Source organism: Gilliamella sp. B3817, from assembly GCF_026536705.1.
In the GTDB taxonomy this organism is placed as follows: domain Bacteria; phylum Pseudomonadota; class Gammaproteobacteria; order Enterobacterales; family Orbaceae; genus Gilliamella; species Gilliamella apicola_I.
Genome location: NZ_JAFNNV010000012.1, coordinates 1 through 44,859 on the forward strand (window position 1 = coordinate 1; position 44,859 = coordinate 44,859).

General features: G+C 34.6%; 38 protein-coding genes, 3 tRNA genes and 1 pseudogene. 10 read left to right on the top strand and 32 right to left on the bottom strand.

The genetic code is table 11. The features are described 5' to 3' along the window. From J3U36_RS10755 to J3U36_RS10810, 12 genes are all read right to left on the bottom strand, one after another. Positions 1–6,004, bottom strand: a 6,004-nt coding sequence (locus tag J3U36_RS10755) for a hemagglutinin repeat-containing protein (protein WP_267385908.1), incomplete at its 3' end; no start/stop codon positions are given. 221 nt (positions 6,005–6,225) lie between these two features. Further along, a complete protein-coding gene (locus J3U36_RS10760; protein WP_267380031.1) occupies positions 6,226–6,741 on the bottom strand; it encodes a ShlB/FhaC/HecB family hemolysin secretion/activation protein in 516 nt (171 codons plus the stop codon). Continuing rightward, positions 6,692–7,216 (bottom strand): ShlB/FhaC/HecB family hemolysin secretion/activation protein, encoded by a 525-nt coding sequence (locus J3U36_RS10765; protein ID WP_267380030.1) that lies wholly within the window; start codon positions 7,214–7,216, stop codon positions 6,692–6,694. The genes J3U36_RS10760 and J3U36_RS10765 overlap by 50 nt, the downstream gene beginning before the upstream one ends. After that, positions 7,197–7,826, bottom strand: a complete 630-nt coding sequence (locus J3U36_RS10770; RefSeq protein WP_267380029.1) for a POTRA domain-containing protein — start codon at positions 7,824–7,826, stop codon at positions 7,197–7,199. Before J3U36_RS10770 ends, J3U36_RS10765 begins: the two co-directional genes overlap by 20 nt. 468 nt (positions 7,827–8,294) lie before the next feature. Beyond that, positions 8,295–8,729, bottom strand: coding sequence for a PTS sugar transporter subunit IIA (locus tag J3U36_RS10775; protein ID WP_267380026.1), 435 nt, complete (start codon positions 8,727–8,729; stop codon positions 8,295–8,297). Positions 8,730–8,741: 12 nt separating this feature from the next. After that, positions 8,742–9,740, bottom strand: a complete 999-nt coding sequence (locus J3U36_RS10780) for an SIS domain-containing protein (protein ID WP_267380024.1) — start codon at positions 9,738–9,740, stop codon at positions 8,742–8,744. After that, the gene (locus tag J3U36_RS10785; protein ID WP_267380021.1) at positions 9,737–10,822 is read right to left on the bottom strand and encodes an SIS domain-containing protein; all 1,086 of its coding nucleotides are present in this window, start codon (positions 10,820–10,822) and stop codon (positions 9,737–9,739) included. Before J3U36_RS10785 ends, J3U36_RS10780 begins: the two co-directional genes overlap by 4 nt. Before the next feature lie 13 nt (positions 10,823–10,835). Continuing rightward, positions 10,836–11,657, bottom strand: a complete 822-nt coding sequence (locus J3U36_RS10790; protein WP_267380018.1) for a PTS system mannose/fructose/sorbose family transporter subunit IID — start codon at positions 11,655–11,657, stop codon at positions 10,836–10,838. Continuing rightward, entirely contained in the window at positions 11,638–12,474 is an 837-nt protein-coding gene (locus J3U36_RS10795; protein WP_267350010.1) for a PTS mannose/fructose/sorbose/N-acetylgalactosamine transporter subunit IIC, read from the bottom strand. The genes J3U36_RS10790 and J3U36_RS10795 overlap by 20 nt, the downstream gene beginning before the upstream one ends. 17 nt (positions 12,475–12,491) lie before the next feature. Then, a complete protein-coding gene (locus tag J3U36_RS10800) occupies positions 12,492–12,959 on the bottom strand; it encodes a PTS sugar transporter subunit IIB (RefSeq protein WP_267380015.1) in 468 nt (155 codons plus the stop codon). A gap of 11 nt (positions 12,960–12,970) precedes the next feature. Continuing rightward, the gene (locus J3U36_RS10805) at positions 12,971–13,654 is read right to left on the bottom strand and encodes a GntR family transcriptional regulator (protein WP_267350013.1); all 684 of its coding nucleotides are present in this window, start codon (positions 13,652–13,654) and stop codon (positions 12,971–12,973) included. Beyond that, positions 13,651–14,373 (bottom strand): GntR family transcriptional regulator, encoded by a 723-nt coding sequence (locus J3U36_RS10810; protein ID WP_267380012.1) that lies wholly within the window; start codon positions 14,371–14,373, stop codon positions 13,651–13,653. The genes J3U36_RS10805 and J3U36_RS10810 overlap by 4 nt, the downstream gene beginning before the upstream one ends. 403 nt (positions 14,374–14,776) lie before the next feature. Here J3U36_RS10810 and J3U36_RS10815 point away from each other — a divergent pair, with 403 nt between their 5' ends. Then, a complete protein-coding gene (locus J3U36_RS10815) occupies positions 14,777–15,637 on the top strand; it encodes a hypothetical protein (protein WP_267380009.1) in 861 nt (286 codons plus the stop codon). A gap of 96 nt (positions 15,638–15,733) precedes the next feature. Here the strand turns inward: J3U36_RS10815 and J3U36_RS10820 are convergent. The 3 genes from J3U36_RS10820 to J3U36_RS10830 all read right to left on the bottom strand — a co-directional run bounded on the left by J3U36_RS10820 (position 15,734) and on the right by J3U36_RS10830 (position 17,341). Then, positions 15,734–15,810 (bottom strand) — tRNA-Pro (locus tag J3U36_RS10820). 26 nt (positions 15,811–15,836) lie between these two features. Continuing rightward, positions 15,837–15,912, bottom strand: a tRNA-His gene (locus J3U36_RS10825). A gap of 124 nt (positions 15,913–16,036) precedes the next feature. Beyond that, on the bottom strand, positions 16,037–17,341 hold the full coding sequence (locus J3U36_RS10830; protein ID WP_267380061.1) for a serine dehydratase subunit alpha family protein: 1,305 nt from the start codon (positions 17,339–17,341) through the stop codon (positions 16,037–16,039). A gap of 333 nt (positions 17,342–17,674) precedes the next feature. Here J3U36_RS10830 and J3U36_RS10835 point away from each other — a divergent pair, with 333 nt between their 5' ends. Together J3U36_RS10835 and J3U36_RS10840 are read left to right on the top strand one after the other, a co-directional pair. Continuing rightward, on the top strand, positions 17,675–18,355 hold the full coding sequence (locus J3U36_RS10835) for a response regulator transcription factor (protein WP_065558131.1): 681 nt from the start codon (positions 17,675–17,677) through the stop codon (positions 18,353–18,355). Positions 18,356–18,373: 18 nt separating this feature from the next. Next, positions 18,374–19,675, top strand: coding sequence for an ATP-binding protein (locus J3U36_RS10840; RefSeq protein WP_267350021.1), 1,302 nt, complete (start codon positions 18,374–18,376; stop codon positions 19,673–19,675). Positions 19,676–19,700: 25 nt separating this feature from the next. Here J3U36_RS10840 and J3U36_RS10845 read toward each other — a convergent pair whose 3' ends face one another. Next, positions 19,701–20,447 (bottom strand): M15 family metallopeptidase, encoded by a 747-nt coding sequence (locus tag J3U36_RS10845; protein WP_267350023.1) that lies wholly within the window; start codon positions 20,445–20,447, stop codon positions 19,701–19,703. Between the two features lie 91 nt (positions 20,448–20,538). Here J3U36_RS10845 and J3U36_RS10850 point away from each other — a divergent pair, with 91 nt between their 5' ends. The 3 genes from J3U36_RS10850 to J3U36_RS10860 are packed head-to-tail and all read left to right on the top strand — an operon-like array spanning position 20,539 to position 23,001. Continuing rightward, positions 20,539–21,720: a bifunctional tRNA (adenosine(37)-C2)-methyltransferase TrmG/ribosomal RNA large subunit methyltransferase RlmN gene (locus J3U36_RS10850; RefSeq protein ID WP_267380059.1), complete on the top strand. Its 1,182-nt coding sequence runs from the start codon at positions 20,539–20,541 to the stop codon at positions 21,718–21,720. A 31-nt stretch (positions 21,721–21,751) separates the two neighbouring features. Further along, positions 21,752–22,366 (top strand): hypothetical protein, encoded by a 615-nt coding sequence (locus tag J3U36_RS10855; protein ID WP_267380057.1) that lies wholly within the window; start codon positions 21,752–21,754, stop codon positions 22,364–22,366. Between the two features lie 59 nt (positions 22,367–22,425). Beyond that, positions 22,426–23,001: a manganese efflux pump MntP family protein gene (locus tag J3U36_RS10860; RefSeq protein WP_267380055.1), complete on the top strand. Its 576-nt coding sequence runs from the start codon at positions 22,426–22,428 to the stop codon at positions 22,999–23,001. Between the two features lie 197 nt (positions 23,002–23,198). Here the strand turns inward: J3U36_RS10860 and groL are convergent, their stop codons facing one another. The 3 genes from groL to J3U36_RS10875 all read right to left on the bottom strand — a co-directional run bounded on the left by groL (position 23,199) and on the right by J3U36_RS10875 (position 25,767). Then, complete coding sequence (gene groL / locus J3U36_RS10865) at positions 23,199–24,842, bottom strand: chaperonin GroEL (protein WP_267380053.1); 1,644 nt, start codon at positions 24,840–24,842, stop codon at positions 23,199–23,201. A 47-nt stretch (positions 24,843–24,889) separates the two neighbouring features. Next, complete coding sequence (locus J3U36_RS10870) at positions 24,890–25,183, bottom strand: co-chaperone GroES (RefSeq protein ID WP_034915350.1); 294 nt, start codon at positions 25,181–25,183, stop codon at positions 24,890–24,892. Between the two features lie 146 nt (positions 25,184–25,329). Then, a complete protein-coding gene (locus tag J3U36_RS10875; protein WP_267380051.1) occupies positions 25,330–25,767 on the bottom strand; it encodes an FxsA family protein in 438 nt (145 codons plus the stop codon). A 157-nt stretch (positions 25,768–25,924) separates the two neighbouring features. Here J3U36_RS10875 and J3U36_RS10880 point away from each other — a divergent pair. The 3 genes from J3U36_RS10880 (at position 25,925) to J3U36_RS10890 (ending at position 30,976) form a co-directional block, all read left to right on the top strand. Continuing rightward, a tRNA-Phe gene (locus tag J3U36_RS10880) sits at positions 25,925–26,000 on the top strand. Between the two features lie 1,234 nt (positions 26,001–27,234). Then, a complete protein-coding gene (locus J3U36_RS10885) occupies positions 27,235–29,154 on the top strand; it encodes a DUF262 domain-containing protein (RefSeq protein ID WP_267380049.1) in 1,920 nt (639 codons plus the stop codon). A 31-nt stretch (positions 29,155–29,185) separates the two neighbouring features. After that, positions 29,186–30,976, top strand: coding sequence for a DUF262 domain-containing protein (locus J3U36_RS10890; RefSeq protein WP_267380047.1), 1,791 nt, complete (start codon positions 29,186–29,188; stop codon positions 30,974–30,976). A 267-nt stretch (positions 30,977–31,243) separates the two neighbouring features. Here the strand turns inward: J3U36_RS10890 and dndE are convergent, their stop codons facing one another. From dndE to J3U36_RS10925, 7 genes are all read right to left on the bottom strand, one after another. Further along, positions 31,244–31,594 (bottom strand): DNA sulfur modification protein DndE, encoded by a 351-nt coding sequence (gene dndE, locus J3U36_RS10895; RefSeq protein ID WP_267350036.1) that lies wholly within the window; start codon positions 31,592–31,594, stop codon positions 31,244–31,246. Next, positions 31,584–33,593 (bottom strand): DNA sulfur modification protein DndD, encoded by a 2,010-nt coding sequence (gene dndD / locus J3U36_RS10900; protein WP_267350038.1) that lies wholly within the window; start codon positions 33,591–33,593, stop codon positions 31,584–31,586. The genes dndE and dndD overlap by 11 nt, the downstream gene beginning before the upstream one ends. Position 33,594: 1 nt before the next feature. Next, positions 33,595–35,220: a DNA phosphorothioation system sulfurtransferase DndC gene (gene dndC / locus J3U36_RS10905; RefSeq protein ID WP_267380045.1), complete on the bottom strand. Its 1,626-nt coding sequence runs from the start codon at positions 35,218–35,220 to the stop codon at positions 33,595–33,597. 2 nt (positions 35,221–35,222) lie between these two features. Further along, positions 35,223–36,305 (bottom strand): DNA sulfur modification protein DndB, encoded by a 1,083-nt coding sequence (dndB, locus tag J3U36_RS10910; RefSeq protein WP_267350042.1) that lies wholly within the window; start codon positions 36,303–36,305, stop codon positions 35,223–35,225. Positions 36,306–36,638: 333 nt separating this feature from the next. Continuing rightward, on the bottom strand, positions 36,639–37,328 hold the full coding sequence (cobB, locus tag J3U36_RS10915) for a Sir2 family NAD+-dependent deacetylase (protein WP_267380043.1): 690 nt from the start codon (positions 37,326–37,328) through the stop codon (positions 36,639–36,641). A 45-nt stretch (positions 37,329–37,373) separates the two neighbouring features. After that, positions 37,374–38,189, bottom strand: a complete 816-nt coding sequence (locus J3U36_RS10920) for a hypothetical protein (RefSeq protein ID WP_267380041.1) — start codon at positions 38,187–38,189, stop codon at positions 37,374–37,376. Beyond that, complete coding sequence (locus J3U36_RS10925) at positions 38,173–39,012, bottom strand: VanW family protein (protein ID WP_267350048.1); 840 nt, start codon at positions 39,010–39,012, stop codon at positions 38,173–38,175. The genes J3U36_RS10920 and J3U36_RS10925 overlap by 17 nt, the downstream gene beginning before the upstream one ends. Positions 39,013–39,159: 147 nt before the next feature. On the opposite strand from J3U36_RS10925, the gene J3U36_RS10930 reads away from it, so the two are divergent. Continuing rightward, the gene (locus tag J3U36_RS10930) at positions 39,160–39,861 is read left to right on the top strand and encodes an aspartate/glutamate racemase family protein (RefSeq protein ID WP_267380039.1); all 702 of its coding nucleotides are present in this window, start codon (positions 39,160–39,162) and stop codon (positions 39,859–39,861) included. Positions 39,862–40,075: 214 nt separating this feature from the next. On the opposite strand, the gene J3U36_RS10935 is transcribed toward J3U36_RS10930, so the two are convergent. From J3U36_RS10935 to J3U36_RS10960, 6 genes and pseudogenes are all read right to left on the bottom strand, one after another. After that, positions 40,076–40,381 (bottom strand): hypothetical protein, encoded by a 306-nt coding sequence (locus J3U36_RS10935; RefSeq protein WP_267360518.1) that lies wholly within the window; start codon positions 40,379–40,381, stop codon positions 40,076–40,078. Between the two features lie 221 nt (positions 40,382–40,602). After that, positions 40,603–41,463: an RNA polymerase sigma factor RpoH gene (gene rpoH / locus J3U36_RS10940; RefSeq protein WP_267360520.1), complete on the bottom strand. Its 861-nt coding sequence runs from the start codon at positions 41,461–41,463 to the stop codon at positions 40,603–40,605. Between the two features lie 198 nt (positions 41,464–41,661). Then, complete coding sequence (gene ftsX, locus J3U36_RS10945) at positions 41,662–42,624, bottom strand: permease-like cell division protein FtsX (protein ID WP_267380037.1); 963 nt, start codon at positions 42,622–42,624, stop codon at positions 41,662–41,664. A gap of 5 nt (positions 42,625–42,629) precedes the next feature. Beyond that, complete coding sequence (gene ftsE, locus J3U36_RS10950; RefSeq protein WP_267360522.1) at positions 42,630–43,283, bottom strand: cell division ATP-binding protein FtsE; 654 nt, start codon at positions 43,281–43,283, stop codon at positions 42,630–42,632. 9 nt (positions 43,284–43,292) lie between these two features. Further along, positions 43,293–44,216: pseudogene (ftsY, locus tag J3U36_RS10955) on the bottom strand (signal recognition particle-docking protein FtsY); the annotation flags it as partial. Between the two features lie 161 nt (positions 44,217–44,377). Beyond that, positions 44,378–44,859, bottom strand: a 482-nt coding sequence (locus J3U36_RS10960) for a pseudouridine synthase (protein ID WP_267385909.1), incomplete at its 5' end; no start/stop codon positions are given.

The following is a 44,859-nucleotide window of genomic DNA, read 5'->3' on the forward strand; positions in this document are numbered from 1 at the left end:
TCAGCGGATTATTCGCACTCTCCGTATCCCGACTTAATTCATTGATATCCTGTTTTTGCTGCTCTTTATTGCGGATGATTAACTCGCCTTTTTCTACCGCCGATTTTGTCGTGCTTGAGTCACTATCACTGTTTTGATAAGCCGTCGGGACACCCGGACCTCCGGTTCCCCCACTCACCGAAACATGCGTCACTTTAAAGTCTGCCTTGTTTTTTATATCACTGAAGCTGATGGTGCCGGTATCAAGTTTGTTCTTACTTTTATCTTCCGCTTCCGACGCTATCACCGCACCTTTTAAGTCAGTATTATTACCCACATAAATATCATAACCGCCTTTTCCGGCAAATATCCCCGACTGGTCTGTCACACTTGCCCATTTACTGTCTATATTCGTTGCTGATATCGAACCATTGGCACTAAATCCTGTGCCTGCCGTGCCACTGACCGAGGCACTGATTTTCTCGTAGTCGTAATCATCCGTATCTTGCAGTGACTGAATATTCAGGTTATTCCCGACATCCATTTTCACCGTATCGCCTTTCAACTGACCACCCACCACATTGACATCATTGCCCGTTTTGATATTCAGTTTGTTCTTGGCATCAATAACGCTTTCCGTCCATGCACTGCCATCAGCAACTTCCCGCTCCCGACTAAAATTACCGTTCGCTTTAAACCGCAGACCACTTTCATCTCCGCCTACCTGGAATTGAATACCTACCGCCGCACCATAACTTTTTTCATCCCGGTCACTGTGCTGCGTATTTACCGCACCAATCACATTCAAATCACGATTTGCCGTCAGGTTAATATCATTGCCGGCTTTGATATCACTGCCTTTTAACGTGATATCACCCCCGTTTTTATTCGCATCACCCGTGGCAATAATATTGATATTTTTACCCGCTGACACGCCGCTGCTAATCACATTATGTTGTTCCTGATTGACTACACGCTCAGTCCGTTGCGTTCCCACCATGGCACTGACGCCAATCGAGGCTTGACTTTGACCTTTATCGTTCTTCAGCTGTAAATTTTGTATCTCTTCTGTAATAGTTAAACCTGACTTTATCGATTGCAACGCCATTATCTTATCGTTGTCTTTATGTTTCGCCCGCTCAAGAGCTTGCGCTGCTTCATAAATATTAGCCACCGTCCCCGTTAACGCAACCGTTAATCCGGATTTTTCATAACTGTACTCTTCTTTATAGGTCGTTTTCGCATCAAGTGATGCGATTTCAACATTTTCCGCTTTTAAATTAACATCCTGCTGCGCAATAATGTCACTTCCACGTACCTTGATATCCTTGCCCGCCTGAATGTTGACATTACCTTGAGTACTGCCTACCACACTGCCAACATAAGCTTTTTCCGTATCGGTTTGTTTTAAATCTTCTTTCGTTTTACCAATCGTGACACCCAGTCCACCACTGCTCATTAAGCCTGATTTTTTATTGATGGTCTGTTGGTATTTATAGTAAGACTCTTCTGCAGCATCGATATTAACATTATTCCCCGCCTGCAAATTCACATCATCTGTCCCGACAACCTGACTACCGCTCACCGTTAAATCATGACCGGCATTGAGTGTCACACTCTCACCGCTCAGACTACTACCAATGGCCGTTTTATTATGCTCTTCACCATAGTGTGAATATTTGCTTTTCGAAAAGGTTGATTTCGTGCTCGATTTGGCGCGTGCTTCATGGTCATACGTCGCCTGCCCGGCGGTAATAAGAATATCTTTTCCGGCTTGCGCAACTATGTTCCCGTCGCTGTTGATATCGCTGGCTTTTACCTTCACATCATGCCCGGCTTTCAGGGTTAAATTACCGGCCGTACTGATAGATGAGCCCACCTCCTGCGTCGACTCTCGACGGTCATAATTTTTACTGTCAAGCGTATAATCGGTGGCATGACTGATGGTTTGGGTACCCAGGGATATATAGTTCCCCGCAATCAGCGTAGTCTCCTTACCGTTACTGATAATATCCGCCGCATTAATGTTAATATTGCGCTGACCGGTTAACCGTAATATCCCTTCTTTGTCAGATACATACACGGTTGCCGTGTTATCTAACCAGCGCTCTTTGCCGGACTGATGTTGTTCCGTTGTTAAAATAATGTCCCGACCGGCATAGGCATCAAGCTCTGTTTTTGCCTGCAGTAAACCACTTTGGTTAATAATATCCTGTTTAGCCTCTAACCAGACACTGTCGCCGGCAATCGTTCCCCGGTTAATGATATTATGACCACTCGCCGCTATCTTATCCCCGCTAATCACGCCCTGATTATTGATATCCTCTTGTGTCTGAATATTCACCTGACCGGCATGCACAATATTCCCCTGCAGGTTTACGCCGGTATGCTTGCCCACCAGATATAATTTAGGCACGCTGACCACTTCCACCCGACCATCCGGTAACGTGATAGCCTGATTGACCATCCACACCATATCCGTGGTTAATGCCGCCATCTGCTCTTCGCTTAAGGCAACCCCCGGTTGCAGCTGATATTGTTTACTATATAACTGACCGGCTAAGAGTAAATCCCGGTACTGGTCATCACTGTTGTTATAACCGGACAGGTAACTTTTACCGGTCAGTGCAATCAGCTGGTCCTGAATCAATTTCTGTTCATAGTAACCATCACCTAACCGTTTTTGTAAACTGTCAGAATCAATAAAATCTAAGCTACTTATCCATTTTTTACGGTTAGTAAAGCGAGGGTCAGTTTCAACTAAATATAGACTCTCTTTTTCCGGTCTGATTTGAAAAATGGTATTATCCGGCAATTTAATCGGCACCACCGTTGGGCACTGAACAAATTCCGGTGGTAATACCGTTACTGCTTCTTTATCCGCAATGGTGGATACCGGGGAGAGCTGGGTGTTTTCCGCCACCGTTAACGTGCCCAGTGACATCGCTTCGGTGGTATTAACCCCCTGATAAGCGCCGTACTTTTGTTTGGTTTTCCAGTTGTGATCGTCCTTTTCTTTTTTGTAATGAGAAATCCTTCCGCGATTTTCATGACCTTTTGAATCGACCTCTTTAATCCAGCGTTCACCTTTGGTTTCCAGATTATCAAACTGCCTTGCATTAATTTGCATGGTCTGACCTGAAAGCAGTTGACTGTCCTGATTGGTCACCACATCGCCCTGAATAATCAGATTTTTACCGGCCTGTATTTTGGCCGGGTCCTGATTGAGCAGCTGGCTTTCATAAATAACCCGGTCATAGAAATACTCTATAAAATGTTTACTGTGCCTCAGTCCCTTGACATAAAACCTGACGTGATTACCTTTGTCAAATTTAAGATGCCCCTCTCCGGTCTTTTTGCCATTTTCATCAATAATATAGCGAAATTTACCTTCACGATTGTCACTGATACGGTAACGTTTTTGATTTCCACCAAAGCAACTGTATTTATCTTTGTCACCCGAGCACCATTCATAGTCATGATAACTTTTGCGGTCAACCTCAACCGGGCTGCTGATTTTGACATATAAGTCCCGGTTATCTAACTTATCCGCCGCTAAATAGAGGGAGCCACCGGCCTCTATTGTGGCACTGTGGTTACTGACCTGCTGACTGCGACCGGTCACCCCTTGCGTGCTGGCCTGCCCGCCAATAAACATCTCCCCCTGACTTAATAATAATGCATGGTCTTTATTCAGCAGCTCCCGGGCACCGATAAGTAACCGGTCACGGGCACCAATCACCGGCGCCACCGAGCCGGCAGCAGACTTCAGGTTAGTCAGCTTGCCGGTATTAATCATCACTGCATCCCCATAAATACGACCGCTGTCGAGATTATTGAGCGTATCGGTCTGAATATCAGTCAGCCCGCCATCAATCACACCATAATTAGTTAATTGGGTAGTTGAAATCCGGGTACTGCCCCCGGCAATATCGCCATCCTGTTGATTATAAAGTTCACGGGCGGTCAGGGTTAATTGCCCCCCGGATTTAATTTGTGACTGATTGTCAATGCGACCACTGGCATTCAGGGTTAGCTGACCATTGGCCAGAATGGTTTGTTGATTAATCCAGTCAGATATCACCGTCAGGAACATATCCTGACCGCTTTCTATACGACCGTTGCGATTACCGGCTAATGTGTGGCTGCCTATTTTTAACGTCGAAAGCGACGATATTGTCCCGTCCTGATTATTGAGGTTATTCAGATACGCCTGAGCAGACCCGGCTATTGTTAACTGCCCCTGACTTAATACCTTCCCTTGCTGATTATCAAGATGTTGCGTGGTGAGATTAAGTGCGGTTTTACCAAATAAGGTTCCTTCCCGGTTATCTATCGTTGCCCCGTGGAGAGTCAGCGCATCGGCACTGAGTGTGGCGTGTTTTGCCGACACGCCGTCAATGCCATGTATCGTTGCCTGACCGTCAACATACACAGCGGCATTATCAAGATTGACAGCGCCCGCACCGGCATTTAATGTTAAGGTATCACTGCTTAGCTTAAGCCCTTGTCCGTCAATGGCTTTCGCGCTGATGATCGCGTTTTTCGTCGCCTGCACCGCACCGTGTAAATGCATGTGCTGCGCAGCCCTTAAGGTTAAATCGCCACCCTGTGGCACTTCACCATCAGCGGTCACGCCACTGGCCATTAACCCGGATTCGGTTTGGACAATGTCATTAGCCGTCACAACAATATTCTTTTTGGAAAGTATGCGACCTTCCTGTTTAAACGTTTTATCACTGCCAAGTGCGATATCACCATGTGCCTGAATATTGCCTGAGTTATTCAGGTCTCCACCGGTGTTAATCTGTAAGTTGGTCTGACTGTTAATCACCCCGGCATTACGGATGTTATCTGTCGCTTTGAGCGTTAAGTTTTCCTTGCTCAGTATCTTACCGCTATTGCTTACCTGACCGGTGGTACTGACCTGAAGACCGGCTTGACTGCCGATTGACCCGGCGTTGGTAATGCGGCCTTTTGCCTTAACCGTCATATTGCCCTGACTGACCCATGTACCGGTATTGACGATTTTACCTTCCGTTGTCAGGCTAAAATGACCTTTACTGCTCCCTAATTCACCGGCATTACGAACCCCAACCCCTTTCTCGGTGCCCACCATCTGGATTTTACCGGCATACATCCCGCCCAGTGCTGACACATCCAGTGCCACTTCCGGTTTTGGACTGTTATCCTCCGCTAACGGCGTGATAGTCTGTGCATTGCGGCTGACTTTATTACGACCGGTCACCACATTTAAATCATTGGCCCATACCGCTGAATTTATTGACACCGAACGGGCAATTAAATCCGTGTAACTTTGTCCGGTGCTGTCGAGCCCTTTACCGGCTACCGAAATATGCCCCTGCTCAACCTGATAACCGGTTAACTCTCCGTTGTCTATTATCGGTTTACCTGTGGTGAGCGTGCTTCGGTCTGCGTTAATAAAACCACATCCGTGACAGCTAATCCCGGACGGATTGGCGATAATGACCTGCGCTTTTTGACCGGCAACCTCAATGACACCATTTAACTGGCTCGGGTTACGGGAGTTGACTTCGTTTAAGATGATTTTTGCTGAGCCTGTTTTTAAGTACTCATTACCCTGTACATAACCGCCAATCTGAGTTTGAGTGATTTTGCCGCTGTTATTTAAAATCACCCCACGCTGTGAAACATCAAACTGCTTGTATTTATTATGAGAAAGCCCTTTTTTGTTTGGCGTCTGAATATTGACCTGCGTGACCCCATTCGCCGCCTGAATAACCTGCGCCTGCTGCGTTTTCTTTGCCTGCAGGTCGGCAATAATTTGGCTGCCATGAGCCGGTAAAGAGAGGGTGACAAATCCGAATGATATCGACATCAACAAGGTAACCAGTTTTAATGTTGCCAACACGGATTTAGATGAAGTCTGACCTAAACCTGATGTTGATTTTTCGTGACCGGTATGGGTTTTTGCTATGTCAGCCACCACCATCTGCATGCCACGTTTTTTATTAAAGATAACCCGATATAAATCCTTATTCATGCTAATACCCTTATATAACCTTATACTGTAATTGTTTTGTTTATTATTGTTTTATGATGTTATTTTTGCTTATTAATATATTGTTTTTTATTAATATGTTTGCTGATTTTTTCGTCTGCTATGACACTTATTTTTAAGGTAAGTGTGTTTCAGCTTGCTTCTCTTTTACTGATTGTTTTCATTGTTTTCTTGAGTGAGCTATTGGCTGACGTTGTTCGGGACTAATCCTCTAAATTTGCAACGTCAGGCAATAAGATTAAAAATCTCCAGTTAAGTGAAAAACCTAATGTCATTGGATTAGTTTTAAATCCTTTTGGCTTACGAACAGGCATGCCGGCAAACAGGTCATAGTACATGCCAAAGTTACTGCCACGCACCCCCACCACACTGCCGGTTAAATGCCGACCTAACAGATATTCACTTTTTGCCCCGGATACTTCGCCGGTATCAAACCCTAAATACGGCTCATGATTTAACGGTGCCTGCCATGACAACTCATTACGGACATACCAACCGCGGTCAGCTTTTAGCGTCAACTCGCCATCAAAGCCACGTACACTCCAGCGTCCGCCAATCGAAAACTGGTCAGGTGAAGTTAAATTCCCTTTGCGCGTATATTGTCCCTGATAATCCAGACGATAACGGAACTGTTGTGAGCCCAGTATAAAAGGAATGTTGGAGGAGAAATTAACGGAAATAATTTCCGCTAATGGGGGTGATATTGGCCTCCAGGTCATACTCTTCCGGTGCCTTTTGGGCATTAAACCATCGTACCCCTTTTTGGAAAGAGACGCCGGCATCAAAAACCATATCATTGACATAATGACGATGTTGCACTCCCAGCTGCCAGTAAGTCGTTTTTCGGCGCTGGATTTCAATTTCATTATCATCAATATAGTTATGCGATTGCTTTAATGTGATGCCATAATTAAGGGTGGTTTTTTGCGATTCATTTCGATGAATGACCCGACTTAACTGGAAATTGGCATTACGGCTGCGACCACTGTATTTGTAATCGACGAGTTGTCCGGCGACGGTTTGATGGTACTTATTCCCCGATAACGAGGCGCTGAATAACCAGTAGCCAAACGGGACGGAGTAAGAAAACAGAAAATTCCGTGAGCCATATTTACTTTTGCCACTTAAATCCCGACCACCGGTGACATAAAAAGCATCACTTAACGATAATAAATTATCTAAATATAAAGTCACGCCCCCCCTGGTCTCGCCCGGTGCTTTTAGTCCCTGAATCATCGACTGATAAACCTAAACGCCACATCTTAGACTGTTTTCGGCTGATAACAATATCACTTTCACCCAGTTTATCGCCCGGCACCAACTCCATCTGTGCGCTGACGGTTGGCAAACGTTGCAGATTTTCAAGTCCCTGTTCAATATCACGTAAATTCAGCGATTGTCCGGCATGTGCGGGCATAGCGGTGTATAACTGTGCATATTTATCACTCTCAGGGGCATAATGCACGTCACGAATTTTCCCTTCGACTAACAATAATTTCAGTTCACCCTCGTTCAGGTCTTGTTCGGGAGCAACCACCCGGGTTGTGATATAACCATAACTGATTAAGCGATCTTGAATCGCACTCATTAACAGGTTAATCCCTTCCGCCCCTAAACAGCGCTGCTCGGCTTGCTGTGCTAATTTTTTTAAGGGAACAAACCAGGCTAACTTATCACGTTCAACCAAATTAACTTTTTGAATATTGAAGCATAAAGGCTCCTGCGGGAATTGCATTTCCCCTAAGCTATCAATCGGTGGTAATAAGCGAATATCTGGCGAGGCAGGCGTTAATGTTTCCTGCAAGGCTTTATCATGCTCTTGCTGACGAATAAGCTGATTATCACTGAGGATCTTTAACCCTTCAGGCGGCTCAGCAGCAAACAGAAACGGTGAGACAGAACAGAGTAAAACTGAGACGGGTAAATAAACCTTTAATAACTAATTCATCACAATACTTATATTATATTAACAATTGTTACAATTTCTTAACGAATGATTATGGTACTGTAAAATCGTTTGGTTTGTCTACAATTATTTTATAAATAATAAACTGAAATAGTTTATCATCCATTCTTAGTTGAATTACTATCAGTTAGTGAAGAGGATGAAATACAGAGTAAAGGAGGGCATAAATAAGTAATTTGATTATACCTTATTTTTATAATCAAAAGTAGCTATAAATTATATATTTTTTTCAATGGTAAAAGGCAAATTTTTTATTGATATAAAAAATCTGCCTAATTCAAAAAATTAAAGAGAATCAAAAAATCTTTAAAACTCCTCATTTTGATACGTGTTGTTGGTTAATGAGGTAATGTTATAGCGTTCAATACCATTCATAGCTACCTCAATCGTTTCTGGTATTAACTCATTCAAATTATTTATATCCGATCTGAGCATAAATGTGGTTAATAGCATTGGAATATTAACGCCAGTGATAATTTCCATCGTCGGGTAATTTGGGATCAGTTTAACAAGAGTATTAAAAGGCGTACCGCCTTTTAAATCGACTAAGCATAAAATAGCTGATCCCGATTTAGTTAACATTGCTAACTTTTGTTCAATTTGCTGTTGAAAATCATCTAGCGATTGTCCCATTAAAAAGGAAACGGCTTCACATTGAGTTTGCTTACCGCATATCATTTCAGCCGTTTCAATTAAACTGTTAGCCGTTGTGCCGTGAGTACTTACTAATACTGCAATCATGCACGACTCCTTTTAGTAATCTAAGCAACGATAATAACGACGGATTGACATTGGATGACGATTGAGGTGTTCGACATAAGCATCAATTCGGTTATTAATAGCACGAAAAACAAATGGAGATAAGTGCCCCCGATATTTTTCCGAAATACCCGGCAATTCATAATCTTTAGTATCGATTATGGTGTAATTGGCGCAGATTTGCGGTAAAAATTTAGCTACTCTTTCACTAAGTGAGCGCTGACTATCTTCACCAACGTAAACAGTAACAGCCGTATCCCTGTCTATAATTTCTAATGTTCCATGAAAAAATTCAGCAGATTCGATTGATTTTGAACGTAACCAATGCTGTTCTTCCCAATAACACATAGCATGTGAATAGGTTGCTCCCCATTGATTACCTGCTCCAACAAAGTAATGCATGGCATCATCGTGATGTTTTTGCGCAACTTCTTGCCCAAAGGCATCGGCTTTTTTGGCAACAGCAACAATATTTTTGGCAAAATGTTGATCAATTTGTTGATAAAATTCATCATAGTCTGGAAATTCACCGGCTAAATACATTAGTCTGTCTGCGGTCATAAAGAATTTTAACTGTTCATTCATCGGATAAGAAATAACGTGATCTACCATTTTACCTAATGGTGAATCAGCATTATCTAAAAAGGCTAATACCGTTGAGCCGACTTCTTTTTGAATTTTATCGATAGCCTCAACGACTTCTTGTGTTGAGCCAGTCACTGAGGAGATGATTATTAAAGAATCTTTGGTTATTCGCTTATTGCCAGTTACCAAATATTCCGCAGCATGTTGCACAAAAGTTTCTAGTGCAGATTTTTCTTTCATATGAACGACGGCTTGCATTGATGAAGCATAAGTGCCACCAATGCCTAACCAACAGATATTACGATAACCTCGTTCATGAATCTGATCAATAAACTGATTAATAAACGGACGTAATTTTAATGCGCCATTCATACTGTTAAGTTCTTTTTGTTCGTCAAATTTTCTCATACGGTGACCCTCTTAATTTTGGATTTAGTGATTTCATCAAATTCTGGATATGTTGATTTTTCTAGATTATGACCCTTTAACTGGGATAGTTGGTAACTGAGTAGATGAATAGGAATAGTCATAAATAATGATGTTAATAATTCATCACAATGGATATCAAAGTTTAGATCGTGCTCAGTAATAGAATGCGAGTGCTGTGCATACAGAGTTATTACCTGTTTTACATAGTGATTCAAAAAGGTTTTTAATGCTACAGCTCTTGCTTCTAATAATCCTTTTGGTTCAATAAATATGATGTAATCATCAGGATGTAAGCCAAGATAAGGGCCATGCATGTACTCTTCCAACTCTTTTCCGAACGCCGTGTTACGAACCGTTTCGGTGAATTTAGTTTCTCCTTCACGGGCGACACCATAAGTTGCCCCATAGCCAATAAAAATCACTCGTTTAGCGTGATTAAATTGTCTGAGATGATGATTTACCCATGATTGTGATTGTAGGATAACTTGTGGCAATGATGTCGTAATATCCTGTATTTGTTTAAGATAACTTTCAAATTGTTGCTTATCCAAATACCCTGTTTTTTGACCAATAATTAACGCTATCAACATTAAATCAAGAATAATGACACTATAGCCAGCACTGACATAGGGCATTTCTTCAACAGGCATCCCCATTGATAAAACATGATTGCTGATGTTATATATCGGACTGTTAGAATTACTAGTGAGGGTATAAATAGCTAGATTTTCTTTAATAAATTGTTCAACCAAATGAATGGTGGAATAGCTTTCCCCACCTTGTGATATGGCAAAATAGAGCGTATTAGCGTCATTATAGTGTAAGTAGTTTGCTGCCATTGAAGGATCTTCAATATAAACAGGGATTTTTAATATTTTACTCATCAATGGTCTGGCACCATAAGCGGCGTTGGCACTCGATCCTGTAGCAAAAATAACAATCGATTGAAGTGACTTTTCAGTATTTAAATCAATCTGATCAGCAAATAACGATTGATAATTATCTAATATTCTTTGATAAAATTCTGGCTCTAAGGCGACATAGTCTGCGATACTTTTCATTTTTATTTCCTAATTATCCCAATAATCCACTCCATGCCCCTAAAATCCCGATTGTGGCAATAAGTAGAAGTATCCAATGCGCTTTAATCCCTTTTTTGACTAACATGAAGATGAATAGCGTAAACATCAAAGGCAAAATTTGCGGTACAATTCCATTGAAGATATCTTGTAGTGAGGCTGAATCATCGCCAGACCCAATTTTTAACGGCATATTTAATGTCACCATAGTAGCAACCATGGCGCCAACCACACATAGCCCTAACACTGATGCTCCATAGGATAACTTATCCATTAAACCTGTCTTTTGAACCTTTTCAATAAAAGATGCGCCAATGTTATAGCCTATAAGTAAACCAAAATAACGGGCTAAAATGGCAGGTACGTTAAAGATAAGTAAAAAAAGAAGTGGACCTAGAATATTACCTTCCAGTGCTAAAGAGGTACCAATACCTGTTGCAATAACGCGTAATGTTCCCCAAAAGAACGAATCCCCCAGACCACTTAAAGGTCCCATTAGTGCAATTTTGACATCGTTGATGGCACTTTTATCAAAATCATTATCGGTGGCATTTTGTTCTTCCATGGCAATACAAATACCTAGTGGAAAGGTGATTAACCATGGTGTGACGTTATAAAATTCTAAATGTCGTTGATAGGCATCAGTGAGTTCGATTTTATTATGACTGTAAATCTTATCTAAAGCTGGTCGCATCGCATAGGAATAGCCTAAGTTCATTTGTCGTTCATAATTCCATGACCATTCAGCGGTAAATGAACGCCAAAACGTTCTGGATAACTCCTTATTGGTTATTAGTTTAGAACTCTTCATTTTCATAATCTATCTCCTGTGCAGCTACCGTATTGCCTGTATTGGTGCTGAGTTTTTGCCCGCTTTCTTCTGTTATCATCTTTTTGCCATTAAATGCCGAATACCCCGTCAAAATGAGCGCAAGACATCCCCCAAAGATAGCCACACCGGTGACGGGTACTTTCATATAAACGGCAAGTGCAAAACCAAAAATAAAGAATGTTACATTGCTCTTTTTAATCATGATTTTCATTAACATCGCAAATCCAAATGCCGGTAGTAAGCCAGTTGCAATACCTAATCCATCAATAATAAATTTAGGTATCATTTCCAATAGACCATTCACCGCAGAACTGCCAAATAGATAAGAAAGTCCTACGACTAAACCGATTGGCAGATTGATTGAAAAGAATCCACCTAATAAATTCATTCGATCCATACCTTTACCATTGCCTTCACTGGCGTATTTATCTGCTTTATGAACAAAATAAGGAAGAATAAAAAGAAAACATAAGTTTTTAACCAATAAAACTAATGACGCAATAGGAATACCTAACGCCAAAGCAATTTCGGTGCTTTTACCAGCCCCAATGGCGAAAGCGGTACCCAATATACTGCCTGATATAATTTCGGGTGGAATAGAAGCGCCAATAGAAAACGAACCTACAAATGCGAGTTCTAATGTAGCACCAATAACAATACCTTGTGTGATGTCGCCCATGACTAAACCAGCTAAAGTACAAGTAACAAGTGGTCTGGATAACATTGATGAACCTAATAAGTATTCACCATTGGCTAACATCGCAATCAAAGCTAGAACAACAGCTGTTAATTCGATACTCATATTTTTGTCCCTCTTAACTATTTTTCAAATTTTTGCTTTGATTCGCTTGGGACTTGTTGAATATAGATCTCAATGCCGTCTTGTTGTAATCCTGTTAATAAATCCGCCTCAGTATCAGTTAAATTAATTGTTTTAGAGTAATTTTTTGTCCCTTCTCGAGGTTTTGTACCACCTAAATTTAGGCTACAGACTTTTCCGTGCGTGGCTCGAATGAGTTTTTCAGCATCTGCAACGGATTCAACGACAATTAACATTTGATATTTATCTGTTACGCCTGAATTGATCGCCTCAATACTGTCATCAATTGACTTCATCACTAATTTTGCGTTTTCTGGTTTAGCTAAACGAATAGCAGATTTACGTAATTCGTCATTAGCCACGACATCATTAGCCACTAAAATAGTATTTGCACCAACATTTTCGAACCATGAAACAACTACCTGGCCATGTAATAAACGGTGATCTACACGTAATAATTTAATCATTGATATACCTCCTAGGTGAAATCGACCACATATTTAGTATTACTAGCAAACTTGTACTCAAGCGCAATCGGTTCGTTATTAATATCAAAATAGTGATTAGTTATTTTAAAAAATGGGGCGTTAATATTGATACGTAATTGTTTGGAAAGTTCAGCATTGGCTACCATCAATTGCAAATCTTGCTCTAATTTATCGACTTTTTTCTTTCCCGAATTAATGATTTCAAGTGCTGATAGTACCTTGATAATGGAAAGCTGAAAGTCTGGAAAATTAGTTAACGGTAGCAAAAAAATGGTTTTCGTTACGCTATTTGTTGCTATCTCCAAAAAACCAATAAAGTAGATAAGTTCCGTTGATTTTATTTTTAATAATTGGCTGTAATAACAACCTGCTTGCCTGAGATAGGCTTCTTTGATCTGCTTTTTATGATTTGAATAAGCTTGAGGTTTAATTATGCCTGTCATTTCTAAAATCGTTTGAGTTGAAAGTGTAGGAGCGACAAATAATCCAACCCCTTTCTTTCTGACTACCATATTTTTTTCAACTAAACGATCAATCGCTTTACGGACTGTGGTTCGACTGACTTCATAATCTTTTTGCAGCTGACCTTCTGGCGGTAACTCTGCACCCACACTATATTGTCCTGTACTTATCTGCTCCATTAATTGGAGTGCTAATTTTTCAAATAACTTCATTTATATTCTTCCTGATAATTAAAGATATTTTTTGCAGATAAGTGATATTTAAATCGATTACCAATTAAGTACTGGTCGGTGTGTTCAAACGGTTCAAAGTCATGATCATAACTGTAACTTGATACTTTATAGATAGGTGTGCCTTCAGTAATTGCTAAATATTTGGCTTTATCGTCGAGAGCGACTTCGTATGCGATCTCTTCTCGACCATGACTGGGTATAACATGAAAATGTGTTTTTAAATATTCATAAAGGGAAACATCATTCAAATCTTGTTTGGCTAAATCTTTAAATTTTTGGGAAGAAAGATAACTGATTTCATAAGATAACGGAGATTCATTCAATAAACGTTGTCTTACTATTCTGATTAATTGCTGATTTGATTTAAAAAAGGTCTTTAATTCGGCAGGCATAGGGATGATATCATTGGAGAGTACTTTAATTTTAATATGAACATCATCTTCTTTTTGGCACTCTTCAGTAAACGAAGACATTTTTAGCATATTCATTTCAAAGACAGTATGATTAGGGAAATGGTGATCTTCCTGAAAAACATTACCTTCCATCCTTAAATCATTTAATGCTCTTCTAACTGTCGTTCGACTTACCCTAAAATATTCGGCAAGCCCTCTTTCTGTCTTTATTTGACTGATAATTTTAGGATTTGCTTTAATTTGTTCTTCGACTTCTGTCTTGACTGCAATATCACGGTATTCCAAAGATCACGCTCCCTATTTGGGCTTTTTTATCCAATAGATATATCTTTAACAACCAATTACTGATTAAAAATTATCTAAAAAAATACATGCCGTCAATTTTAAGTACCAAAAGTGTTGTCATGATCACAATATTTTTTATTATCGACATAAAATCAAGATAATAACTCGTAATATGCATTAACGAATATGTTGAATCATTAAAATTGAAAAACTACGGATAATTAAGATGAGATAGGTGATACTTTAAATAATAAATAGAAATGATTGTGTTATAAAGTTCATGAATTTATTATATAAACATAAGTATGATGAAGAATTTTGTGCAGAAATGACTATTTTTTAACATTATAAAATATGCCGATAGGATAATCTGTTTTATCATTGCTTTAATAAGGGGAAAAGGATGATTAAAAAAATAATTTTCTTAATTCTATGTTTATTTAGTGCATTAGCCAAAAGTGATGAGTTTGTTTGGAAAATAAATTTTGATGGAAAGCTTAATATTCCTCATCTGAACTTAAACATTGATGGTAAAGATATTGAGGTTACCTTAGACACAGGTGGTAAAGAAGGATTATATTTACCATTAGATTTTATTAATAATATCGTTGATAAAATTGAACTTTCTGAAAACAAAAAAAGTATTGATTTATCAGGTAATATAAATATAACAAGATCTTTTATTGCGAATAATTTAGTCATCAATTCGCTAATATTTAAAAAAGTTAATGTTATTGAATATAAACCATGGGGTTTAGCCATATCAAGTAACAATGAAAAAGAAGAAAGTGATGATTTCCCTGCTATTGGATTAGGTTTATTTGATCAATATGTTTTAACCTTAAATTTTCCTAAAAGTGAAATTATTATTTCAGACGATATAAATTTAAGTTTAGATAACACATGGGTTGAATTACCTTTCCGTTTAATGGATGAAGGTTTAGTTATTGAAATGTCAGATGATTATAAAAATTACCAAATGATATTAGATACCGGAGCAAGCTTATCTATGATTAAAGCTCAATCCCTTTCACCTCAATCAATTAAAATTAAGGATGAAAATAGTGATTATCAATTTGTTGAACTTGGTGTGAGCTACGTTTCATCGGATAAAGTGGAAGCGATTATTCTCGATTCTCTTCCACCTGAATTCCAATCAGATGGGCTTTTAGGTATTGATGTACTACAAAGTCATTTAATTAAAATAGATTTCAAAAATAAAAAATTATGGATTAAACCGTTTAAAACAGAATCGAGTAATTAATCTATTATTGGACGAAAACCGCATATTAGTCCTTATTTTACTAAAACGCAGATAATAAAAAAACCCACTTAAATAAGTCGGTTTTTATATCTAAATTGGTCGGCGAGAGAGGATTCGAACCTCCGACCCACTGGTCCCAAACCAGTTGCGCTACCAAGCTGCGCTACTCGCCGTTAGATTTATTTATGCATGGCATAAATGGGGTGGCTAATGGGACTCGAACCCACGACAACTGGAATCACAATCCAGGGCTCTACCAACTGAGCTATAGCCACCGCTGAAGTAGGACGAAATATTACGCATAAAAAATAATATTGTCCAGTATATTTTTAAAAAAACTTACCAATTGGTTATATAAAAACCGCAACAGTGTTTAACGCAATAGAATATTTGAAAAATTTATGCTTTGTGAGACATAATATGAATAATTTGTGTGTCGGTAGCTTTCATGCTGTTACTGACAATTGCCCCTAAATTATTAATTGATGTTTCAACACTATCACACACAATCCCTTCCTTACCCGTCACCCGAATACGACTCAAAGCCATTAATACCGCTTTATAGGCAGAGGATACGGATGTCGAAACTTTCATAGCACAACTATTCGATGCGCCATCACAAATAATACCTGATAAATCACCAATCATACTACAAATTGCCATATCTACCGGTTCATACTCACCTTTGCCTAGTAACCATGCCATTCCTGCCGCTGCCCCCATAGCAGCGGTTGAAGCGGCACAAAGCGCAGATAACGGCGGATATTTACTATGTATATAAATTGCAATGGTATGCGATAGAATAAGCGCTCTGGCTAATTGCTCTTGCGTGACATTTAAATGTTCAGCCACCACAACTACAGGCATGGTCGCTGTAATACCTTGATTGCCTGAACCTGAATTGCTCATCGCAGGCAATGTTGCGCCGCCCATTCGAGCATCAGATGCTGCAGTTGTACGAATAATTACTTTAGATAATAAATCATCTGCCATTAATCCATTTTTAGTATGCTCACGTAAAGTGGTCGCAATACTTAGACCATAAGCCTGTTTTAATCCTTCTTCAGATAAAGCATCGTTTAATTTTGCTGCCTCTAAAATAAATTTTATATCGTCAAAATTAGCATAGGTGGCAAATTCATAGATTAATCTAACCGTCATTTGTTTTATTATAAGATCATCGTGAGATAACGCTTGATTAACTGAATCGGTTTGGTAAAGAAGATCACCATTTTTTTCAATTAATATCAAATGAGTATGCGTGTTTTCAATACAGACTTTGACATGATCTGTTTCAGTGTAAACATTAGACTCTGCATAAATTGCTTTATGATTATCTGCAATTTGAACACGTACCTTACCATTAGTGAGCATTTCTTTTGCTTGTATAATTTGCGCTGAAGTGATGTTTTTTAACACTTCAAGCCCAGCATCTGCATCACCGCCTATTGCACCAATCGCAGCAGCAATAGGTAAGCCAACCATACCGGTACCAGGAACAGTGACACCCATTCCGTTTTTCATTAAATTTGGCGAAACATAAGCTTCAATTTTTTTTATGTTATTTTTGTCAAGATATTGACAAGCAACCGCTGAAGCAAATGCCAAAGAAATAGGTTCAGTGCAACCAAGTGTTGGTAAAACTTCATGTTTTATTAATTGAATTAATGCTTGCCATTGTGTTTGCTGTTTAGATTCTTCCATTCATCAATCTTAATGTTATTAGTTGAAAATTTAACAATTTATTTATCAATATTTTATTATATCTTAAGCTATATTTGAATGATGATATGACACAATCTCTATATAATAGTGCAATTTTATAGCAAATTAGATTAATCAAAATAAAGTGTTATTCAATTTCATTTAAATTTTGATTAAAGCTATAGCTAAACTAACATTTTTTAAACAATTAGGTAGTAAATTAAATAAACAGCAATCGTTCAAAATATGTAATATTTTAGTAAAATTACCTGACATTTTTTTTATTATTGCAATAATATAACTACCTATAATTATATAATAATGGCGATTATGATAAATATTTTATTAATTGATGATGATATTGAATTATCACAGATGCTAAGTGAGTATCTGACTAATGAAGGCTTTAATATCAAAAGTGTTTATTTAGGTAAAGATGGTATTGAAGAAGCCTTATCAGGCAAATATCGAGCTGCAATCTTGGATGTAATGTTACCCGATATTAATGGAATTGATGTTCTTAAAAGTATTCGTCAGCAATGTAATATGCCTGTTATTATGTTAACCGCTAAAGGCGATAATATTGATCGTGTTTTAGGGTTAGAATTGGGCGCAGATGATTATATTCCAAAACCTTGTTATCCACGCGAATTATTAGCAAGACTGCGTGCTGTTTTACGTCGTTTTGATGAACGTTCTGTTGAGTTGGTCGATGATAAAAAATACCATTTTAATGGCTTAGTATTAGATTTACCGCAACGTTTATGCACTTGGAATGGCCAAGTGATAGATTTGACATCAACCGAGTTTAATTTATTAGTATTATTGGTAAAACACAGTGAGCGCGTGGTCACTAAAGAAGAGTTATCTGAAATAGGTCTTGGTCGAGCTCGTGAACTTTATGATCGTAGCGTCGATGTGCATATCAGTAATATTCGCCAAAAACTTCATCAAGTTGCTCAAAATGTAGTAACTATTGAAACTATTCGAGCTGTTGGTTACCGAATCCGTTAATGTGATAATAGGCTTGAGATGAATCGTCGATTATTTTGGAAAATACTCATTATATTTTGGGTGATTTTCTATCTTACTTTTCAGTTAACCTGGATTGCATTTTCTTATTATATAGAAAATAAAAACCAACGATTTCTCAATCATATGCCGACAAAAGTCGATATGATCGCTCAATTATTACATGTAGCAGGTGAAAATGAAACGTTAAATTTTGTTGCTCATCTGCCTGAACGCGAGCGAGTTTTATTATCAATAAAATTGATTTCTCCTCAAAACGATCAAATCAATATCATTACGGATGAATTAGAACCGCCAAATTATATTTATCAACGCACAGCAGTTGCGCCTGATGGAACGCTTTATGCGGTTTCATTTAGGGAAGATAAAGACAAAGACGATCAAGTCAAAAAAGCCCTGTTTAATATGCCAATGCCAATTGTGTTAATGGGAATTTGTGTGGGATTAGTCTTTAGTCTCTTTTTGGCTTGGAACTTAACCAGACCAATGAAACTATTAAGGCAAGGCTTTTTCAGAGTTTCTCAAGGTGATCTCTCGGTTAGATTATTCAATAAACTTAAACCACGCCATGATGAGCTTAGCGAATTAGGCAAAGATTTTGATATGATGGTTGAACAACTCAATATTTTAATCTCAGACCGCCAAGCTCTTTTGCATGATGTATCACATGAGCTTAGAACGCCACTTGCTCGCTTACAATTAGCCATCGGATTAGCTCAACAAAATAAGCAAAATATTGATACTGCATTAGCAAGAATAGAATTAGAATCTGAACGATTAGATCAACTTATTGGTGAAATATTAAATTATTCACGTGCTGAAATGAATAATCGCACAGATGAATATTTTGATCTAAAAGATTTATTGCGTGTGGTCATTAATGATGCAAATTATGAAGCGAATCACCAATCGATAAATGTTCACTTCATTTCATCAGCGATTATTCATTCTATTGTTAAAGGTAACTCGGAACAAATTCGCCGTGCAGTTGAAAATATTATTCGTAATGCAATTCGTTTTTCAAAGCCGGGACAAGAAGTTAATGTATCTTTAAAAGAAGTCGGTAAATACCTACAAATTGAAGTTAAAGATCGTGGTCCTGGTGTCGATCCAAATAAACTATCGAGTATTTTTGAACCGTTTGTTCGCATTCAATCGCCTCAATTAGGTAAGGGTTACGGTCTTGGTCTTGCAATAGCCAGAAAGACGTTCACCATGCATAATGGCACTATTCAAGCAACAAACCGTGACCATGGTGGACTTACGGTGACAATTCGCTTACCTTATTGGCGAAAGCATTAATCAACCATGCATATTCATTTACGGATTAATAGCAATCAGTATTAACCGTTAAGACAAATTCTTTCACTAATCTTTCTAAATCAATTTTATCGTGACCGATGAAATTCAAGACTTGTGTGATGGTGCTTGGTTCATTTTCTAATAGTGTTTTATATTGTGCTATATATTGGCTAGCGATAGGCTTATAGGACCAATGCCACTCTTCTGGCTGATAGCCTCCATTTCTTCCTTCGTTAAACGCTTGGCAAAAGCCATACTTAGGTAAATTGTCCTGAAGCCATTGATATAAAATTCTACCCTTTTTATCATTTTTGAAATAATCTGATGAAACACTGGTAATATCGATATCCGTTCCCCAATGATGACGAGATGTACCAGGCATTGATGAATATTTTAGTATTTCTTCAGCAATTTGTTCTGGATCATTAAACTGATTGGACAATTTATCCCATTTACGCTGCCAAATTGAGTTTTGATAGGTGTAATTACGTGTAGCACTTACGATAATAAACGGAATATCAGGATGTGCTTTTTTAAAAGCTTGATAAGCTTTTATAAGCTGCTGAGTGGGTTCCTTTTGAAGATACATGCCCTTTTTATTGACAGGTAACATGGTAGAATCTAATGCGACAAAATTATTGTCAATCTTTTCATCAAACTGTCCAATTAGTTTGTTAAAAGGTATAGGTTGTGCCATAGTAAACGTTGAATATAAAAATAGGGTTAATGTTAAACAGAAAATATGGATATATTTTGCTGAATTTGTTTTCATTATTAATATTCTATTAGCCATATAAAGGGAAAAACAGTATAATCCTTTCCTTAAATTTTTAAATAGCCATAATGTGTAAAAACGAGGCCATATGTTAACACCTGCTACACCAAATACGTCTGTTAATTGTGCAGATGCATCCAATCTTAATACAACTAATCCTAAAAGTGAAAAAATAAATTTACTTGATTTTACTCGTCAACAATTGAGAGAGTTTTTTATTTCATTGGGCGAAAAACCATTTAGAGCCGATCAAGTCATGAAATGGATCTATCATTTTGGGATAGATGATTTTGATCAGATGACCGATATCAACAAAAAGTTACGTGAACATCTAAAATTAATCGCTGAAATTAAAGCACCAGTAATTGCAATGGAACAGCGCTCATCCGATGGTACAATAAAATGGGCGTTAGATGTTGGTGATAACCAGATGATTGAATCTGTTTATATTCCAGAAAGAGATCGTGCAACCCTCTGTGTTTCATCACAAGTTGGCTGTGCTTTAGCGTGCAAATTCTGTTCAACCGCACAACAAGGCTTTAATCGTAACTTAACGGTATCTGAAATTATAGGTCAAGTATGGCGAGCATCGAAAGTCATTGGTGTAACCGGTAAATTAGCAGATAGACCTATTACTAATGTGGTCATGATGGGTATGGGAGAGCCTTTACTCAATTTATCGAATGTCGTACCAGCAATGGAAATCATGTTAGATGATTTTGGTTATGGCTTATCAAAAAGACGAGTAACCCTATCGACTTCTGGTGTTGTTCCTGCTTTAGATAAATTAGCAGGTATGATTGATGTCGCCTTAGCTATTTCATTGCATGCGCCAAATGATAATATACGTAGCGAAATTATGCCAATTAATCAAAAATATAATATGGCAATGTTACGCGACTCAATTTTACGTTATCTGTCGACATCAAACGCTAATCATGGAAAAGTAACGATTGAATATGTATTACTTAATCAAATCAATGATAGTGTTGAACATGCTCATGAACTTGCTAAATTTTTAAAAAACGTTCCAAGTAAAATCAATTTAATACCTTGGAACCCATTCCCTGGTGCTCCTTTTTCAAAATGCTCAAACACACGTATCGATCGTTTTATGAAAACGTTAATGGGATATGGATTTACAGTGATTGTTCGTAAAACACGTGGCGATGATATTGATGCGGCTTGCGGTCAGTTGGCCGGTGACGTCGTTGATCGTACTAAACGGACTTTATATAAAAAGCAAAATCTCATTAAACAAACAGCATAACGATCAAGGTAAATTAATAAAGGAATAGTTGATGAAAAAAATACTCATATTACTAAGCTGTTTAGCATTATTAACACTATCAGGTTGCCAAATAAGTGGTAACGAAGAGTTCGATCCCGAAGCGGCAGCTTTTGCAAGAATGCAATTAGGATTAGGATATCTAAGCAAAGCAAATGAATCGGAAGATAACATTAAAGCTGCACACTATAATCTCAAATTAGCAAATCAATATTCACCTAATAACCCACAAATTATGCTAGCTATGGCAATGTTTGATCAGCACGTTGGTGAATACAATGAAGCAGAAATGATTTATAAACGCATTACCCTTATGCAACCAGGTAATGGCTTATATCATGTACATTATGGATCTTTTTTATGTGGTCTTGGACGTTATCAGGAAGCACAAAAGGAGTTTGAAAAAAGCCTTGAATACGATCGCCATAATTGGAAAGCCGATACCTATGAACAATATGGATATTGTGCAATCCAAAATGATGATAAAAAAACAGCTGACTTAATGTTTAAACAACTTTTTCAATATGATGCAAAACGTCGTGAAACGGTTTTAAAAACAGCTGATCTTTATCAAAATAAAGGTGATAAAAGAATAACGAGTTATTTATTATCAGTTGTTAAACAATAAAGTACAACCCAATATTAAATAATCGGGTATCCCAATAATTATAAACAAGAGCATATGTCATGAGTTTTTTGACGATATTTTTATTAGCAATGGCAATGTCTACAGATGCTTTTGCGGTTGCTGTTTGTCGTGGAATTTCATTTAAATCGACTCCCTTTATTGGCGCCTTAAAAGTTGGTATTTTATTTGGTGTCGTTGAAGCAATCACACCATTGCTAGGTTGGCTCATAGGCATTTTGACACTGCACTATATAGAGCGTTGGGATCACTGGGTAGTATTTGCTGTCATGTTATTTTTAGGCATTAGCATGATTTATAATAGTTTTAAAGATGGCGATGAAGATTTTTCAGAAAAAGAAATAGCTTCTTCCAAAAAATCTTTTCTTATCTTAATTTTTACCGCTATTTCTACCAGCTTGGATGCATTTGCTGTTGGAATTAGTTTAGCATTAGCTAGTGTTAATATTTATATTGCAGCAAGCATGATTGGATTAGCAACCTGTGTCATGGTAACTATAGGTTTATTATTAGGAAAAAAAATTGGTTGTTTTATCGGAAAACAAGCCGAGATTTTAGGCGGATTGGTGTTAATTGCGATTGGCGTAATAACACTTTATCAGCATCTTTCAAATTAAATTCGCAAAATTCAATACTCTTTTTCATATTCCAACATACATTTAATTTTAATTTGTTAATTTATTCAAACTTGTCAAAGAAAAAAGTTTTTTTGATAAAAAATGATAAAGGGAAAAAATTGATTTGTGAATATAAAAAAACTACCCGCGTAAACGGATAGTTTTTTCAAATATTTAGTTTGTGTGTAAGGAAAGAATTACATCATTCCGCCCATACCACCCATGCCGCCCATACCAGCAGCACCTAAATCAGCTTTATCATCTTTAGGTAAATCAGTAACCATACATTCAGTTGTGATCATAAGACCAGCAACAGATGCAGCATATTGTAATGCACTACGAGTTACTTTAGTTGGATCTAAAATACCCATTGCAATCATATCACCATACTCTTCAGTTGAAGCATTGTAACCATAGTTACCTTTACCACCTTTAACTGCGTTAACAACAACAGATGCTTCTTCACCACAGTTAGTGACGATTTGACGTAATGGTGCTTCCATTGCACGAAGTGCAACTTTGATACCTACGTTTTGATCTTCATTCACACCTTTTAGCTCAGCAATCGCTGAAGCAGCACGAACTAACGCTACACCACCACCGGCAACAACACCTTCTTCAACAGCAGCACGAGTTGCATGTAATGCATCTTCTACACGTGCTTTTTTCTCTTTCATTTCAACTTCTGTTGCTGCACCAACTTTAATTACTGCAACACCGCCAGCTAATTTAGCCACACGTTCTTGAAGTTTTTCTTTATCGTAATCAGAAGTTGATTCTTCAATTTGTTTACGAATTTGTTCAACACGAGCATTAATTAAAGACTCTTCACCCACACCATCGATGATAGTGGTATTGTCTTTGTTGATAACAACACGTTTAGCTTGACCTAAATCTTCTAATGTTGCTTTTTCAAGCTCTAAACCAATTTCTTCAGAAATGACAGTACCAGCTGTTAAAATAGCGATATCTTGTAACATTGCTTTACGACGGTCACCAAAGCCTGGTGCTTTTACTGCTGCAACTTTAACAATACCACGCATAGTATTTACCACTAATGTTGCTAATGCTTCACCTTCAACATCTTCAGCAATAATTAATAGTGATTTACCCGCTTTTGCAACCGCTTCTAATACCGGTAATAATTCACGGATATTAGAGATTTTTTTATCAACTAATAAAATATATGGACTATCTAATTCAACCGTTGCTGTTTCTGGTTTATTGATGAAATAAGGTGATAAATAACCACGATCAAACTGCATACCTTCAACCACATCAAGTTCGTCTTGTAAACCTGTGCCGTCTTCAACAGTGATAACACCTTCTTTACCTACTTTTTCCATTGCTTGTGCAATTAAAGTACCCACAGTTTCATCTGAGTTAGCAGAAATAGTACCAACTTGTGCAATTGCTTTAGAATCTGCACATGGAGCTGATAATTTTTTAAGCTCTTCAACAGCTGCAACGACTGCTTTATCGATACCACGTTTTAAATCCATTGGATTCATTCCTGCAGCCACTGCTTTCAAGCCTTCGTTAACAATAGCTTGAGCAAGCACAGTTGCCGTTGTTGTACCATCACCAGCAGCATCATTTGCTTTCGATGCAACTTCTTTAACCATTTGTGCACCCATATTTTCGAATTTATCTTCTAATTCGATTTCACGAGCAACTGAAACACCATCTTTAGTGATAGTTGGAGCACCAAATGATTTATCTAAAACGACGTTACGCCCTTTAGGACCCAAAGTCACTTTTACTGCATCAGCTAATACATTCACGCCTTGAAGCATTTTAACGCGAGCGTCATTACCAAATTTTACATCTTTAGCGGCCATCTTCGTATTTCTCCTAAATTCTGTATATAATTTAAATTAGTTGCCAGTTATGCTTGTACAATAGCTAAAATATCGCTTTCAGACAGGATAAGCACTTCTTCATTATCGATTTTTTCTGTTTTAACGCCATATCCTTCATTGAAAATTACGATATCACCAACTTTAACATCTAGCGGTTGTACTTGACCATTTTCTAAAATGCGACCATTACCAACAGCTAAAACTTCACCACGTGTTGATTTACCTGCAGCTGAACCTGTTAAAACAATACCGCCAGCTGATTTTGATTCCACTTCTTTACGTTTAATGATCACACGATCATGCAATGGACGAATTTTCATTAGTTATCTCCTAGCACTAATATTTAAATAGATGATAATTAAAAATAAATCATAAAATTATGATTTTAAAATGTAGTGAAGTTTACATGGGGGTCTTTTTTATATTCTTCAAGTGAGGAATTTCAAAAAAATGACCAATTGATTATTTATTCATCATCTTTCCGAATAAATTCTCCTTCAATAATCTCATCAGATTGATTAAAGGATCTTGATGAATCAACGCTAGATTGAATAGGCATTTTTTTTACAATTAATTTCACTAAATAATTTTGTACGTAAGGAATTAATAAAATCACTCCTAATATATCAGTCAAAAATCCCGGAATCAGCAGGAAAAAACCAGCAAATAGCAAAGCGACATTTTTAATTACTTCGTTTTTCAAACTTTGATGATTAGCCATTTTTTGTCGCATAATACTAAAATTCTTTAAACCTTGTGTTTTAACTAAAGAAAACCCAATAAAGGAAGTAGCAATAATACAAATTAGAGCAAGGAATACTCCAATTGAATCAGCAACCTTTATGAAAAAACTAATTTCGAAATAAGCATAAATGAAAAAAAGAATACACAAGAAATATCGCATGTAACAATTCCCTTAAAATAATGTGATATTGTTAGATATTAGTAATAATATAAAGCCAATAAGTTATTTTTCAACCAAACAAACTATTTTTTAAAAAATATATCACAAAAAGAATTGACGAATTATCACAGATCGTGTTTAATACACCTCCATTGTTGCCCGGATAGCTCAGTCGGTAGAGCAGGGGATTGAAAATCCCCGTGTCCGTGGTTCGATTCCGCGTCCGGGCACCAATTCTAAAAGAACACCAGCGAAAGCTGGTTTTTTTGTGTTTAAAGTCTTTTCATAAGCATTTCCACTTGTTTGAATGTTTAATTTTTGTAAATGGAAAAACAAAAATCATTTTGAATAAAAATACATCAATAAAATCACAGTAATAATTGATAAATAGTTTTGTACTCTTATAAATTAATTAAAATTTCTTCGTCTCACTAAACCTTGTAATGACGTAATAAACGAAGCTAAAGTATAAACTAATTACTAAATTTTTATCAGGCAATAGCTAAAAAGCTTAATAGGTACCACTTTTATATCAATGTTCAAAAATATTTTTCATCTTGATTCCTCTAATAGCTTAATCAATTAAAATATTAAAACTAATCATTTAAACTCCTATTATTTAGGAGATAATAATAGTGGGATTGATAGGTATGTGATCAAAAATTAACTTTGTCACCTTTACGTTAAAAAATGATATCTAATTATAAGTTAAATCGATTCTTTAGCCACAAGATATGAATTGAACTAAAGACTGTTCCTAAACCATTAGAACAATATTTTATACTAATCAGCAAAACTCAAAGTAAATTATGAAAAGTTATTTTAGTAGTATTAACTCATTAGTATTTACTGATATCCAATTATATTACTGAATATATTAATTTTATAATTTAAACAATTTTGCATGTAAGCTTAAAAAATAGATTTGTTTAGAAATCGAAATTTATAACAAACCTTTTAATATCTTGAAGTAAATTTATTAAATTCTGCAGCTAATTTTATTTACCTACAGATAACTTAGATTACATACAAGATTTATATGATGCCATTAATTATAAACTTTAATTGACTACTGCTAATATTAATTTGATCTAAAAAATCAGGTAAATCGGTTAATAACTTATATTATGAAAAATATAAGTAAGAGTGGCGTTTCATCCAATGAAATGAATTTTATTTTAGTAATGATGGAAAAATGATAGCTGAAGAGTATTGTATGTCGTTACAAATATTTTGAATGATTAATTAGTAATGTAAAAAATTATGTACAATTTTTTAAGTTATGTCATCTGAAAACTTTATTTTAATTCATATTATGAAAATTTTATAATATTTTAATTAATTTTTTGTATTTAAACTGTATTTTTTTTGTTAAAAAAACTATTATAAAAAAATTGAACTTAAAAATAATTTTACCATATTTTAATTACTGGACGGTATAAAAGTTGATAAGTAAAAGGACTATAAATGAATAGTTTAGAAACAATGTTTAGTGGAAGAGTATATAAAATTCCCAAAAACCAAAGAGGTTATAGTTGGACGAAAAAAGAAATTCTAGATCTTTTTAGTGATCTAGAATTAATGGGAAATAAAGCTCATTATTTAGGTACTATAATTTATACAAAAATAAATACAAAAGATGGCGCTTTCTCAGATGAAATAACCCACATGCCTACATTTCGTTTTATTTTAGAAGATGGTCAACAAAGATTAACTACTTTTTTATTAATTATTAATGAGTTAAGAAGACGATTTCTTGAATTAGATCAAAGAGAAACGGTTGAGTCTGAAAAGTTGAAAAGTTTAATTGTTTACAGTGATGGGTCAGAAAAACTTAGAATCGAAAATGAAAATAGAGTTTTAAATGAATCTTTAAGTCATTATTTACTAGGATATCCTTCTCTTCCAGCAGAAAAAATTTCTCCTATGCGATGTTTAGAAAATGCAAAAATTCAGATCGCAGAAATAGTAAACTTAATTCAAACAAGAGAAGAATTAATAAAGTTAAGAAATAAAGTATGTCATCAAATTCAGATAATTAGTGTCGATCTTGCTGATGCTAGTATTGATAGATATCTAACATTTGATGCTATAAATTCAAGAGGATTACCTTTATCTGAATTTGATAAAATAAAAAATTTTTGTATTTTGATTTGCGAAAAACGAAGTATAAAAATATCTGCCGACGAAAACTGGTTTCGAGCCATTTCTAATTTGGAAAAATTTGGGGTTAGCTCTAGAAATAATGAAAATTCTTTCATATCGGAGTTATTTTCTATTTATCATGGTTATAGTATTGGGACAAATGAAGTTCATAATAATTTTGTCAATGAATATCGAATTCTTCTAGAAGGAGAGAACACACAAAAGGAAATAAGTTTCAAAGGGTTTATAGAACATTGGATTAATTATTCTGAAGCTTTTGGTTTTATTAACTCAAAATATAAAGAAAAATTTTACGGTCAACTATGTTCAAAAGAATCAGGCGTTTGGCTAGACAGATTAGATAATTTGGGATTGCAAGGCATTACAAGAAAAATTATTACATCAGCATATTTGTTATATGCTAATAATTTGAGCAAAAACGATTTTGAAAATATCTGTCGAGCTTGTGAAATATATACATTCAGAATGCATGGATTACTTCGATATAGGGTAGATAAAAATTCAAAAGCAATTTTAGAGTTAGCCAATAAAATTCTGAAAAAAAATAAAACTACTATCTATATTATATCTCAAATCGGCTATCTATTAAATCAAAGTGCAAACCTTTCAGATTCTGTTTCTAAATTATTATCAGGTGAAATAAATTATAAATCCAGCATTAACTTATTATATTATTTTTTATATGAATTAGAAATTGGTCTATCGTCTCGATCTGTTAAACCTATTCCTTGGGCAAGGGCTGATGAGGATAAAAAAGAATCAATAGAACATATCTTACCACAATCTCATAGAGATGCTGATTGGTGGGAAAGCCATTGGCCTGATGAGTTAAAAGCAGAACAATATGTTCATCGCTTGGGAAACTTGGTTATCACAAAAGGCAACCAGGAATTAGGAAGAAAATCAATTAAATTAAAATTAGATGATCCTAATGGTTCTTATTCTTACAATTATAAAAATGCGACTAATTCCGAGAAAGAAATAAAAAAATATACAGATGGTTCTACATGGAAAGAAAGTGAAATCCTAAAAAGGGAATTAGACATGATAAAATTTTCTATTGAACGCTGGTCTATCCCTCTAAAAAATGATAATGGAATAATTAATATTCCCGAATCATATAAAGAGTTTGTACCCAAATGTAAAAATTTTAATATTTATTTCGAAGACGCATTAAACTTAGTTGCTGATTGTCATGATGATATAGAAGAATATGAATAAAAAAATTATATGAATTATAAGGATAAGTTATATGAAAGTAACCCCTCAATACAAATCATTTGGCGAGTTATTTAAAGAAGATAACGTTTTTTATACACCAAAATATCAAAGAGATTACTCTTGGGAATCTGAACAAATTTCTCAATTCTGTAAAGATATTGAAGAGGCTATATATTGTAAAGAAAATAGACAATCATGTGAACATTTTTTTGGTAGCATTGTTTGTGCCCAAAAAGAAGGAGTAGGGAAAAGGAAAATTAAAAATTTATTAGTCGATGGTCAACAACGCTTGTCTACAATTGTTTTATTTTTTTCTGTTATAAAAGAGTATTTAGAATCTTTAGATTATCAAGGAGAAGATACTAACTTCAAAGATAGTTTATTATCAGATATTAATAAATACTTTTTCTATCAGGAACGAAACCATAGAGAAACCAAAATATATGACAGAATAGAAATAGGCAATGCAGATAAAAACTTTTTTCTTATGACTATTAAAGGAGCTAATAACCCAACTCCAGAAAGAGATTCACATAAATTAATATTAGAAGCAAAAAAAGAATTCAAAAGGTTTATCACCGTCGACCTGTTTTCTGACAAAAGTATTGAGAAGCAATTTGACATTATCGATGAAATTATCAAAATTTTTGATGAGTCTTTTTTATTGATTCATATTATTACAACAAATATTGATGATGCTTATAAATTATTTATGGTTCTTAATGATCGCGGAATTAATTTAACTGAAGGAGAATTATTAAAAGCACACACCTTGGGTAATTATGATGAGGGAAAAGCACTAGTTCAGCAAATGTCTAACGATTGGGATTCCATTTTAGGTTACGATTCTAAAACAGTGAGTAATTATTTAAGGTGGTCTATTATTATGTTTACAGGTGAACATATAACTACCTCAACTGTTTTACAACAATTTAAGGAAAAATATTTTACTCAAGATTTAGATATTACTGAAATGGCCAATCGTGTTTCCTTTCTTAGAGAATGTACTGAAAAATTGAATTTATTATCTAATGCAGAGTGGACTTACGATGACTCTAGCTCAAATGATCAATCTTGGTATAAAAGTAAGTTAGAGTGGTTAATAAAAAAATTACAACATACACATATTATGCCTGTTTTGCTTGCTGCTAGTTTTTCAAAAGAAAATGAATTTAAACTTTTAGTAAGTGAAACATGCAAATTTTTTATACGCTATAAGGTTATCAGTGGCTTGCATGCAGCGGTCTTTTCATCATTATATTCGAAAATTGCTTTTCATATTTATACCAATAAAGAAAATTATACTATCGACTATTTACTAAACCAATATAAAAACATTATTGAGTTAAAGGATTCTGAAAATATACATTTTTCTAATGGAATTAGAGCACTGAGATATAACAGAAAAGGAGATAATAAACCCCTTAAATATTTATTAATTACATTAGAAGAAAATTGGCAATGGGTTAATAGTGGAGGTATTGGTTCGAGAAAAAATAGAATAAAAAAAGAAGATAGAAGCCGAATTTTTGAGTTTAGTCAAACTACTTTAGAACATCTTTATCCATATAATGCTAAAGAGGGAGATCGAAATAATGTTTTGGAAACCATGAAAAATCATATAGGAAATATTGCATTATTGGATATAAATAGAAATGCGAAAAATGATAATAAATCTTTTTCTGGAAAAAAGGAAAACTTTAAAAATACAGGTATAGGGATTCATAAACACTTATTAACTAAAAAAGATTGGACTAAAGAAGAAATCGATGAATTAACAGAACTATATATAAATTATAGTTGTAAAGTTTTTTCTTTTTAAAAAGTTATATGTTGATAAAGAGTTGATAAACAACCCAAATAAAAAAATTAAGCTATATATATTTTCTATTTTATTATTTAATATTTGGGTATAATAAATTAAAAAGGTCTTTATACATTTATTTCTATGTAATAAGAAATAAATCAGATAATAATTTAATCACTTGATATATCTATTTCAATAAAAAGGTTGAAAAGATAAGCATTAACTTTTTTTAATGTAATAAAAATATTTTTTAAAGCATTATTAGACAAATATAAAGGTTAATTACTTTATGGCAATAACTAAATTTAATAAATTTTTATGATTTCTTAAAGCCGCTATACCATCTTCTACATGCGCAGCCCAAGCTTTCATGAGCGCTTTACTATCAAGATCAGGATATATGAATCGTAGCAATAATTCAGTAATCCCTTCTAATTCTCCTAACCAAATTGATTTTTCTAAAACTAATAAACCATCTAGTTTTTTATCATTTATTTGGTACCTAAATCCCGATTCGATTGAACGATAAAATGCTAGGCGAGAAGATATATTTGGAGTTATTCCTGTTGCAATTTTAAGACGTTTTAATTGTTCTTCGGTTTGACGAGTAAGTTGCATCCTATTAGGTAACATTGAGTACCTCTTGATTTTTACTGAGTTGTGACTTTGACCAAAAATAACCACTATTTATTTCTGAAGAGTTAGTTTTGTTGTTGAAATTTATTTGGTAACAATGAGAAATATTATCTTTTAAATAATTTTCATAATAATTTTTATCAATCTCAGTGTCAGTTGATAAAATAATGACTTGTTCACTGGCGATAGGAAAATAATATTTAATTAATTTATCTCGATGTTGTGAATCTAACCGTCCAAGAGGTGTATCAATAATAACAGGTAATTGACGACCAGATGTTTTACCTAATGCTTCGAGAATAGCAATAGCATAAATCTGTTTTTCACCCGCTGATAAAGATTGTCGATTAATAAATTGACCATCGTTATCAACAAGTTCAACATCAAAGGTTTTTGTATTCACTTTAGCTGATAATTTTTCATGCTCCTTACGATTCAACCGTTTATATGCTGATAAAAATTTAGTCTCTAGAGCTTTGATTCTTGACTCAGTGAGTGAAACAGTATATTCCTCTAAAAGAGCTAAGCTATTTTTAGCATGGACAATAGCATTATTATCGTTATATTGTAAACGTATTTCATCATGAAATTTTTGAATTTGTTTTGTTCTTTCCAACGCTAATACTAACATTTTTCTAGCATCTTCAAGAAATTCATTATGATCATTGATTTTAGTGATTCTTTCACAATCGAGTTGCCTAATTTGTGAAAAAAGTTCAAACCATTGTTCATCTTCCGGCGCTCGATCAATATTTAGCGAGGCTTGCTCTAATTCGTTTTCAACAATAGTTAATCTGTTTAGTAATTGTTGAAAATGTATTTTTGTTTTATTAACATCAATTTGAATCATCTTTTGGTAAAAACCTAATTCACGCTCAGATATATCAAGTAAAACCTCACCAAAAGGCTTATTGGATAAATAATCATCTAATTGGTCTTTAATTGCTTCGCTAGCAATTTTAGCGGTAGTGGTTGAACGAAAGGCCATATCAGCTTGTAGTTTATTTAAAAAATGGTTTAGCTCAGTAACAAAATGTTTAGCCTGCTTCAATTCTACTTCTTGTTGTAATTGTTCAAATAAACTATTTAATGTTTTAGGCGCCAATGATAACGGGAAAACACCATCAAATTCTTGGCGAATTGATTTTTCAAGTGTTTCTTTTTCTTTAACAAGTGTATCAACCTTTTCTTTTTCTTTTGATTTGGTTAAAGCAAAAGCCCCTCCTTGAGCTGAAAATAATCTTTCTTTTTTCTGAATATTTTCGGCAATACTAGTTATTTGTACATAAATAAGATGGGCTGAATGCCTAAATTGCTCAGCCTTTTTAAGATAGGTATTTTTTTCGTTTTCTAATTGATTTAATATTTCTTGGTTTTTTACATCTAATGTATTGGTTGTATGTCTTTTTAGAAAAATAGTCAGATCATTACGTAATTTTTCAATGAGATCTAACCCAAATAAACGTCGTACAGCTGTTTGTAAAATTTTCCCAGATTCGTCTTCAGCTAAGGCTGCAATTTTTTCACCGTCAAAAAAGAATAAATCTGCAACGCCATTAGGAATTAATTCATTAAGAAAGCCCTGACATTGTTCATAATTTAATTCTTGTAATGGTTTACTGTTTTTTGATAAAAATAATTTGTCTTTTTGCCCTAAGGCCCAACTACGGCTTATTGTAAAGTCAGATGTTTCTCCCCCTTGATTATAAGCAAAAGTTAATTCAATTGAGGCACTTTTTTCTATTTTTTTAGTTTCTGCATTTTTATAAATGAGTTTAGAAAGTTGATCAAGGTAATCTTGATTCGTTAATACAGAATCAAAAGCCATTTTTCCATAAAGTGCTAAACGAATGGCAGTTAAAATTGATGTTTTACCTGAACCATTTAATCCCCCCAACAATATAATTGGTTTTTTAGTATTAGTTGGCGATAATTCAATCTCATGTGTTCCTTGAAAAACCCGAAAATTTTGTAAAACTAATTTTTTAATAATCATATTAATGACCTTCTACCAATAATGAAATTGAATTATCTATTTTTATAAATTCACTTTGTAAATTCTTAAGTTCATTTTCAATTTTGGTAAGTTCTTTTTGATGTAAGTCTTTTTCATGACGCTTTTGCAATTCAGATTGTTTTTTTTCAATGTCTTGTAAGCTTTTACCCCAATCTTGTTTCAATATATTTTCAATTTTATTAAAAATACCTTGTCGACGACTAAAGCCTTCTAGACTTATTTCAAGCTCAATTAATTTCATAACCATCTCAGCTTCAACATCATATTCAGGAGCAAGCTGTTTTAAAAGTTGAGCATCAGATTCATCAAAATGGGATTGATCATCAATAACCCAATTTAAATTCTTTCCATATACTTCTTTATAAATTTTAGGTAAAGAGTCACTCCAGTCTGGCTCATTAGGATCTCTCAACCACTCATGCCGAATTGCATGCAATTCTGGCTCTGTTATTAATTGAATAGTATGACCTTTTTTATTGAAATTCAATTCTATTTCTAAAAGTTGTTTTAACCATTGTTTTCTATACTTCATCCAATAAGGTCCAGGAACAATTTTTCGAGTAGTTGCAATATTTTCTCCTTCTTTAGCATATTGATAGCTTACTTTACCGGTTCGTCGTTTATAATTACGATAAATATCTTTTTTTTCTGGTTCTGTAGTCAATGATAAAAGGTCACGAAAATTTAACAATGGTAACATCCATTCCTCACCATTTTTAATTAAACTTTCCATAGCTCTATCTTTTTTCACCACAGTACATGTCCAGCATCCAAAACGAGAATTTCCGCAAGAAGGGGTGCTTTCATCAATAACTAGAGGGCATTCGCCTTGATCTGAAGAATCCATATATAGAGTCCAAAGAGGACGGTTATTTCCTCCCCATGGAGATTCCCATTCCTCAATATCATCAAGGGCATATTTGTATGCACCACGTAACAGTTTCCAAACATCCTCTACTTCCCATGTATCAATAGGAGTATAAATAAAAGCATTAGCCAAAGTAGTATGCCTTGCTAAATGAGAACCATCAATCTTATGTTTGGCTATAACTTGAGCACGTGAAGCACTTTCACTACTACGCGAACCAAGAATAACAATAACTTCATCAAATTGACTAATTTTATCTTTTATAAAATCACTAACTGGATTTATTTTCATTCGTTCGGTACACCACCGAAAACTTCTTGTAGGAGCTGGATAGCCTTTACCTAATAGATTAACCCAAAATGTTTCTTCTGTTTTCGGGACAACAGCATGACAAGTTATTGGTAAATTATCTCTTTTAGCGCCTTTTTCTATTTGCCCTAAAGTACGACTAATTAAATCAACAACCACTGGGGTTTCGACTAAAGTATCAGAAGAAACGATAAAGACAGATTTTGTCCTAAACTTAGGCTCTAGACCTAATAATGCTAAATAAATTAGAGTAATTACTGCAGAAGAATCTTTCCCTCCACTATAACCAATAACCCAAGGACGCTTATCTGAGCAATAAACTCTTTGAACTTCTGCTACATACTCAGCTAAAACTCGACCAGAAAAAATTTCTTTATTAATAAAATTCTCATAGTCATATAAATCATAAACTTGCTTTAATTTTACCATTGCTAATTCACTTTTTGCTCTAGTATTTTTTCCTCTTCTGTAAGAGGTAAATCAAAAGTAATTTTTAAAAAATTTGTTGTTAACTTTATTGAAGATATAGATTTACTCAATTTTCCATGTGACATCGTTCTGCGGATCCATTCAGGATTTGTTTTACGCCAATTGATTAATCTTAACTTTGATAATTCTTTTTTCCAGTTTAAAGGACTATTTTGTAGTAAACTTTGTCCAAGTATTCCTAAAGCATGAAGTCCAACTCCATGAGAATGAATAAATTCTTGGCGAAGTTTTAAAGCTGATACTTCTTTGTTTATTGCCATCTTCCAATCGGGCATATTAAGAAATACTTGATACCAATATTCAGTAGCTAATTTTTTTTCATCCTCAGAATAACTATCCTTTAAACCTTTCGATAAAAGAGCTCGAGTAGCTTGTCTAATACTACTTAAAGTAAATAATTTGTCTGATTGTGTTGATATAGTAGATCTTTCCATTTCAGTTAAACCAATAAACGGTTCTATTTGAGAAGCTAAATTACGAGCAAGCTCTGATGCATGATCTCGATGATCATAAAGCGTTGCTAAAGATGGACTCGGTTTTACAGCATATTTATTCAGATCAGCAAATATTTGTTGGCTTTTGACCAATCCTTGATCGATAAAAAATAGCACAGGGATATTGTCTTGACCTAGTTCTGGTTTTTTCTTAATTGCTTCTTCAATTGCTTTTCTTCGATGTTGACCATCATTTATTAAAATTTGAGAGTCCATAGGCACAAGCAACATACCTAAATTTTGTGCTTCTGAATATTCTTTAAACTCAACATTAACAGCTATTGAAGCAGTTAAAGCGGAAAATACATAATCTTTAGGATTATCTATTAAATATCTTACCATTTCTGGTATTCTTGATTTATTTAATGTTCTTTGCGCTCTTAGTTCAGGTTTTGCTTCTTTATCGTCGAAACTAAATATTTTAGGGATAATACGTAACGGGCATGTAGCTATATAGAAAGGTCTACCTGCTTGAATACCTCGTATAGCCGGAAAAGAGTAACAATAATTTGAATCAGGATTATTATTCATGATAAATCTTAGAAAAAAAATTATAGCAGTATATTACGTCATTTGTATACTTAAATAAATTGTTACGTTTAAATTTAACGTATATTAAAATATGCTATCGATAATTAATCAAAGTTACTATACATATTTTAACCAGCTTTAAATTATTATAATTACCATATTGCCTTAAAAAATCAGAAAATTCATTTATATTTGAAATGATAAAACTTTAAAACTTTTTAGCACATAAAAAAACTCAATAACAAAACAATTTAGCTTATCAATTTAATCCCTTTCTCCCTCCTTATTCCAAATCCCCAAAAATATCTGAGAAACATGATTTTAAAACAGAAATTAAACGATAAATTTTTTAATAAATTCAGGCACAACTTGACTTGCTGGGCCGTAAATTTTGGTTTGAAATAAACTTTCACTTAAACTTGGCTCTAAATTAAGCTCAACAGTTTTAGCCCCCGATTGATTGGCAACTTTTACAAATCCTGCGGCAGGATAAACATTACCAGATGTCCCAATAGAAATGAAATAGTCAGCCTGTGAAAGTGCATCGTAGATTTTATCCATTTGTAATGGGATTTCTCCAAACCATACTATATGGGGGCGAATAAATTTATTTTGTTGATAATCGACATCTTCCAGACAATCGATAATCTGCCCTGTTTGTTCATTGCGCACTTTAAGTAATTCCCCGTGCATATGAATAATATTTTTAGAACCTGCTATTTCATGTAGATTATCTACATTTTGTGTGACCACTAATACATTTTCACTGCCCAATTTGTGTTCCATTTCAGCTAAAGCAAAATGAGCTAAATTCGGTTTTACATCAGGACTTTGTAATTTTCTTCGTAGCATATTATAGAAGGAATGAACCGCAATGGGATTTCGACTATAACCTTCATAGGTTGCAACATCGTTAACATCATGCCCTTCCCACAATCCATTTTTCGCACGGAATGTCGATAGCCCAGATTCCGCCGATATACCCGCACCAGTTAAAATAACAATTTTAGGTGTTTTGATCATATTTTAGACTCCAGTATTCAAAATTATGCCGATTTAACTAAAATACTACTGACTATATTCCGTAGTAAACATGTTCAACGCGGGTTTGTTCAATTTCTGATACTTGCTATAGGCAGTAGCCACTTTCAATCGAATATTAGCTTTGCTTTCGCCTTTTAACCAAGCATCGATCATAGCGTGCACACTATATGCTTCCGGAGCCATAAGATGCATAGTTAAAATTAAGGGCGAAATCCCCAAACCAGATAACGGTTTCGAAAAATATTTTTGACTTTTACAAGCAAAAACGGCCGCATATCTCGATTTTTGTTGTTCTTGTGCGTCATTTGGAAGTGTTTCCCAACGCCAACTATCAGGCAAAAATTTATGCCAAGACCATTCCATTAAAGCATTATGACCAATATAAACGACTAAATCAGCTTTACCTCCAGCCGTTATTTTCTTGTTATCTATCGTAAATGATGATTGTTTTTTGCCTGCTGAATATTCTATAAAATCATCAATAGTATCATCTATGTATTTGCCATTATATGCCTGAGCAATCAGATAAACATCTTTGCTTCGATGCTTATATATAATCTCTTCTAATATTTTATCATCATCAGGTTTATTGATTTGTACTACTTGCCACTCTTTTTGTTTACCAAAGTAGGTTTTAAAACCATAGGCCGCCCCCCAATAAAGATTATTTTTTGGATCTTGACCATTACCGATTGCAGCCGGAACTGGTGCAATGCCTTGATACTTATTATCACATAATGCAACAACGACATGAATCACTTTGGGATCAGCAAAACATGAAAAAGATAAAACTAAACACATTAATGGCATTAATAATAGATATTTACTCGTTTTCTTCATTTGTTATCAATTCTCCATTCACTTCGTATTTTACAATTACATTATTTTTATACATCATTTCTGAACGAATACATGCCGGGGCGCCACCGACATTGTTTTTGGTCATGGTGTCTCTCCAAATTTCATTTTTTCTATAGATAACACCTTGCCTTTTAATAAAGGCATGCTGCTTTTCATAAACATGATAGCTGTATTGTCTTTCTTCATCACATAATAGCTCACCTTCTAGTTGGTGCTCTCCAACATGAAGCATAATTTGAAACGTTTTATCGGTAGGATTATAAATAATAAGATCAATATAATTATAAAAAATAGCGGCACCCGAACCAAAAGGTAACACTCGACCATCATCAGGAAAAGGATCAAAGCTATGATTTGCTCGTTCGACTATTTGGAGTTCTGAATGGAGAGCTAACCAATGAATTAGATTACTAATCTGACATATACCACCGCCAATACCGGAACGAGCTACACCAAATGATAGTTCCATTCCATTCAAAAATCCTCGCTTTTTAGTTGGTTTTCCGACTAATCGGCAAAACGAAAAATATTCACCTGGTTTAATTAAGATTCCATTTAACGAATCCACTGCAATTTTTAGATTTGTGACTTTATTGTATTGAAGCTGAATATCGCTGTTACCCAATCGACGTATTAATTTGGATGTATGTTTTTTATAACGATATGGTAAACGTAAATCATGACTACGTTCTAAGCTATATTGACGCGAAGAACAATACCAGAACAAATGACGAAACAAACGACGCTGATTTACCCTTAACCAATAAAGTAAGGGATGATAACTTGATAACGGTTTAGACATTAATTGTTTTTTATCTTAAATTCCAATAAGATAAATTATAACATTAGTACTATTTTTTGAGAGAAGAGATACATAAACTTTTAATAATAAACTAAAAGATATCTTAAAGAAGTTATATTATGATTTAGTACGTTAAGGATGAATAAAATGAAAACAATAGGTTTAATCGGCGGGATGAGCTGGGAAAGTACCGTGACTTATTATCAAGTTATCAATCAAAAGGTAGGACAATCATTAGGAGGATTACATTCAGCGAAAACACTTTTATATAGTGTCGATTTTCAAGAAATTGAACATTGCCAAGCCAATGGTGAGTGGGATAAAAGTGCGCTTATTTTAATTGATGCAGCGAAAAGGTTAGTGCAAGCTGGTGCAGATTTTATCGTGATTTGTACCAATACTATGCACAAAGTCGCAGATCAGATTCAAGCAGCCATTGATATTCCCATTCTTCATATTGCTGATGTTACGGCACAGCACTTAATTAAAGAAAATATTCAAACCGTTGCTTTGCTTGGAACAAAATATACGATGGAACAAGACTTTTATAAATCAAAACTGATTAATAAAGGTTTAAAAGTGCTGATTCCCGATGAGCAAGGTAGAATGATCATCAATCAAATTATTTATGATGAACTTTGCCATGGTATCATTAACCCTACATCGAAACAAACCTATCTTAATATCATTGATAAGCTAGTTATAAAAGGAGCCCAAGGAGTGATACTTGGTTGTACGGAGATTGGTTTATTAATTTCTCAAGCAGATCACAAGATCCCTTTTTTTGATACAGCTCTGTTACATGCTCAAGAAGCAGCATTAAGCGCAATAAATAAAGGTTGTTTTTAATCCTATAGCAGATGGCAATCTAAATACTTACCGATTGCCTTTAATATAAAATCGCTACGAAAAAATTCTTGATTTTAACTGATATGAATAATATGCATTTTCAACAAAAACTAATTAACTTTTTATTGTGCGCTTTGAAATCAGTTATTATAAGCACATAAAAATTCTTTTGAATGGATACGCTAAAGAATCCTTGTTTAATGTTTCATTGAAATTAGCGTTCCTCTATAGCGCCTCGCATCGCAGAATAGGCCGCATTACATTCACCTTTAATCACATCTGGATTTTTTTCAACCATCTGTCTAAACTCCTCAATACTTTTTTTAATTGACTCTTCAGATTCGGCAGGCAGTTGTGATGTATTTTGTAAATCCAAAATCAATGCAATATAGCGATCACATTCAACTGCACCAGTATCTATTTTGATAGTTCCTAGGTCATGTTTATTTTTTTCATTACAAGCAACAAGATTTGCAAACAGAAGGCTTAATAAAATACTTTTAGTAATTTTTTTCAACATTTCTTATTCCTAAATTAGTAAGTCATTTACATAAATATATTTATGCAATGTGGTCATAAATAAAGATTATTTTTTATTTATAACATATTTATATGTTTTTTGGATGAATTTTGATAATAGTATTTTAAACCCCTATTAACTGTAATTTAAAGATTTTATTCATAAAAAAAGCCTTACTGCTTTTCCAGCAAGGCTTATAAAAGTAGCAGTTAACAAAAAGCTTATGCTTCTATCGCAACACGTAGTTTTTTCATAGCATTTTTTTCAAGTTGGCGGATTCGTTCAGCCGAAACACTATATTTATCAGCCAAAACTTGCAACGTTGATTTACTATCATCAGCATCTAACCATCGAGCTTTAATGATATCTTGGCTACGTTCATCTAATTGTGATAAAGCATCATGTAACTTGTCGGTTGCATCATTTTCCCAATTATCATTTTCAATTGATTTAGAGAAATCTGAATTACTATCTTCTAAATATAATGCCGGCGCAACAACTGCGTTATCATCATCATCGCTATCGACATCAAAGGACATATCTTGTGCAGACATACGCGATTCCATTTCAAGCACATCTTTACGGCTAACACCTAATTCATCAGCAACCATATCAACTTCAGCACTATTAAACCAACCCAAACGTTGTTTATTTTTTCTTAAATTAAAGAATAATTTTCTTTGTGCTTTAGTCGTTGCAACTTTAACAATACGCCAGTTTTTTAACACATACTCATGAATTTCAGCTTTAATCCAATGTACTGCAAATGACACTAAACGAACGCCCATTTCAGGATTAAAGCGACGTACTGCTTTCATTAGACCAATATTACCTTCTTGTATCAAATCTGCTTGTGGTAAACCGTAACCAGAATAACCACGGGCGATGTGCGCAACAAAACGTAAATGCGATAAAATTAATTGTCTTGCTGCATCAACATCATCATGATAGTAAAGTCTTTCGCCTAAAGATTTTTCTTCCTCAGCAGTTAGCATAGGATAGGTATTAATCAAGCGAAGGTAAGATTCAATATTGCCTTGTGGGATTAAAGCACCTACTTGCATTTTTAAATCAGTACTCATTTAATTCCCCCTTTATTTAAACTTTTTTTGTTGTATTTATTTTTGATTACAACAATATAAAACTTTATACAGTTTTAAACTTTTAATATTAGACAGTTAAAATGTAATTTAGTTCACAATTAGGTTTAAAATAAAAAAATATTTATAAAAATATTAATCACCTTTTCTACTTAATACTATTAAGAAGAACTATCTTAATTAACTAATTTTTAAATATCTTTTTGTTGTAATAAGTGATGATAACCATCCTATCACAATTGTAATTAATACAATTAGCAAGACTTCATCCCACAATAACCCTTCTAGTGAAAATACTGTTCCGAATTCATTTGAGACATTTAATATAATAGATTCTATCTGAAAAATAAATATTTCCGATAAAACGACAGAAAATAAAGCACTTATAAATCCAATAAACATTCCACTATACAGAAAAGGGCGTAAAATAAAACCTTCGGTAGCGCCTATTAATTGCATAACAATAATTGTTTGTTTTCGGGCAAAAATACTTAAACGAATACTATTTCCAATAACCAGTGATACTGCAATAATCATAAATATTGCAATAGCCCAAACTATTGCTTTAACCATATCAGTTAAAGCTGTCAAACGAGTAAACCAGCTATCGTCTAGTTTGACATCATCGATACCATCAATTTTGAAAATTTCTGATTGTAATTTATGAAGTATTTCTGTCTTTTTTGCTTCTGGTTTAGGAATAATAATTGCTACCGCCGGCAGTGGATTTTCTTCTAATAAATCTAATGCACTACTGAATCCAGACCATGAAATAAATTCTTCTTTAGCATCATCGCGTGAAAGATAATTAACTTTTTCCACCTCTGAAAGAGATTTGATTTTTTCAATTAATTCGTCAGTTTGCTCAGCATTAAATGTCTTGCTTATATATGCCGTTAAATTTGGCGTTGGAGACCACCGATGTGCAGCTTGATTCGCATTTTTCCATAATAAATAGCCGATTGTTGGTAAGCTTATTGAAATTGCTATAACTAAAATTGTCAGTAGTGATGTTAAAATATTTTGTTTGAAATGATTAAAAACATTTTGCCATGCATAACTTATTTGTCTTTTCCAACGACCTAAAAAGTGACTTTTATTTTTAGAAGTTGCTTTGGCTGATCTGACATTAGCGTTTATCATTAATATTAGCCCTCTAAACGCCCTTGATTTAAATGAAGTATCCGGTGGTGTTTTCGACGAATAAGCCCAATATTATGCGTTGCCATTAATACCGTTACGCCAGCTTGATTAAATTCTTCAAACAATTTTAAGATATCTTTTGAAAGTTTATCATCAAGATTACCTGTAGGCTCATCGGCTAATAACACACTGGGACGATTAACAATCGCTCTTGCAATCCCTACCCTTTGCTGTTCTCCACCAGATAACTGAATGGGATAGAATTTAGCTTTATTGATTAATCCAACTTTATCAAGCGATGCAGAAACCCGTCGTCGGATTTCTTCAACTGGTTTACCTAAAATGATTAAAGGAATAGCAACATTGTCATAAACAGTATGATCCATAAGTAATTGGTGATCTTGAAAGATCATACCTATTTTTCGCCGTAAAAAAGGCATATCCTGCTTTCGTAACGTTGACACATCAATGTTATTAAGCATTACTTTACCATCATTCGCTTTTTCCAAACCACAAATAAGACGCATTAAGGTGCTTTTGCCAGCACCCGAATGACCTGTTAAAAATGCCATTTCACCTGTTGATAATGTAAAGTTTATATTCTGCAATGCAGGTCTTCCGCCAGAATAAACTTTACTCACATGTTGAAATTGGATCATAGCCTCTCTCTATTCATCTGTTTCATCAAACAGTGCGTTAATAAAATCATCAGCGTTGAAAGGTCTTAAATCTTCAATTTTTTCGCCAACACCGATATAACGGATAGGGATATTAAACTGATCAGCAATACTAAAGATAATACCTCCTTTTGCGGTACCATCTAATTTAGTTAAGGTCATGCCTGTTAATCCAACTGCTTCATTAAATAATTTAGTTTGGCTAATTGCGTTTTGTCCAGTGCCTGCATCAATTGTTAACATGATTTCATGTGGTGCAGTTTCATCATGTTTTTTTATCACTCGAACAATTTTTTTTAGTTCATCCATTAAATGTGATTTGTTTTGTAAACGACCTGCAGTATCAGCTATTAGAACATCAATATTTTTAGCTTTGGCTGCTTGAATGGCATCATAAATAACTGAAGCCGAATCCGCATTAATATGCTGTGCAATTACCGGAATATTATTTCGTTCTCCCCATACTTGTAATTGTTCAACCGCTGCAGCACGAAATGTATCACCTGCGGCAAGCATAACAGATTTACCTTGTTGTTGAAATTGACGAGCTAATTTACCTATTGTTGTTGTTTTACCGACACCGTTAACACCAACCATTAATATCACAAATGGTTTATGAGTTGAAATATCCAGCGGTTTATCAACTCCATTTAACACAGATTTCATTTCTTGCTTTAATAGTTCATGTAAAGCATCAGCATCTTTTAACGCTTTGCGAGAAGCTTGTTGAGTTAAAGCTGAAATAATTTTTTGCGTAGTTTCAAAACCAACATCTGCAATTAATAATTGTTCTTCAAGTTCTTCAAATAAAGCATCGTCTATTTTTTTTCCTCTAAATAAATTTAAAAAACCTGATCCTATATTTTGTTTTGTTTTAAAGAGACTTTGTTTTAGACGAGAAAAAAATCCCTCTTTTTTTTGTTCTACCATAAATAGTTATCCTATGATCATGATAAAGATCATTTTATCTTATTTTAGTATAAAGCCCAATTTATTCAGTACAAATAGATGAATATATTGATCTAGTTTATTCAAAAATTCTCTACAAAATAGTACTTAATTATCTGCTAGTTATTTTATAGATAAAGATTATTTAGGTTTATTGTTTTCCATTCACCTAAAGGTAAATTATGGCTGAATAAATTATATTGACCTATTTGGACTCTAATCAATCGTAAACATGGAAAACCAACTGCAGCACACATCCTTCGAACTTGTCGATTTTTACCTTCTGTTATAGTGATACTTATCCATGATGTCGGAATAGTTTTACGTTCTCTAATAGGAGGCACTCTTTGCCATAGGAGTGTTGGTTCTTGCAAAATAGTTGCTAGTGCAGGTGCAGTATAAAATTCTTTTAATTGAACACCACGCTTTAATTTATCTATTGCTTGTTGAGTAATTGATCCTTCAACTTGAACCCAATACGTTTTTGGTAGCTTAAATTTTGGTGAACTAATTTTAGCTTGTAGTTTACCATCGTTTGTTAATAAAAGTAATCCTTCACTGTCAGTATCTAATCGTCCAGCAGGATAAAATTTGGGTAATGAGATAAAAT

What these genes read in the sequence shown, in the direction of transcription:
- ftsE (WP_267360522.1), bottom strand. Translation starts at nt 43,283, where the DNA reads ATGATCCAATTTCAACATGTGAGTAAAGTTTATTCTGGCGGAAGACCT.
- J3U36_RS10830 (WP_267380061.1), bottom strand. Translation starts at nt 17,341, where the DNA reads ATGGAAGAATCTAAACAGCAAACACAATGGCAAGCATTAATTCAATTA.
- J3U36_RS10875 (WP_267380051.1), bottom strand. Translation starts at nt 25,767, where the DNA reads ATGCGATATTTCTTGTGTATTCTTTTTTTCATTTATGCTTATTTCGAA.
- J3U36_RS10885 (WP_267380049.1), top strand. Translation starts at nt 27,235, where the DNA reads ATGAATAGTTTAGAAACAATGTTTAGTGGAAGAGTATATAAAATTCCC.
- J3U36_RS10760 (WP_267380031.1), bottom strand. Translation starts at nt 6,741, where the DNA reads ATGACCTGGAGGCCAATATCACCCCCATTAGCGGAAATTATTTCCGTT.
- dndE (WP_267350036.1), bottom strand. Translation starts at nt 31,594, where the DNA reads ATGTTACCTAATAGGATGCAACTTACTCGTCAAACCGAAGAACAATTA.
- J3U36_RS10780 (WP_267380024.1), bottom strand. Translation starts at nt 9,740, where the DNA reads ATGAGAAAATTTGACGAACAAAAAGAACTTAACAGTATGAATGGCGCA.
- J3U36_RS10800 (WP_267380015.1), bottom strand. Translation starts at nt 12,959, where the DNA reads ATGATTAAATTATTACGTGTAGATCACCGTTTATTACATGGCCAGGTA.
- J3U36_RS10935 (WP_267360518.1), bottom strand. Translation starts at nt 40,381, where the DNA reads ATGTTGAAAAAAATTACTAAAAGTATTTTATTAAGCCTTCTGTTTGCA.
- dndC (WP_267380045.1), bottom strand. Translation starts at nt 35,220, where the DNA reads ATGGTAAAATTAAAGCAAGTTTATGATTTATATGACTATGAGAATTTT.
- dndD (WP_267350038.1), bottom strand. Translation starts at nt 33,593, where the DNA reads ATGATTATTAAAAAATTAGTTTTACAAAATTTTCGGGTTTTTCAAGGA.
- J3U36_RS10805 (WP_267350013.1), bottom strand. Translation starts at nt 13,654, where the DNA reads ATGAAGTTATTTGAAAAATTAGCACTCCAATTAATGGAGCAGATAAGT.
- J3U36_RS10930 (WP_267380039.1), top strand. Translation starts at nt 39,160, where the DNA reads ATGAAAACAATAGGTTTAATCGGCGGGATGAGCTGGGAAAGTACCGTG.
- dndB (WP_267350042.1), bottom strand. Translation starts at nt 36,305, where the DNA reads ATGAATAATAATCCTGATTCAAATTATTGTTACTCTTTTCCGGCTATA.
- J3U36_RS10850 (WP_267380059.1), top strand. Translation starts at nt 20,539, where the DNA reads ATGTTAACACCTGCTACACCAAATACGTCTGTTAATTGTGCAGATGCA.
- J3U36_RS10860 (WP_267380055.1), top strand. Translation starts at nt 22,426, where the DNA reads ATGAGTTTTTTGACGATATTTTTATTAGCAATGGCAATGTCTACAGAT.
- rpoH (WP_267360520.1), bottom strand. Translation starts at nt 41,463, where the DNA reads ATGAGTACTGATTTAAAAATGCAAGTAGGTGCTTTAATCCCACAAGGC.
- J3U36_RS10775 (WP_267380026.1), bottom strand. Translation starts at nt 8,729, where the DNA reads ATGATTGCAGTATTAGTAAGTACTCACGGCACAACGGCTAACAGTTTA.
- J3U36_RS10815 (WP_267380009.1), top strand. Translation starts at nt 14,777, where the DNA reads ATGATTAAAAAAATAATTTTCTTAATTCTATGTTTATTTAGTGCATTA.
- J3U36_RS10790 (WP_267380018.1), bottom strand. Translation starts at nt 11,657, where the DNA reads ATGAAAATGAAGAGTTCTAAACTAATAACCAATAAGGAGTTATCCAGA.
- groL (WP_267380053.1), bottom strand. Translation starts at nt 24,842, where the DNA reads ATGGCCGCTAAAGATGTAAAATTTGGTAATGACGCTCGCGTTAAAATG.
- J3U36_RS10840 (WP_267350021.1), top strand. Translation starts at nt 18,374, where the DNA reads ATGAATCGTCGATTATTTTGGAAAATACTCATTATATTTTGGGTGATT.
- J3U36_RS10795 (WP_267350010.1), bottom strand. Translation starts at nt 12,474, where the DNA reads ATGAGTATCGAATTAACAGCTGTTGTTCTAGCTTTGATTGCGATGTTA.
- ftsX (WP_267380037.1), bottom strand. Translation starts at nt 42,624, where the DNA reads ATGATAAACGCTAATGTCAGATCAGCCAAAGCAACTTCTAAAAATAAA.
- J3U36_RS10845 (WP_267350023.1), bottom strand. Translation starts at nt 20,447, where the DNA reads ATGAAAACAAATTCAGCAAAATATATCCATATTTTCTGTTTAACATTA.
- J3U36_RS10785 (WP_267380021.1), bottom strand. Translation starts at nt 10,822, where the DNA reads ATGAAAAGTATCGCAGACTATGTCGCCTTAGAGCCAGAATTTTATCAA.
- J3U36_RS10870 (WP_034915350.1), bottom strand. Translation starts at nt 25,183, where the DNA reads ATGAAAATTCGTCCATTGCATGATCGTGTGATCATTAAACGTAAAGAA.
- J3U36_RS10855 (WP_267380057.1), top strand. Translation starts at nt 21,752, where the DNA reads ATGAAAAAAATACTCATATTACTAAGCTGTTTAGCATTATTAACACTA.
- J3U36_RS10890 (WP_267380047.1), top strand. Translation starts at nt 29,186, where the DNA reads ATGAAAGTAACCCCTCAATACAAATCATTTGGCGAGTTATTTAAAGAA.
- J3U36_RS10925 (WP_267350048.1), bottom strand. Translation starts at nt 39,012, where the DNA reads ATGTCTAAACCGTTATCAAGTTATCATCCCTTACTTTATTGGTTAAGG.
- J3U36_RS10920 (WP_267380041.1), bottom strand. Translation starts at nt 38,189, where the DNA reads ATGAAGAAAACGAGTAAATATCTATTATTAATGCCATTAATGTGTTTA.
- cobB (WP_267380043.1), bottom strand. Translation starts at nt 37,328, where the DNA reads ATGATCAAAACACCTAAAATTGTTATTTTAACTGGTGCGGGTATATCG.